Consider the following 50,195-nt stretch of genomic DNA (forward strand, 5'->3'; position numbering starts at 1 on the left):
GCTGGCCGTTGATGGTGACTTTGTCCGAGCCTTCGGCCATGAACTGCGGCGGCATCGGTGGGTGCTTGGTGCAGATCACCAGGTCTTCCGGTCGGGTCTCTGTGCCGGGGGCGGGTGTGGCGACGGTGGGGCGCCACATCTGCGAGAAGAAGTTGCCGGCCATGTCCAGGTAGCTGGGCTCGGCTTCTTCTTCCGGCTCGGACATGTCCAATTCGGTGCCGGCCGGCGCGACCTGGGAAACAACCGCCCCGGCGGCGCGGGCCGAGGGGATGTTGTTGGTAAAGGTGTCCTTGGAGCCGGTGAGGATGTTGGCCTGCACCGTGGGCGGGAAGAGCGCGTTGCCAATGCCTTCGCAGATATTGCTCAGGCCTTCGTCGGCCCCGGTCTTGCTCATGGCAAGGCCCACGACCGCGCCCACCACCGCGCCGAGCAGGAAGCAACCCAAGCCACCCGTGGCGACGGTGATGCCGGTGGCGGCCACCACGGCAGCGGTCGCCAGGGCGGTGATGGCGATGTTCGCCGCCACTTCCAGTACGCCGCCGAGAATGTCGGCCATCATCGAGGTGTGGTTCAGTGCATCGCCCAGGCGAGCGGCCCAGAGCGCGTCAGACATGCCGGGGGCTCATCGTTGCGCGCTGAAGTGTTTCGATGTCCATTGCGCCTATCTCCTTGGCGGTAATTGATGGTCCGTCGCGACGTTATATTAGCTTGACCATGGATTGAGCAAGGCCACGCCGCTGCTTTGGAAATCAGTCACATTGCGGGTGACCACGGTCAGGCCATGGACCAGTGCGGTGGCGGCAATCAGTGCATCGCATTCATTGCTGCGATCCGGTACGTGCAGGCGAGCGCAGCGCAGCGCCACGGCGCGGTCGACCGACAGGATTCTTCCGGCGAATGCGGGCATGACGTGGTTATCCAGCCATGCGCGCAGGTGGCTGCCTTGCCCCGGGTCTTCGCGTTCGAAGCGCAACACGCCGGTTTCCAATTCCAATACGGTAATCGCCGAGACGTAAAGGCTGGGGGCGGGCACGCTACGCGCCCAGGCCTGTACGTTTTTATCGGCATGAGGCTTGCGCAGTTCCGAGATGACGCTGGTGTCGAGCAGGTACATCAGGACAGGTCCACCGGTCGAGGAGAGATGACGGCACGTTCGGTATCGAAATCAATATCTGGCGTGTCGGGCATGACCAGCAACTCGACAATGCTGGTGCCGATGCCGGTCAGTTTCTGGTACTCCTCAATGCTTAGCAGCACATGGGCCGGCTTGCCACGGTCGGTGATGATGACCGGCCCCTGGCGGGTGGCTTTTTTGGCACCACTTGTGTCGTGGTTGAATTCGCGGCTGGAAACAGTGGTGATGGACATGGCGGCGTCCTCAATAGAACTGAATGTAGGCACGTTACTACCGCTGCTGATTGTGGGCAAGATAGAACAATTTCGTCCTAACGCACCGGCAAACAAAAGGCCCCGTCAACGTTGGTTGACGGGGCCTTTGGTACATCAGGCGTGGGCTTTACTGGGCGTCAGCCGCAGGAGCCTTTTCACCGTGAGACAAGCTGTAGACGTAGGCGGCAAGCAGGTGGACCTTGTCGTTACCCTGCAGATCGGCCTGGGCAGGCATCTGGCCCTGGCGACCGTAACGGATGGTCTGCTGCAACTGAGCGAAACTCGAACCGTAGATGAAACCTGCCGGGTGGGTCAGGTCAGGTGCGCCCATCGCAGGCGTGCCCTTGCCGGCTGGGCCGTGGCAGGCCACGCAGTTGGCTGCGAACAGCTTCTGGCCGTTGGCCGGATCGGCCTTGGCGCCTTCCGGCAGTTTACGGCCGTGCAGACTGGTCACCACGTAGGCAGAGACGTCGGCAACACCTTGCTCGCCAACCACGGCAGCCCAGCCCGGCATCACCGCATGACGACCGCCCATGATGGTGGTCTTGATGGTTTCCGGCTCACCACCCCAGCGCCAGTCGGCGTCGGTCAGGTTCGGGAAGCCATAGGCACCCTTGGCGTCGGAACCGTGGCAGACCGAGCAGTTGGAGGCGAACAGGCGGCCACCCATCTTCAGGGCTTGCGGGTCCTTGGCGACTTCTTCAATCGGCATGGAAGCGAACTTGGCGAAGATCGGGCCGAACTTGGCGTCCGAACGAGCCATTTCCTTTTCCCACTCGTGAACGCCGGTCCAGCCGGTCTGGCCGTTGGCGAAAGGGGTCTGCTTTTCGGTGTCCAGGTAGTTATACCCTGGCAGCAGGCCTTTCCAGTTGCCCAGGCCCGGGTAGAGCACCAGATAACCCAAGGCGAAGATAATGGTGCCCACGAACAACATGAACCACCATTTAGGCAGTGGGTTGTCGTACTCTTCGATGCCATCGAACGAGTGACCAACAGTCTCGTCCGTTTGTTCGGCGCGCTGGCCCTTACGGGTCGACAGCAGCAGCCAGGTCAGGGCGAAGATCGTACCCAGACTGAGGACTGTGACGTACAGACTCCAGAACGTAGTCATTCTTTGTTACTCCTAGAAGCTTGCTCGACGTGCTTGATGGCTTCGGGATCATCCGCGAACGGCAGCAAGGTCGCGTCGTCAAACTCCGACTTGCGCTTGGGGCTGAACACCCACAACGCCAGACCGATAAAGGCCACCATCACGACGACGGTGCCCAGGCCACGAATCATCCCGATATCCATCTAAATCACCGTTTGCTTTTGATGATGGTGCCCAGGCCTTGCAGATAGGCCACCAGCGCGTCCATTTCAGTCTTGCCCTTCACGGCATCCTTGGCACCGGCGATGTCTTCATCGGTGTAAGGCACGCCCAGGGTCCGCAAGACTTCCATTTTCTTGGCGGTGTCTTTGCCGTCGAGCTTGTTTTCTACGAGGAACGGGTAAGCCGGCATTTTCGATTCAGGCACTACGTTGCGCGGGTTGTACAGGTGCGCACGCTGCCAATCGTCGGAGTAGCGGCCGCCAACACGGGCCAGGTCCGGGCCGGTACGCTTGGAACCCCACAGGAATGGGTGGTCCCAGACGCTTTCACCGGCGACCGAGTAGTGGCCGTAGCGTTCGGTTTCGGCGCGAAACGGACGGATCATCTGCGAGTGGCAGCCGACACAGCCGTTGGCGATGTAGACGTCGCGACCTTCCAGTTCAAGAGCGGTGCGCGGCTTCATGCCTTCGACCGGCTTGTTGGTCACGTCCTGGAAAAACAGCGGAACGATCTGGGTCAGGCCGCCGATGCTGACGGCGATGACCATGAAGAAGGCCAGCAGGCCGATATTCTTCTCTACTGTTTCGTGCTTCATCAGTGAGCTCCAACTACGGCGATCTTGGCGGCGGCTTCAGCTTCGGCCGGGTCAGAGGCACGAACGGTGCGATACACGTTGTAGGCCATGAACAGCATGCCGCTGGCGAAGAACGCGCCGCCCAGGGCACGGACGATGAAACCGGGGTGGCTGGCTTGCAGTGCTTCGACGAACGAGTAGGTCAGGGTGCCGTCGTCGTTGATTGCACGCCACATCAGGCCCTGGGTGATGCCGTTGACCCACATCGAGGCGATGTAGAGCACGGTGCCAATGGTGGCGAGCCAGAAGTGAGTGTTGATCAGGCCGGTGCTGTGCATCTGCGCACGACCGAACAGTTTAGGGATCATGTGGTAGATCGCGCCGATGGAAATCATCGCAACCCAGCCCAACGCACCAGCGTGTACGTGGCCGATGGTCCAGTCGGTGTAGTGGCTCAGGGAGTTGACGGTCTTGATGGCCATCATCGGGCCTTCGAAGGTCGACATGCCGTAGAACGCCAGGGAAACCACCAGGAACCGCAGGATCGGGTCGGTGCGCAGCTTATGCCAGGCGCCCGAGAGGGTCATCATGCCGTTGATCATGCCGCCCCAGCTCGGAGCCAGCAGGATGATCGACATCGCCATGCCCAGGGACTGTGCCCAGTCCGGCAGCGCGGTGTAGTGCAGGTGGTGCGGGCCGGCCCAGATGTACAGGGTGATCAGCGCCCAGAAGTGGACGATGGACAGGCGATAGGAATAGATCGGACGCTCGGCCTGTTTTGGCACGAAGTAATACATCATCCCCAGGAAGCCGGTGGTCAGGAAGAAGCCCACGGCGTTGTGGCCGTACCACCACTGGATCATCGCGTCGGTGGCGCCCGAGTAGGCCGAGTAAGACTTGAAGAAGCTGACCGGCAGGGACGCGTGGTTGACGATGTGCAGCATGGCGGTCACGACGATGAAGGCACCGTAGAACCAGTTACCGACATAGATGTGCTTGGTCTTGCGCTTGACGATAGTGCCGAAGAACACCAGACCGTAGGTCACCCAGACGATGGCCAGCAGAATAGCCAGGGGCCATTCCAGCTCTGCGTATTCCTTGGTGGTGGTGAAACCCATCGGCAAGGTCACGATCGCACCGACGATCACCGCTTGCCAACCCCAGAAGGTGAAGGCGGCGAGGCTGTCGGAAATCAGTCGCGTTTGGCAGGTTCGCTGCACGACGTAATAGGAAGTGGCAAACAACGCACAACCACCGAAGGCGAAGATCACCAGGTTGGTGTGCAGCGGGCGCAGGCGTCCAAACGTCGTCCATGGCAGATCGAAGTTCAACTCCGGCCAGACCAGTTGCGAGGCGATGAATACACCGAGCCCCATGCCAAGGATCCCCCAGACCACCGTCATGATGGCGAACTGGCGGACTACCTTATAGTTATAAGCAGTCGGACTGATTGCTGTGCTCATTCTAAGGTTCCACGGTTTGGGTGTTTTATTAGGATAAAAATCGGTCGCAAGTATGGAGAAAGCGGGGGGTCATTGCAACGCGCCATGACCTGGGTCAATGCTTTCCAAAGCAGATTCTGCGGCCTTTCCATGCGTGACGTAGGGACAAAATCGGGCCCCGGCAAATTGTCGCGGCGAAGGAAAGAGGCGAGGGGGTCGGGTCGGTTGTAACGGGGTGTGTTCCAACACGGCGTTCGGGTCATGGGAGGCCCTGGGCGCAATAGCCGGTATCTACCGGCCTTTGCGGCCTTTTTATCGAACGGTTTGTGGGACACATCGGCTCGGATCGACCTGAAACCGGCAATCGCCAGTGCATGCTCGGGCAAGCTTAGACCCGATTGCAGGTAACCGAAAGGCGCGAAGAGAAGGGGTGCGACAATGAGTCGCGCAGGGGCACGGAACCGCCGCATCCAGATGGATGCGGCTGTTCGTGTGGTCAGGATTTATTCGCTTTTGCGTTCAGCTTGCAGGCGCTCGGTGCCCGCCGCGTGGGACAGGCTGTAGACGTAAGCCGCAAGCAGTTGCACCTTGTCATTGCCGAGCAGCTCATTCTGCGCCGGCATATGGCCCTGGCGGCCATGACGGATGGTCTGTTGCAGTTGCGCCAGGCTGGTGCCGTAGATGAAGCCTGCCGGCAAGGTCAGGTCTGGCGCGCCCATGGCTTCGGTGCCTTTACCGTTGGCACCGTGGCAGGCGACGCAGGTGGTGTTGAACGCCTGCTGGCCTGCTTGCAGGTCGGCGCCGCTGTCTGCCGGCAGCGGCAGGCCCGCCAGATCATGGCGCACATACGCGGCCACGTTCTTGACGCCGGCTTCGCCCAGCACTTCTCCCCAGGCCGGCATCGCGGCCATGCGACCGCCCATGATGGTGGCCTTGATGGTTTCGGCACTGCCGCCCCAGCGCCAGTGGCTGTCGGCCAGGTTCGGGAAGCCGAAGGCACCCTTGGCGTCCGAGCCGTGGCAGACCGAGCAGTTGGAGGCGAACAAGCGGCCACCCATCTTCAATGCCTGCGGGTCCTTGGCAACTTCTTCCACCGGCATGGCGGCGAACTTGGCGAAGATCGGCCCGAATTTGGCGTCGGCCCTGGCCATTTCCTTTTCCCATTCATGGGCGCCGGTCCAGCCATTTTCGTAGCCGGGCAAGATGCCTTTCCAGTTGCCCAGGCCCGGGTAGAGCACCAGGTAGCCGACGGAAAACACCAGGGTGCCGGCGAACAACAGGAACCACCACTGCGGCAACGGGTTGTCGTACTCCTCGATGCCGTCGAAGCTGTGGCCCATGGTCTGGTCGACGCTGCCCTTGGTCTCGCCCTTGCGGGTGCCGATCAGCAGCCAGGTCAGACCGATCAGGCTGCCGATGGTCAGTACGCTGATCCACGTACTCCAGAAGGTGGTCATGGCCGGGTGCTCCTTGTTGCGGGGTCTTGGGGGTTGGCGATGTCGGCGGGCGGCTCGTCGGCGAACGGCAGCAGGCGTGCTTCGGCAAATTCCGGGCTGCGCTTGCTGCTGAACACCCACAGGGTCAGGCCGATGAAGGCCACGAACACCACGACCGTGCCCAGGCCGCGGATCATTCCAGTGCTCATTTCAAGGAACATAGGCTCACCTCTTGCTCTTGATGGCAGTGCCGAGCACTTGCAGGTAGGCCACCAGGGCGTCCATTTCGGTCTTGCCGTTGAGGGAGGCCACGCTGGCGCTGATGTCGTCATCGGTGTACGGCACACCCAGGGTGCGCATGGTGCGCAGCTTGGTTTCGGTGTGGCTGCTGTCAACCGCCTGAGTTACCAGCCATGGATAGGCCGGCATCTTCGACTCGGGCACCACGTTGCGCGGGTTGTACAGGTGGGCGCGATGCCAGTCATCGGAGTAGCGCGCGCCGACCCGGGCCAGGTCCGGCCCGGTGCGCTTGGAGCCCCACAGGAACGGGTGGTCCCAAACGCTTTCACCGGCGACCGAGTAGTGGCCGTAGCGCTCGGTCTCGGCGCGGAACGGACGGATCATCTGCGAATGGCAGCCGACGCAGCCTTCGCGGATATAGATGTCACGGCCTTCCAGTTGCAGCGCGGTGTAGGGCTTCATGCCGTCCACCGGTTTGTTGGTCACGTCCTGGAAGAACAGCGGCACGATCTGGGTCAGGCCGCCAATACTCACGGCCAGGACCATCAGCAGCATCAGCAGGCCGACGTTTTTTTCGATTGTTTCGTGTTTCATGGCGGACTCCTCAAGCCATCTGCGCGGCAGCGGCGGCTTCGTCAGGCTGGTAGGCCCGCACGGTGCGCCAGGTGTTGTAGGCCATCAGCAACATGCCGAAGAGGAAGATTGCCCCGCCCGCCAACCGCACGACGAAGCCGGGGTGGCTGGCCACCAGGGTTTCGACGAAGGAGTAGGTCAAGGTGCCGTCCTCGTTCACCGCACGCCACATCAGGCCCTGGGCGATGCCGTTGACCCACATGGAGGCGATGTACAGCACGGTGCCGATGGTCGCGAGCCAGAAGTGCGCGTTGATCAGGCCGATGCTGTGCATTTGGGGGCGGCCGAAGACTTTCGGGATCATGTGATACAGCGCGCCGATGGAAATCATCGCCACCCAGCCCAAGGCGCCGGCGTGAACGTGGCCGATGGTCCAGTCGGTGTAGTGGGAGAGGGCGTTGACGGTCTTGATGGCCATCATCGGGCCTTCGAAGGTCGACATGCCGTAGAACGCCAGGGATACCACCAGGAACCGCAGGATCGGGTCGCTGCGCAATTTATGCCAGGCACCCGAGAGGGTCATCATGCCGTTGATCATGCCGCCCCAGCTCGGCGCCAGCAGGATCAGCGACATCACCATGCCCAGCGACTGCGCCCAGTCCGGCAGCGCGGTGTAGTGCAGGTGGTGCGGGCCGGCCCAGATGTACAGGGTGATCAGCGCCCAGAAGTGCACGATGGACAAGCGATAGGAATACACCGGACGCTCGGCCTGCTTGGGCACGAAGTAATACATCATCCCCAGGAAGCCTGCGGTGAGGAAGAAGCCCACGGCGTTGTGGCCGTACCACCATTGCACCATCGCATCGGTGGCCCCGGCATACACCGAGTAGGATTTGGTGAAGCTCACCGGCAGTTCCAGGTTGTTGACGATGTGCAGGATCGCCACGGTCAGGATGAACCCGCCGAAGAACCAGTTACCGACATAGATGTGTTTGGTGTTGCGCTTGGCCACGGTGCCGAAGAACACGATGGCGTAGGCGACCCAGACGATGGTGATCAGAATGTCGATCGGCCATTCCAGTTCGGCGTATTCCTTGGAGCTGGTGTAGCCCAGCGGCAGGCTGATGGCCGCCAGTAGAATCACCAACTGCCAGCCCCAGAAGCAGAACGCGGCCAGTTTCGGGGCGAACAATTGAGTCTGGCAGGTGCGTTGCACCGAATAGAACGAACTGGCGAACAGGGCGCAGCCGCCGAAGGCGAAGATCACCGCGTTGGTATGCAACGGGCGCAGGCGGCCGAAGCTGGTCCACGGCAAATCGAAGTTGAGCTGTGGCCAGACCAATTGGGCCGCGAGAAAAACCCCGAGCCCCATGCCGACGATGCCCCACACCACCGTCATAATGGCGAATTGGCGGACCACCTTGTAGTTGTAGGCGGTACTGATAGATGTGTTCATGGTTCCCCATCCACGGTTCAGCCGAAGTGAGCGCCTGCGCAAGGCAGTGCGGCGTTCTTCGCCTGGAGTTATAGGCAGACTAAAAGCGAGGCAAGCATGGACAAACAGCACAAGGCCAGTATTGATAGAGATCAATGGGCGCGATGTGTGGCCGAACACGGCTGGCTATGGACAGCGGCGCAAACGGGTGTCAGCGCCGAGCCACCGACCCTGATCCTCGCCCATGGCGCCGGAGCGCCGATGGACAGCGGGTTCATGAACGAAATGGCCGCGCGCCTTGCCGGGCATGGCATCAACGTGTTGCGCTTCGAGTTTCCCTACATGGCTCAACGACGCCTGGACGGCGGTAAACGTCCGCCGAACCCGACTCCCAGGTTGCTGGAGTGCTGGCGCGAGGTGTACGCCACGGTGCGGCCTTATGTCGCTGGGCGGCTGGCCATTGGCGGCAAGTCCATGGGCGGGCGCATGGCGAGCCTGCTGGCCGATGAGCTGGAAGCTGATGCCCTGGTGTGCCTGGGGTATCCCTTCTACGCGGTGGGCAAACCGCAGAAGCCGCGGGTCGAGCACTTGGCAGAATTGAAGACCCCGACCCTGATCGTCCAGGGCGAGCGTGATGCGTTGGGTAACCGCGAGGCAGTGCAGGGTTACGTGCTGTCACCGAGTATCGAGGTGATGTGGCTGGAGGCGGGGGATCATGATCTGAAACCGCTCAAGGCCTCGGGGTTTAGCCATGAGCAGCATTTGGAGGCGGCGGCGGGCAGGGTGGCGGCGTTTCTTCTTCTGGATTGATTGCGCCTGTCCTGGCCTCTTCGCGAGCAAGCCCGCTCCCACAGGGGGATTGCAGTTGTTCATGCGAACGCATTTCAAAAAGGTGGGAGCGGGCTTGCTCGCGAAGACGGTTCATAACGCGACACCACTTTTGAATTGGCAATAAAAAAACCGGGGAGTATCACCTCCCCGGTTTTTTATTGAACAGGCCTCTGTCAGCGGTTAAACCGCTCCACCAACGAATACTGCGTATTGGCCGTACGGGTCAGTTCTTCGCTGAGCAGCGCCGAGCTGTGGGCCTGGCCCGAGGTCTGGTCGGCCAGTTCCGAGATGTTGCTGATGTTGCGGCTGATCTCCTCGGCCACCGCGCTTTGTTCCTCGGTAGCGGCAGCGATCTGCGTGGTCATGTCGGTGATGTTGGCCACCGCCTCACTGATGCCCACCAGCGCCGCGTCCGCTTCCATGACCCGCGCCACGCCTTCTTCGGCCTGGCGGTGGCCGGCATCCATGGTCTGCACGGCATTGGTGGCAGTTTGCTGGAGTTTGGCGATCAGGGCGTGGATCTGCCCGGTGGACTCACTGGTACGTTGCGCCAGTTGGCGCACTTCGTCCGCCACCACGGCAAAGCCGCGACCCATTTCCCCGGCACGTGCCGCTTCGATGGCGGCGTTGAGGGCCAGCAGGTTGGTCTGGTCGGCAATGCCTTTGATCACGTCCACCACGCCACCGATCTCGTCGCTGTCCTTGGCCAGCTGGGTCACGGTCTGCCCGGTCTCGCCCACCACCACCGACAAACGCTCGATGGCTTCACGGGTTTCCCCGGCGATGTCGCGTCCACGACTGGTCAGGCGATTGGCTTCCTGGGTGGCGTCGGCGGTGCGTTGCACGTGGCTGGCGACTTCCTGGGTCGTCGCGGCCATCTCGTTGACGGCGGTGGCCACCTGTTCGGTCTCCACTCGCTGGCGTTCCAGCCCACTGGAGCTGTTATGGGCCAGCGAGTTCGACTGCCGCGCCTGCTCGTTGAGGTGTTCGGCAGTGTCCTGCAATCGGGTCAGGCAGGTTTTCAGGCGAGCTTCCTGGCTGAGGATCGACATCTCCAGGCGCGCCTGGACGCCACGGCTGTCGGTGTACATCCGGGCGATCAACGGGTCGGAGGTGGTTTGCTCGGCCAGGCGCAGCAGGCGCTTGATCCCGCGCTGCTGCCATTGCAAGCCCATCAGGCCCAGCGGCACCGAGAGTGCGGCAGCCAGGGCAAAGCCCCAGGAGGAATTGAGAAACGCACCAACGACGAAGCTCAACTGGCTGACCAGGATAAACGGCAGCCAGTCCTGCAGGATCGGTAACCATTTGTCGCTGGGCGGGATCGCCGGCTTACCCTGGTTGATACGTTGATAGAGCGCTTCGGCCCGAGTGATCTGCTCGGCACTGGGCTTGACCCGCACCGACTCGTAGCCGATCACCTGGTTGCCTTCGAACACGGGAGTGACGTAGGCGTTGACCCAGTAGTGGTCGCCGCTCTTGCAGCGATTCTTGACGATGCCCATCCATGGCAAGCCTTGTTTCAGCGTGTCCCACATATGGGCGAACACGGCCGACGGCACATCCGGATGGCGTACCAGGTTGTGGGGCGCGCGGATCAGTTCCTCTTTGGAAAACCCGCTGATTTCAACGAATGCGTCGTTGCAATAGGTGATTACACCTTTGGCATCGGTGGTGGAAATCAGTCGTTGTTGGGCCGGGAAGGTCCTTTCGCGTTGTGTGACGGGCTGGTTGTTACGCATGGTGTGTGTAGATCCGCAAGGCTTTGAAAGGTTGTCGGCGCCGTCAGGTTTTTATTGAAGTTATTTTTCCGGTCGGTATCACGCCAGCATCGGGTAGGTAAATAGGGCGAAATGAAGCAGATTGAGGCCAAAGTGGGCGGCAATCGCCGCCCCCAGCCCACCAAAGCGATAAGCCAGGCCGTAACCGACCCCCGCCATGCCCGACAGCAGCACCCATTGCCATCCCGCCCCGGCATGCACCAGGCCGAACAGCAGCGAGGCCAGGAGCAGCGCCAAGTTGTCGCCATAGCTCAGATGCTTGAAGCGCCGGCTCAGGCCTCCCTGAATGTAGCCACGAAACAGCGCTTCCTCCACCAGCGTCACCAATAAAAGATTATTGAGTACCCATATCCAGGCCGGCTCCGGCCACTTCGGTGCCCAATGGATCATTCCCAGCAGCATCGCCCCGCCCAGCGCCAGCACGGCGCTGAGGGTCAGGCCCAGGGCCGTGGCCTGTACCGACAGGCGAAGCGTGCGCCTGCCGACGATCCAGGGACACGCCAGCAGTAACCAGAAGCCGATCAGCGGCTTGTCCTGATTCAGGTACATGGCAAATGGCACTGCATCATCGGTGAAGCGTTGCGGCGGGATCGCCCGACCGTTGAAGAAGCCAGGCATCCAGTGCAAGGCCAGCGCCAGGGCCATCACCACAAACAGACCATGGCCGAGAAACTGGCCAACCGGCGTCTGCTGCTGGCGCACCGCATATCCGGCGAACAGCAACAACGCGACCGAAATCGCAGCAGTCCAGGCCAGTTGGCCGAAGGCCAGGGCGAGGGCATAGCCGATGGAAAGAAAGGCCAGGTATGGCCAGGGCAGGGCAGGCATAGCACATCCTTGGAGATTGGAAGCGGTTGAGCTGGCAAGACGGGCGGGATTATAGGCAGACCTATAGAAAAACACCGCCCATAAAAGGCGGTGTTTTTTGTAAGACGCTTCCTTTTTTCCTGCGGTCAACTGCTGCGGGGCATCGTACCGGGCCCCTCAGCCTGGAAATATCCCACTTCATTAAAGGGGGTGATCTGACACAACACTTCAACTCGTTCCGGGCTACCTTCTTCGGTGGCGCGATATTTAATGCATTTTTAGATGCTGTTCAGCGGTTGTGTGAATTTGGACAAGACGTAACAGTGGGTTGTTTGTGGTGTGGTTTTTATATAGGTTTGGAAGGTTAAAAAATACAAGGCAGTAGCGGTTTTTTAATGTTCCTGATGAGGGTCGATATTTTTTACTTAAATGGGGTTTAGGTATGTCGGATGTAGGTGAAGGATTTGTCCCGGATCAGCCCTGTCATATGGGCGGAGGTCGGGAGGCTATTGAAGCGCACCTGAAGGATCATGAGACGGTCGAAAAGGGGGAGTGTCTGAGAAAGGTTGGTTCTAAGGTGTTCTTTGGTCAGAAAACAAATGATGTGGTTGTAATCGATAAGGATGGGCGGTTTGTGACCGGATGGCGTCTCGATCCCGATACCCCCTAGCTCAAGGGTTATATTAATAGTGGGGTGCTACCATGAGTTTTGAATTGATTACTTTTGCGAAGCGGTTTGTCGGGGGAAAGGTTTCTGCTGAAGTTTTCGCCGATGCTTATATGGCGAATTGGAAGGCGGAGCGGGACCAGTACAAGCTTAAGGATGATCCGGATGATGTTTCGGAATGCGCTTCCAGTATTTTTATACTGGCTGATTGTTATAATCCCGGTTCTGATCGGGATGCGGCTGAGTTAGATGCGATTGGTTTGAAGAAGGAGGTTGGAACTCTCCTGAGGAAATTTGATTTGGGTTGAGTGTTTTAGTCGATAAGTCAAAGATATGGGGTGGTACGGGGCGGTGAGTAATGAGTATGAGATTGATTGAGCTGGCGAAACAGTTGGTGTCTTCAGAAATTACGGCTGCTTATTATGAGCTCGAATATTTGGCTATTTGGCGGGAGGAAGGTAAGGCCGGTCTTTTGGCTCAAGACCCAAAGACGTTGGGGGAGTGTGCATCGACGTTATTTATATTGGCTGACTGTTACAATCCTGACCCGGATCGGCATGATTCTGAACTCGATGAAGAAGGGTTGAAGCAAGAGGTGGAGGCAACGTTGAGGAAGTTTGATTTCCTTTAAAATCTCGTAGAATTGACAGCAGCTACCTTCTAAAAGGAGGCTGCTGTCAAAACTGCCCATCTATCATCGCGCTACATTCGTCGAATCTACGCTGTAATCAACTGACGCAACACATAGTGCAAGATCCCCCCAGCCTTGAAGTACTCCACCTCATTAAGGGTATCGATCCGGCACAACACCTCGATTCGCTCCTGTCGGCCGTCTTCGCGGGTGATGACCAGCGGCAGGTTCATGCGGGGCGTCAGTTCGACGTCGCTCAGGCCCAGGATGTCCAGGGTTTCCTTGCCGGTGAGGTTCAAACTCTTGCGATTCTGATCGAGCTTGAACTGCAACGGCAGCACGCCCATGCCCACCAGGTTGGAGCGATGGATGCGCTCGAAGCTCTCGGCGATCACCGCCTTGACCCCCAACAGGTTGGTGCCCTTGGCTGCCCAGTCCCGGCTCGAACCGGTGCCGTATTCCTGCCCGGCGATCACGACCAGGGGCGTGCCGCTGGCCTGATACGACATGGCGGCGTCGTAGATCGGCATTTTCTCGCCACTGGGGATGTAGATCGTATTGCCGCCTTCTTCGCCGCCGAGCATTTCGTTGCGGATGCGGATATTGGCGAAGGTGCCGCGCATCATGACCTGATGGTTACCGCGCCTTGAACCGTAGGAGTTGAAGTCCCGGGGCTCTACGCCCTGTTCGCGCAGATAGCGGCCGGCCGGGCTGTCGGTCTTGATGTTGCCGGCCGGGGAGATGTGGTCGGTGGTCACCGAGTCGCCGAGCAAAGCCAGGATTTTTGCACCTTCGACATTTTTGATGACCGGTGGCGGCCCACTGATGTTCTCGAAGAACGGCGGGTGCTGGATATAGGTCGAGTCCGATTGCCAGACGTAAGTCGCCGCTTGCGGCACCTCGATAGCCTGCCATTGCTCATCACCGGCAAACACGGCGGCGTATTCCTTGTGGAACATGCTCGTGTTCACCTGGGCCACCGCGTTGGCGACTTCCTGGCTGCTGGGCCAGATGTCACGCAGGTACACCGGGTTGCCGTCGCGGTCGTTGCCCAGCGGTTCACTGCTGATGTCGATGCGCACCGTGCCGGCCAGGGCATAGGCAACCACCAGGGGCGGTGACGCCAGCCAGTTGGTTTTGACCAACGGGTGCACGCGGCCTTCGAAGTTACGATTACCCGACAGCACCGAGGCTACCGTCAGGTCGGCGCTCTGGATGGCTTTTTCGATCGGCTCGGGCAACGGCCCCGAGTTGCCGATGCAGGTCGTGCAACCGTAACCCACCAGATCGAAACCCAGTTTGTCCAGGTACTCGGTCAGCCCGGCGGCCTTGTAGTAATCGGTGACCACCTTGGAACCCGGCGCCAGGGAACTCTTGACCCACGGCTTACGGGTCAGGCCTTTCTCCACGGCTTTTTTCGCCAGCAGCCCGGCGGCCATCATCACGCTGGGGTTGGAGGTGTTGGTGCAGGAGGTAATGGCTGCAATCACCACCGCGCCGTTTTTCAGGCGATGGGTCTGGCCCTCGAATTCGTACTCGCTTTCCCCCACCTGATCGGCGTTGCCTACCGCGACCCCACCACCACCTTCGCTTTCCAGGCGGCCTTCTTCTTTGCTGGTGGGTTTGACGTTAAGGCCCAGGAAGTCGCTGAAAGCCTGGCCGACATTCGGCAGCGAGACCCGGTCTTGAGGACGCTTTGGCCCGGCGAGACTGGCCTCGACGCTACCCATGTCCAGTTCCAGTGTGTCGGTGAATACCGGTTCCTGGCCGGGCAGCCGCCACAGGCCCTGGGCCTTGCAATAGGCTTCCACCAGCTTTACGGTTTCGGCCGGACGTCCGGACAGGCGCAAGTAGTCCAGGGTCACGTCGTCCACCGGGAAGAAGCCGCAGGTGGCGCCGTATTCCGGGGCCATGTTGGCGATGGTGGCGCGGTCGGCCAACGGCAGGTCGGCAAGGCCGTCGCCATAGAACTCGACGAATTTTCCCACCACACCTTTCTTGCGCAGCATCTGCGTGACCGTCAGCACCAGATCGGTGGCGGTGATGCCTTCGCGCAGCTTGCCGATGAGCTTGAAGCCAATGACTTCTGGAATCAGCATCGACACCGGCTGGCCGAGCATGGCCGCTTCGGCCTCGATCCCACCGACGCCCCAGCCCAGTACACCGAGGCCATTGATCATGGTGGTGTGGGAGTCGGTGCCCACCAAGGTGTCCGGGAACGCGTAGGTCCGTCCGTCTTCCTCTTTTGTCCACACGGTGCGGCCCAGGTATTCGAGATTGACCTGGTGGCAGATGCCGGTGCCTGGCGGCACCACGCTGAAGTTGTCGAAGGCGCTCTGGCCCCAGCGCAGGAAGGCATAACGCTCCCCGTTGCGCTGCATTTCGATATCGACGTTCTGTTCGAACGCCTGGCTGCTGGCGAAATTGTCCACCATCACCGAATGGTCGATCACCAGGTCCACGGGTGAGAGCGGGTTGATCCGCTGCGGATCGCCACCGGCTTTTTCCATGGCGGCGCGCATGGCGGCCAGATCGACCACGGCCGGGACGCCAGTGAAGTCTTGCATCAGGACTCGGGCAGGACGGTATTGAATTTCCCGGTCGGAACGACGCTCCTTCAGCCAGCCGGCCAGGGCCTTGAGATCGGTGCCGGTGACCGTTTTTTCATCTTCCCAGCGCAGCAGGTTCTCCAGCAGCACCTTGAGGGACATGGGCAACCGGTCCAGGTCTCCCAGGCTTCGGGCGGCGTCCGGCAGGCTGAAATAGTGGTAAATCCTGGCGTCGACTTGCAGCGTTTTAAGGGTTTTCAGGCTATCGAGGGACGGCATTGAAATGACTCCTTTGAGTCCGCACGGCTACGGACTGACGGGACGGACAGAGCCTTTAACCTAGCCCTGTTTTGAACGTATGACTAATCACTGGACTCTACGAGCAGGTTTGGGGTTCCGAACTCCGCTATCATGCGCCGGTTTTCGTGACAGGCTTTGCTACGGAGTTTCAATGAACACGCTTTTCATGCACTGCCGACCAGGTTTCGAAGGCGAGGTCTGTTCCGAGATCGCCGAACACGCCGCACGGCTGAACGTGGCCGGCTACGCCAAGGCCAAGCCGGCCAGCGCCTGCGCCGAATTTGTCTGCACCGAAGACGACGGCGCCGAGCGACTGATGCGCGGCCAGCGTTTCGCCGAGCTGATTTTTCCGCGTCAGTGGGCGCGCGGCACCTTCATCGATCTGCCGGAAACCGACCGCATCAGTGTCATCCTGGCCCACATGGTCGATTTCCCGACCTGCGGCAGCCTGTGGCTGGAGGTGGTGGACACCAATGACGGTAAAGAACTGTCGAACTTCTGCAAAAAATTCGAAGGGCCGCTGCGCAAGGCGCTGACCGGCGCCGGCAAACTGGTGGATGACCCGCACAAGCCGCGCCTGCTGTTGACCTTCAAGAGCGGTCGCGAAGTGTTCCTGGGCCTGGCGCAGCCCGATAATTCGGCCATGTGGCCGATGGGCATTCCACGCCTGAAATTTCCTCGCGAGGCACCGAGCCGGTCCACCCTCAAGCTGGAAGAGGCCTGGCACCACTTTATTCCTCGGGATCAGTGGGACGAGCGCCTGCACAGCGACATGACCGGTGTGGACCTCGGCGCCGCGCCGGGCGGCTGGACCTGGCAACTGGTCAACCGCGGCATGCTGGTGACGGCCATCGACAACGGGCCGATGGCCGAAAGCCTGATGGACACCGGTCTTGTACAGCACCTGATGGCGGACGGCTTTACCTTCAAACCCAAGCAGCCGGTGGACTGGATGGTCTGTGACATCGTCGAGAAGCCGGCGCGTAATGCGGCGATGCTGGAAGAGTGGATCGGCGAAGGGCACTGCCGCGAGGCGGTGGTCAACCTCAAGCTGCCGATGAAGCAGCGTTACGCCGAAGTGAAACGCCTGCTCGAACGTATCGCCGACGGCTTCAAGGCCCGGGGTATCAAGGTCGAGATCGGCTGCAAGCAGCTATACCATGACCGTGAGGAAGTGACGTGTCATCTGCGGCGACTGGACACCAAAAAGCCCAAGTCCCGCTAGCGATCAAAAGGTCATGAAAGTTATCTGTGGGAGCGGGCTTGCTCGCGAAAGCGATGTGTCAGTCAGCACTTGAATAGCAGACAGATCGCCTTCGCGAGCAAGCTCGCTCCCACAGGTAAAGTGCCAGGCCAGGGGTGACCGCGCACCGACATTGCGCGACAATACCCGCCAGTTTCAGGAGTAGAACATGAGTGAAATAAACGATACGCCGGTCGACGGCACGCTGGATGCCACGGGCCTCAATTGCCCGGAGCCGGTGATGATGCTGCACCAGCATATCCGCGACCTGGCCCCCGGCGGATTGCTGAAGGTGATCGCCACCGACCCTTCGACCCGCCGTGACATCCCCAAGTTTTGCGTGTTTCTCGATCACGAACTGGTGGCCCAGCATGAGGAGGCTGGCACGTACCTCTACTGGATCCGCAAGAAGCTCGCTTAGCCCGCCGAACGACTGATGCGGATCTGCTTGCGTGCGCTGCGGGCCAGGCGAATCGACAGCATCAGCGCCGCGCAGCTCAAACCCACGATCAGGCCCTGCCACAAGCCACTCGGGCCGCTGGCCGCGCCGAGCCAGTCGGTCAGGCCCAGGATGTAACCCACGGGCAGGCCAATGCCCCAGTAGGCGAACAGCGTCAGGATCATCGTCACCCGAGTGTCCTGGTAGCCGCGCAATGCGCCTGCCGCTGTGACCTGAATCGCATCGGAAAACTGAAACAGCGCGGCATAGACGATCAGCATCGACGCCACTTCGATCACCACCGGGTCGCCGGTATAGATCGCCGCGATGGGCCCGCGCAGCCAGAACATCAGGCTCGCCGACAGGCAGGCATACGCCAGCGCCGTACCCATGCCGACGCCGGCGGCGAAGCGCGCTTCGCGAGGCTGGCGCCGGCCCAGGGCCTGGCCGACCCGCACTGTCACGGCCATGCCCAACGAATAGGGAATCATGAACACCAGGGAGCTGAAGTTCAGGGCAATCTGGTGCCCGGCCACCACGGTGGCGCCGAGGCTGCCGATCAGCAGAGCAATCACCGCAAAAATGCTCGATTCGGCAAACACCGCGATGCCAATTGGCAGGCCGATGCCCAGCAGGCGCTTGATGACGGTCCATTGTGGCCAGTCGAAGCGGTTGAATAGCCGGCTCGACTGGTAGGCCGGCGCCCAGCGCGCCCAACCGGCCATGCCCAGGGCCATGAACCACATCACCAGGGCCGTGGCCCAGCCGCAACCGACGCCGCCCATGGCGGGCAGGCCCAGATGCCCGTAAATGAAGATGTAATTGAGCGGAATGTTCAACGCCAGCCCGCACAAACCCAGCACCATCGCCGGACGTGTCCGGCCCAGGCCGTCGCTGAAGCAGCGAAGCACGTGATACAGGGCCACCGCCGGCAGGCCGGTGGCGATGCCTTGCAGGTACTCCATGCAAGGTCCGATCAGTTCGGGGTCCACGTTCATGATGTGCAGGATCGGTTCGGCGCCGAGCAGCGCCAGCGTCGCAATCAATCCCACCACCAGCGCCAGCCACAACGCCTGGCGCACCAGCGGACCAATTTCGTCGAACGTGCCGGCGCCGAAGCGCTGGGCGACTTTCGGCGTGGTGGCCAACAGTGTGCCGGTCATCAACAGGAACACCGGCACCCAGATCGAATTGCCCAGGGCCACCGCCGCCAGGTCCCGTGGCCCGACCCGCCCGGCCATCACCGCGTCGACAAAGCCCATGGCAGTGGTCGCCAACTGCGCCACCATGATCGGCAATGCCAGGGCCAGCAGCGTCTTGAGCTCCAGGCGAACCCGGGCCGGGCGGGAGAGGGGGGTGGTGTAGTCGATCACAGGATTCACAGGCCAAACGTCCGAAAAAAGAGAAGCGCGAGGCGGCGCATTCTACGCCTTGACACAGTGGTCAGGAAAAAACCTGTGTTGTGGATTTGTAATCGTTCGCTCAGCCATGCGAATGCTGTTGTGGCGAGGGAGCTTGCTCCCGCTCGGCTGTACTGTAGGAGCCGCCGAAGGCTGCGATCTTTTGATTTTTCACTTGAGATTTAAGTGTAAGAAAAAGATCGCAGCCTTCGGCAGCTCCTACAGGTCCAGCGGGAGCAAGCTCCCTCGCCACAACATCATTCGCTTCGGGTAATGCACAGGCCTAACGGAACGCCTACACTGCCCGTCCCGCCAAAGGAGCTCTGCCATGCTGATCGTCGCCGACGAAAATATTCCCCTGCTCGATGCGTTTTTCCAAGGTTTCGGTGAAATCCGCCGGGTCCCGGGGCGGGGCATCGACCGGGGGATGGTCGAGCAGGCCGATGTGTTGCTGGTGCGCTCCGTCACTCAGGTCAATCGCGCGCTGCTGGATGGCAGCAAGGTACGTTTCGTCGGCACCTGCACCATCGGCACCGATCACCTGGATCTGGATTATTTCACCGAGGCCGGTATTCGCTGGGCCAGCGCTCCGGGCTGTAACGCCCGTGGCGTGGTGGACTACGTGCTGGGCAGTCTGATGACCCTGGCTGAAATCGAAGGCGCGAACCTCAAGCAGCGTACCTTTGGTGTGGTCGGTGCCGGGCAGGTGGGCGGACGGTTGATCGAGGTGCTCAAGGGCCTGGGTTGGACGGTGAAAGTCTGCGACCCACCCCGTCAGGCTGCCGAAGGCGGCGATTATGTGAGTCTGGAGCAGATCATCGAGCAGTGTGATGTGATCAGCCTGCACACACCGTTGACTCGCGACGGCGCGCAACCGACCTGGCACCTGTTCGATGAGCAGCGCCTGCGTCGGCTCCAGCCCGGTACCTGGCTGATCAATGCGGCCCGTGGACCGGTGATCGACAACACAGCGCTGCGCGAGGTGTTGCTGGAGCGCGAAGACCTGCAAGCGGTGCTGGATGTCTGGGAGCATGAGCCGACTGTCGATGCGGATCTGGCCGACTTGTGTGTGATCGCCACCCCGCACATTGCCGGCTACAGCCTCGATGGTCGCCAGCGTGGTACGGCGCAGATCTACGAATCCTTGTGCGCATTCCTCGAGCAACCGGTTGCGGTCCGGTTGAGCGATCTGCTGCCCCGACCATGGCTGGCCGGCATCACACTGGACGCTGAGACGGATCCTGCCTGGGCACTGGCGATGCTGTGCCGTGGCGTGTACGACCCACGCCGCGACGATGCGGATTTTCGTCGCAGTCTGGTGGGAACCGTCAGCGAACAACGCAGCGCTTTCGATGCCCTGCGCAAGCATTATCCGCCGCGTCGGGAGATCGACAGTTTGAATGTTCGCCTCGAGGGGCAGTCGCCGGCGTTGCAACAGATCGTGAGCGCTCTGGGCGCCACCACCCTTTAATCGGGATCGCTCTTGTGGCGAGCAGAGCTTGCTCCCGCTCGGTTGCGCTGTGTAGGAGCTGTCGAGCGAAGCGAGGCTGCGATCTTCCCAAAGCAGTTGAGTATCAAGCGAAAGATCAAAAGATCGCAGCCTTCGGCAGCTCCTACACAGCGCAGTCCAGCGGGAGCAAGAGCCAACCCTCAAGAGTCCGCAGAGGCTGCGGGCATAAAAAACCCGACATTAAGGTCGGGTTCAATGAAGACGGGCTGTATCACTTTTGTTCGGCAGGTTTGACCAGTCGTTTTTCCAGCTCGCTGCAGGCTTTCTGGATCATGTCTTCAGTGATCGGTACTTCGCGTCCATCTTCATCGATGATCGAACAGCCCAGAGACTGGTCCGGTTGCGTGCGGATCACTTGAATCTTGTCGTCGCTGCTGTGTTGCAAGGACATGGCCTGTCTCCTCATCAGGTTGTGTGCCTATTTTAGTGTCGCCAGGTGACCGAGCCATGACACTCCTTGTAGGTTCAAGGCGACAGCTCCACTCAATCAGAAACACAGACGCGTTTCCAGCCAGACTTTAGACCGATAACATCTAGCCTCTAGTCGTTACGGTCATATTTAACCTGACTCATTCTGATTCAACCAAGTTCCGCTGCGCCTCGGTGCCGTCGGACGGTCCATTTCCTGCTGCATTATCGGGTGCTTTCTGATGCTCTCTTCCCAACAACGCCGTGCCATACGCCTGGCCAGTGGCTTCATTGCGCCCTATCGCAAGCAGGTGGCGGGCGCCTTGCTGGCGCTTATCGTCACCGCTGGTATCACCTTGTCCATGGGACAGGGCATCCGGTTGCTGGTGGACCAGGGTTTCATGACGCGCTCCCCGCACCTGCTCAATCAGTCCATTGGCCTGTTCATGGTGCTTGTGGTGGGATTGGCGATCGGCACTTTTTCCCGTTTCTACCTGGTGTCCTGGATTGGCGAGCGAGTGGTGGCCGATATCCGCCGGCAGGTCTTCAACCATCTGGTGTATTTGCACCCGGGCTTTTACGAGAACAACCGCAGCTCGGAAATCCAGTCGCGTCTGACCGCCGATACGACCTTATTGCAGTCAGTGATCGGCTCGTCGTTGTCGCTATTTTTGCGCAACGCCTTGATGGTGGTCGGCGGCATTGTGTTGTTGTTCATCACCAACCCCAAACTCACCAGTATCGTGGTGATTGCCCTGCCGTTGGTCTTGGCGCCGATCCTGATATTCGGGCGGCGAGTGCGCAGCCTGTCGCGCCAGAGTCAGGACCGCATTGCCGATGTCGGCAGCTACGTCTCCGAGACGCTCGGCCAGATCAAAACCGTGCAGGCCTACAACCATCAGGTCCAGGATGAGCGGCGCTTTGCGGTGACCGTGGAGCAGGCCTTCGACACCGCCCGCAAGCGCATCGCCCAGCGGGCCTGGCTGATCACACTGGTGATCGTGCTGGTGCTGGGGGCGGTGGGGGTGATGCTCTGGGTCGGGGGCATGGACGTCATCGCCGGGCGGATTTCCGGTGGTGAGCTGGCGGCGTTTGTGTTCTACAGCCTGATCGTCGGCAGCGCCTTCGGCACCCTGAGCGAAGTCATCGGAGAGTTGCAACGGGCGGCCGGCGCGGCTGAGCGCATCGCCGAATTGCTACGCTCGGAAAATATCATCCAGCCGCCGGTTTCTGGCCTGATGACCTTGCCTGAACGGGTACGGGGTGATTTGCGTCTCGAAGGCGTGCGCTTCTCTTACCCGTCCCGGCCGGACAGCTATGCGGTCGACGGCCTGGACCTGAGCGTTCAGGCTGGCGAGACCCTGGCCCTGGTCGGGCCGTCCGGTGCCGGAAAATCCACGGTGTATGACCTGCTGCTGCGTTTCTACGACCCGGCGCAAGGGCAGATCCTCATTGACGATGTACCGCTGACCCAACTTGATCCGCTGGACCTGCGTCGTCATTTCGCCCTGGTTTCGCAGAACCCGGCCCTGTTTTTCGGCACGGTTGAAGAGAATATCCGCTACGGCAACCCCGAGGCGACGGCCGAGCAGGTGCGCGAAGCCGCGCAGATCGCCCACGCCCACGATTTCATCGAAAAAATGCCGGAGGGTTACCAGACCCACCTGGGTGACGGCGGTCTGGGGTTGTCCGGCGGTCAACGCCAGCGCCTGGCCATCGCCCGAGCGCTGCTGGTGGACGCGCCGATCCTGCTCTTGGACGAAGCCACCAGTGCCCTCGACGCGCAAAGCGAACACTTGATCCAGCAAGCGCTGCCCAGCCTGATGAAAAATCGCACCACCCTGGTCATCGCCCACCGCCTGGCCACAGTGAAAAATGCCGACCGGATCGCAGTGATGGACCAGGGCAAGGTGGTTGCCGTGGGCACCCATCAGGAACTGGTCGCCAGCAATGCCCTGTATGCAAGGCTGGCGGCGTTGCAGTTCAATCAGCAAGGCGAGCCTGCTCAATGAATGCGATCGTTTGGCTGAGGCGACACCTTTTGTGGAGTTCATGCTGCAAGCACTGTGTGTGGCCCTCGGGGAAGCCATTCGTAACGAACCACTGACCGACCCAGTAACCGACCCAGTAACCGACCAAGTAGCACGGCTGCTTCTGGCGTTGCGTGGCGGCGCTTCACTTAAGATCAGTGAGTTGATGGGGCAGTTGGGACTGGCACACAAGGCCACTTTCAGGGGGAACTATCTCAAGCCGGCATTAGCCGCCGGCTTGGTCGAAATGACTGACCCCGAATCCCCCAACAGCCCAGCACAGCGGTATCGCCTTACTCAGTCGGGTAAGCGGGCTTGCGTGCAGGTTGGTTGAATTCTGCCCGCACATAAGCACTGTGGGAGCGGGCTTGCTCGCGAAAGCGGTGTGTCAGCCGGCGATGATGCTGACTGATCCACTGCTTTCGCGAGCAAGCCCGCTCCCACAAGTCCCCGCAACCAACCAAAAAAATGCCCGCATCTTTCGATACGGGCATTTTTTGCTGTTCAGGAACAGCTTGCCGCTTGAGGCTTAACGCCTGTCGCTAACGCCTACTGATCATCAAAATACCGCTCATGCCAGTCCACCAGCGGTTGCGGCGAGTTGAGTTTCTGGCCGTAGATCACCGAGTACGACAACACGTTCTGCACGTATTGCCGGGTTTCGTCGAAGGGGATGCTTTCCACCCAGACATCGAAGCTCAGGTGGTCGGCACCGCGCAGCCACTGACGCACCCGACCGGGGCCGGCGTTGTAGGCGGCGGAGGCCAGGACGCGGTTGCCGTTGAACTGGCTGTGAACCTGACTCAGGTACGCCGCGCCCAGCTGGATGTTTTTGTCCGGGTTCAGCACTTGCTTGGGCGAGGCCAGCGGGATGTTGAACTTGCGCGCGGTTTCCTTGGCGGTGGCCGGCATCAACTGCATCAGGCCGCTGGCGCCGACACCGGAGCGCGCATCTTCCATGAAGGCACTTTCCTGTCGAGTGATGGCGAACACCCAGCTTGAATGCAGGCCGCGCACCTTGGCTTCACGCACCAGGGTGTCGCGGTAGGCCATTGGGAAGCGAATATCCAGGTCGTCCCAATACTTGGCCTGGCTGATGGTGCGGATCGCCGGGAAGTACCATTTCAGGTCGTAGGCCAGTTTCGCCTGGGCGACCATTTCGTCCCGGTTGAAGTGGCGAGTGACGTGATACCACTCGCGACGACCGTCGACGATCTGACCCCGGGCATGAAACTCCAGGGCGCGACGAATACCCGGCGTGTTGCGCACTTTGTTGATCAGCGCCTGGCTCATCACCAGCGGCTTGTTGTTAAGCGAGTAGGGCGATTGGGAGCGGTCGGCGGCCAGGAAACCATAGAAGTCCCGCTCACGGGCCAGATGCTTGTAAAGCGTCAGTGCCTCGGGATTTTTTGGCTGCGCCAGTTCCAGGCTACGGGCCTGCCAGTAACGCCAGCGACTGGTGCTGGCCAGCGTCTCGGGCAGGCGACGGGTCAACTCATAGGCGTCGTCCCAGCGGGCCAGGCGCAACAGCAGGCGCAAGCGCCATTCCGAGACGGTATCGTCGCGCAGTTCCGGGTCATATTTTGTCATCACACCCAGGGCGCGGCTGTCGAAGCGTTTGGCCAGGGTCAGACCTATTTCCCGGGCGATGGCTACTTTTTCGTTCTTGGAAAAGTGCATGGAGCTGGCGTAGCCGTCCAGCAGCGCCATGGCTTTCTCTGGATCCTGGCGAGCAAGGCGCCGCAAGCCGAGGCTGACGATATCGGCCATCGGCTCATCGGCCGGGCTGAAGCGCGATGGTTGATTGAGCAGTTCCGGTTTTTGCGCCACGTCCAGCAGCAGTTGGCCGCGAGGGGCAAGGGTAGTCAGGCCGCTGATCAGGCTTTTGGCCAGTGGATAATTGCGGGCCTGGGCGGCCAGTTTGGCGCGCTCCCAGCGCTTCTGCTCAGTCAGCTGACCCTGGGTCGCCCACAGGCCGAACAGCGCATCGCACGCGGCCGGTTGGGATTTGCCGGTGAGCCAAAGCTTTTCGGTGTTGGCGTAACCTTCGGCCTTGAGACCATGACTGAGCTGATATTGGGCGTTGAGACAGTCCAGTTCGGTGAAGTTGAGCTTGGAGTCGTAGTACTTGACGAAGGTCGCCCAATCGCCACGGTCGGCCAGCCAGCGCAACCAGCGCAATTTCATCCAGTTGGCCTGGGGCAGGTCGCCATGCTCGGCGAGAAATTTCTCGATTTCGGCATTGCTGGCGCTCTTGAGGCGAGCGGTCAGTTCGTCGTAGGCCAGGTAGGGTTCCAGCGGGTAATCACGCAGGGCCTGGCTGTAGCGAAAATAGGGGCCGGAATCACCTTTGGCCAAGGCGCGCTTGGCTTCATCGTAATACTGACGCTGGGTGGAAATATCCACCGCCTCGGCGGTTTGAACGGCAGTGGCACATACAAACAAGCAAGATAAAACACTGAAAAGGCGACTGCGCATGATACGTCCGGGCAGAAAAAACATGACAAGCCCAAGGTTTGACCCAGGGTAACTGTCTGTAGCTTAGCCTTTTGCCAGCAATGGGCGAAAGCTTTGCGGGGGCATCCGCACAAGTTCGCAACATTTGTTATGCAGAGTGCTTCAGTGGCGAAATTGGCGGACTTCTGGGGCCTCATCTCAGGTAGAATGCGCGCCCGGTTTTTGGAGAAGCTCATGACCCTGCTCAAATTCAGCGATGTGTCCCTTGCTTTCGGCGCTATGCCGTTGTTGGACAAGGTGTCCTGGCAGATCGCCCGTGGTGAGCGGGTGTGCATCATCGGCCGCAACGGCACTGGCAAGTCCAGCATGATGAAGCTGGTCAAGGGCGATCAGAAGCCCGATGACGGCTCGGTCTGGCGCGCACCAGGCCTGAAAATCGGCGAATTGCCCCAGGAACTGCCGGTGGCCGACGAGCGGACGGTGTTCGACGTGGTCGCCGAGGGTCTGGACGGTGTCGGCGCGTTGCTGGCCGAGTATCACCACCTGAGCCAGAACATCGTCACCGACGCTGATCTGGACAAGTTGATGCATGTGCAGCACGACCTCGAGGCCCGCGATGGCTGGCGCCTGCAGCAGTTGGTGGACAGCACCCTGAGCCGTCTGCAACTGCCGGCCGACAAGACCCTGGCCGAGTTGTCCGGTGGCTGGCGTCGCCGGGTGTTGTTGGCCCAGGCCCTGGTGTCCGAGCCGGACCTGCTGCTGCTCGACGAACCCACCAACCACCTGGACATTGGCGCCATCGCCTGGCTTGAAGAGGCCCTGAAGGATTTCCAGGGCGCGGTGCTGTTTATCACGCACGACCGTTCTTTCCTGCAAAACCTGGCGACCCGTATCCTCGAACTGGATCGCGGCGGCCTGATCGACTGGAACGGCGACTACGCCAGCTTCCTGGTGCACAAGGAAGCGGCGCTGGCGGCGGAAGAAACCGCGAACGCGCTGTTCGACAAGAAGCTGGCCCAGGAAGAAGTCTGGATTCGCCAGGGTATCAAGGCCCGTCGCACCCGCAACGAAGGCCGCGTACGGGCGCTCAAGGCACTGCGCATGGAACGCAGTGAGCGTCGCGAACGCACCGGCAAGGCCAATATTCAGCTGGATACCGCCGACAAGTCCGGCAAGCAGGTGATGGTGCTTGAGAACGTGAGTTTTGCGCACCCTGGCGGCCCGTTCCTGATCAAGGACTTTTCCATGGTGCTGCAGCGTGGTGACCGCATTGGCCTGCTGGGCGCCAACGGCACCGGCAAGACCACCTTGCTCAAGCTGATGCTCGGCGGCCTCGTACCGACCAATGGCAAGGTGGAGGAGGGCACGAAGATCGACGTCGCCTACTTCGACCAGTTGCGCCATCAGTTGGACCTTGAAAAAACCGTCATCGACAACGTTGCCGAAGGCCGCGATTTCATCGACATCGATGGCCAGAGCCGCCATGTGTTGAGCTATCTGGGCGACTTCCTGTTCAGCCCCCAGCGTGCCCGTACCCCGGTCAAGGCGCTGTCCGGCGGTGAGCGTGCCCGTCTGCTGCTGGCCAAACTGTTCAGCAAACCGGCGAACCTGCTGGTGCTCGACGAACCGACCAACGACCTGGACGTGGAAACCCTCGAGTTGCTGGAAGAGGTGCTGCTGACCTTCAACGGCACTGTGCTGATGGTCAGCCACGACCGGGCATTCCTCGACAACGTGGTTACCAGCACCCTGGTGTTCGAAGGCGAAGGCCTGGTGCGTGAATACGTCGGTGGTTATCAGGACTGGCTGCGCCAGGGCGGTTCGCCACGTCTGTTGGGCGTGACGGAGAGCAAGTCCGGCAAGGCCGACTTGAATTCGGCGGTGGTCAAGGCCGAGCCTGCTCCGGTGGCTGCCACAGCGGCCCCGGCCCCGACGAAAAAGAAGCTCAGCTACAAGTTGCAGCGTGAGCTGGAAGCATTGCCGGGTGATATCGACGCGAAGGAACAGCAGATCGCAGCGGTGCAAGCTGAAATGGCCGAGGCCGGCTTCTATCAGCGACCTGCCGCCGAAACCGCCAAGGTGATCGCGCATCTGGAGCAGTTGCAGGCCGAGCTGGACGCATTGGTCGAACGCTGGGCTGAACTGGATGCTTGATCCACTGTTGTAAAGAATCCCGGTGCTCAACCTTGAGCGCCGGGATTTCTATTTGAAATACAATCCCTTGTGGGAGCGGGCTTGCTCGCGAAAGCGGTGTTTCAGTCAGCTTCGATATTGGCTGTCACGACGCTTTCGCGAGCAAGCCCGCTCCCACAAAGGTTAAGTGCGCTTGACCAGATGCACCGCCAGCACGTCGCAAGGCGCGCCATGCAGCACATCGTTGGCGGTCGAGCCCAACAGCAGTGCCAGGCCATGACGACCATGGCTGCCCACGACGATCAGGTCGCAACCCTGTTCCTTGGCCAGGTGATGGATCTCCTGGCGCGGCTGGCCGTAGGTCAGGTGGCTGTATTCCTTTTTCAGGGCTGGGTATTTCACGATCAGCCGGTCAAGGCGTTCCTTGGCTTGATCGAATTGTTGTTGTTGCAACTGGGAAAGGTCCATCGGCACATCACCACCGAAGGCCATGGCCATGGGTTCGACGATGTGAACCAGCGACAGTTTGGTGTCTCGACCTTCGCAAAGGGCCAGAGCACGCTTGACGACGGGATCACATTCTTCAGTGAGGTCGACGGCGACCAGGACGTGTGCGTAGTACATGGAAGGTACTCCAGAGAATTGCGATACGGTAAGTATGGCTGGTTTCAAGCGCATTGACGGCGACGTGGGTCAATCGTCAAAGGGCTCATCAGAATTCGGGGAGTACGAATATGACGGTCTGGATAGTGCTGTCAATCCTGTTGGTGGTATTAAGCCCCCTGGCATGGTTGCGCCCGTCCCGTGTTCAGAACGGTCGCATGGCGTTGCGCATGGAGGCGCGGCGCCTTGGCCTGGCCATGCAACTGGCGCGTCAGGAGTGGCCTCACTGGCTCGGGCAACAGGCGCCAAACCCCTGCGCTCAGTACCATCGGCCCCGACGGGGCAAGCAGCCGGCTATCTGGACCTACTGGCAAACCGCGCCGGGCGTATGGGTCAATCAGTGGCGCGAAGTCTGCCAGGATGAGTCGTTGCTCAATCATTTCGAAAAATTGCCAGCCAACGTCTACAAAATTGAAGCCGACGGGCAAATGATCGCCTTGTATTGGGGCGAGAAGGGTGAGGCGAGTGTTTTGCAGGAGATTTCCTCGGTGCTGAAGGCGCTGGCCTGAATCTCCTGGCCTGCATCCTCCGTAGGAGCTGTCGAGCGAAGCGAGGCTGCGATCTGTCCGCACTCGATTGAGTCTTAAGTGAAAATTAAAGATCGTCCGAACGCAGCCCGAGCCTTCGGCAGCTCCTAATGGCATAAAAAAGCCCGACAGTCTCATCGGGCGGGTTGGCCAGGCAGGCCGGTAATCGAAGTTGTTTGCGGGGCGTTCGTTCGAAACGTCCTTCTCCAAAGATTTAAAAGCGTTCCCGCCAGCTTAGCCGGTTGAGTCCGACGTGCATGGAATTAGGGCGACTTTTCTAAATATTGATTCTATGAATGGCCCTGTATGCAGCGCCGTGTTGCGGATCCGTGCGGTACGCAAATGACCGGGAAGTCGCGTTCAAGCCCCTGTTTAGGGCGATTGACAATTGTCGGAAATTCCGTGAAGGTGGCGTACCCAAATCAAACGGGCGTATGAATTGAGCGTTTGTATTTTCCGAACGTTCCTACAGAACCCCGACTATCGCGTTGACGGGTGTGCCTGGCGGATTGGCGTAGCATCGGCGGTAACGTCAATGCCGAACCAGCAGTCAGCGTTCAACGTGTACTGTTCAGCTTCCATATCGTGGAGATCAGTTGATGATTTACGAAGGTAAAGCCATCACGGTTAAGGCTCTTGAAAGTGGCATCGTCGAACTGAAGTTCGATCTCAAGGGTGAGTCCGTCAACAAGTTCAACCGTCTAACCCTGAATGAACTGCGTCAGGCCGTGGACACTATCAAGGCAGATGCTTCGATCAAGGGTGTGATCGTCAGCAGCGGCAAGGACGTCTTCATCGTCGGCGCCGACATCACCGAATTCGTCGATAACTTCAAGCTGCCCGATGCCGAACTGATCGCTGGCAACCTCGAAGCGAACCGTATTTTCAGCGACTTCGAAGACCTCAACGTACCGACCGTCGCGGCCATCAACGGCATCGCCCTGGGTGGCGGCCTCGAGATGTGCCTGGCAGCGGATTATCGCGTCATGTCCAGCACGGCCAAGATCGGCCTGCCGGAAGTCAAGCTGGGCATCTACCCGGGCTTTGGCGGTACCGTGCGTCTGCCACGCCTCATCGGTGCCGACAACGCCATCGAGTGGATTGCCGCCGGCAAGGAAAATCGTGCTGAAGACGCGCTGAAAGTCGGCGCCGTGGATGCCGTGGTCGAGCCTGGCAAACTCCAGGAAGCGGCCCTTGAAACGATCAAGCGCGCCATCAGTGGCGAGTTCGACTACAAGGCCAAGCGCCAGCCGAAGCTGGAAAAGCTCAAGCTCAACGCCATCGAACAAATGATGGCTTTCGAAACCGCCAAGGGTTTCGTCGCCGGTCAAGCTGGCCCGAACTACCCGGCGCCGGTTGAAGCGATCAAGACCATCCAGAAAGCCGCGAACTTCGGTCGCGACAAGGCCCTGGAAGTCGAAGCCGCCGGCTTCGTCAAACTGGCCAAGACCTCGGCTGCACAAAGCCTGATAGGTCTGTTCCTCAATGACCAGGAACTGAAGAAAAAGGCCAAGGCCTACGACGAAATTGCCCGTGACGTGAAGCAGGCCGCCGTACTCGGTGCCGGTATCATGGGTGGCGGTATCGCCTACCAGTCGGCGTCCAAAGGCACGCCGATCCTGATGAAAGACATCAACGAACACGGTATCGAGCAAGGCCTGGCCGAGGCGGCCAAGCTGCTGGTTGGTCGCGTCGATAAAGGTCGCATGACCGCGGCGAAGATGGCCGAAGTGCTCAACGGCATTCGTCCAACCCTGTCCTACGGCGATTTCGGCCATGTCGACCTGGTGGTCGAAGCCGTTGTCGAGAACCCGAAGGTCAAGCAGGCGGTACTGGCTGAAGTCGAAGACAAGGTCAAAGAGGACACCATCCTCGCTTCGAACACCTCGACCATCTCCATCTCGCTGCTGGCCAAGGCCCTCAAGCGTCCGGAAAACTTCGTCGGCATGCACTTCTTCAACCCGGTGCACATGATGCCGCTGGTGGAAGTGATCCGAGGCGAGAAGTCCAGCGAACAAGCGATCGCCACCACTGTCGCCTACGCCAAGAAAATGGGCAAGAACCCGATCGTCGTCAATGACTGCCCAGGCTTTTTGGTCAACCGCGTACTGTTCCCGTACTTCGGCGGTTTCGCCAAGCTGGTCAGCGCCGGCGTGGACTTTGTGCGCATCGACAAGATCATGGAAAAATTCGGCTGGCCAATGGGCCCGGCGTACCTGATGGACGTGGTCGGCATCGACACCGGCCACCATGGTCGTGACGTCATGGCTGAAGGCTTCCCGGACCGCATGAAAGACGACCGCCGGTCGGCCGTCGACGTGCTCTACGAAGCCAAGCGCCTGGGCCAGAAGAACGGCAAGGGTTTCTACGCCTACGAGACCGACAAGCGCGGCAAGCAGAAGAAAGTCGCCGATTCGTCGGTGCTGGAAGTGCTCAAGCCGATTGTCTACGAGCAGCGCGAAGTCACCGACGAAGACATCATCAACTGGATGATGATCCCGCTGTGCCTCGAAACCGTGCGTTGCCTGGAAGACGGCATTGTTGAAACCGCCGCCGAAGCTGACATGGGTCTGGTCTACGGTATCGGTTTCCCTCCATTCCGTGGCGGCGCGCTGCGCTACATCGATTCGATCGGTGTAGCCGAGTTCGTTGCCCTGGCAGACCAGTACGCTGATTTGGGCGCGCTGTACCACCCGACCGCGAAGCTGCGTGAAATGGCCAAGAATGGCCAGAGCTTCTTCGGTTAAGCGCCCAACGACTAGAGCGAGAGAACATTTATGAGCTTGAATCCTAGAGACGTCGTGATTGTCGACTTCGGTCGTACGCCGATGGGCCGCTCCAAGGGCGGCATGCACCGCAACACCCGCGCCGAAGACATGTCGGCGCACCTGATCAGCAAGCTGCTGGAACGTAACGTCAAGGTCGACCCCAACGAAGTCGAAGACGTGATCTGGGGCTGTGTGAACCAGACCCTGGAGCAGGGCTGGAACATTGCCCGCATGGCTTCGCTGATGACCCAGATCCCTCACACCGCGGCCGGCCAGACCGTCAGTCGTCTGTGCGGTTCGTCCATGAGCGCGCTGCATACCGCTGCTCAGGCAATCATGACCGGCAACGGTGATGTGTTCGTCGTCGGCGGTGTCGAGCACATGGGCCACGTAAGCATGATGCACGGCGTCGATCCGAACCCGCACATGTCGCTGTACGCGGCAAAAGCCTCGGGCATGATGGGCCTGACCGCGGAAATGCTCGGCAAAATGCACGGCATCACCCGCGAACAGCAGGACGCCTTTGGCGTGCGCTCCCACCAACTCGCCCACAAGGCGACCGTGGAAGGCAAGTTCAAGGACGAAATCATCCCGATGCAGGGCTACGACGAGAACGGTTTCCTGAAACTGTTCGACTACGACGAAACCATTCGTCCGGAAACCACCCTGGAAAGCCTGGCGGCCCTCAAGCCGGCCTTCAATCCAAAGGGCGGCACCGTGACTGCCGGTACTTCTTCGCAGATCACCGACGGTGCTTCGTGCATGATCGTGATGTCGGCCCAGCGTGCCCAGGACCTGGGCATCCAGCCGATGGCGGTGATTCGTTCGATGGCCGTGGCCGGTGTTGACCCGGCAATCATGGGCTATGGTCCAGTACCGGCGACGCAGAAAGCCTTGAAGCGTGCAGGTCTGAGCATTTCCGATATCGACTTCTTCGAGCTCAACGAAGCTTTCGCCGCACAGGCCCTGCCAGTGCTGAAAGATCTGAAAGTGCTCGACAAGATGAACGAGAAGGTTAACCTGCACGGCGGCGCGATCGCCCTGGGTCACCCGTTCGGTTGCTCCGGTGCGCGTATCTCCGGCACGCTGCTCAACGTCATGAAGCAGAACGGCGGCACCTTTGGGGTGTCCACTATGTGCATTGGTCTCGGCCAGGGCATCGCCACTGTCTTCGAACGCATCTAAGCGTTACGTCGATGGAAGCCGGGGCCAAGTGCCCCGGTTTTTGTTTTTTCCGGGTTTAGTAAAAAAATTTTGTTTTTATTTTGAAAAGATTTGAGAGAGGGCCAAGACATGCCGATACAACCTGGGCTCTACCAACATTACAAAGGTCCGCAGTACCGCGTATTCAGCATCGCGCGGCATTCCGAGACCGAGGAAGAAGTGGTCTTCTATCAAGCCCTGTATGGCGATTACGGCTTTTGGGTGCGGCCGTTGAGCATGTTCCAGGAGTCTGTCGAAGTTGACGGCGAGCAGGTGCCACGCTTTGCTTTGGTGCAGGCCGAAGAGAGCCTTTTTTCCAAGCCTTGAGGCCGATACCGGGGCAACCCTGCGCTTGACCTCACCTTGCAGCCACTATATATAGCGGTGCCGCGTCAGGCGCCAACCGCCTTTCACTTTTTAGAATTCAGGAATTTTCTGATCCATGGGCAAATCGCTGGTCATTGTGGAATCCCCGGCTAAGGCCAAGACCATCAACAAGTATCTGGGCAACCAATACGTGGTGAAGTCGAGTATCGGCCATATCCGAGACCTGCCCACCAGCGGTTCGGCTAGCGCCAGCAAGGAGCCAGCCGCCAAACGCGGCAAGGCTGCTGCCGGTGAAGCGCCGGCGCTGTCGCCCAAAGACAAGGCGCGCAAGCAGCTGGTCTCTCGCATGGGGGTTGATCCGGAACACGGCTGGAAAGCCAAGTACGAGATCCTCCCGGGCAAGGAAAAGGTCATCGAAGAACTGCGTCGGCTCGCCAAGGATGCCGACACCATCTATCTGGCGACGGACTTGGACCGCGAAGGGGAAGCCATTGCCTGGCACCTGCGCGAAGCCATCGGTGGGGATGACAGCCGCTACAAGCGCGTGGTGTTCAACGAAATCACCAAGAAGGCCATCCAGGAGGCCTTCTCCCAGCCGGGCGAGCTGGACATCGATCGGGTCAACGCCCAACAGGCGCGGCGCTTCCTTGACCGCGTGGTGGGCTACATGGTCTCGCCGCTGCTATGGGCCAAGATCGCCCGTGGCCTGTCGGCCGGTCGCGTGCAGTCGGTCGCCGTGAAGCTGGTGGTTGAGCGCGAGCGGGAAATCCGTGCGTTCATCCCTGAAGAGTACTGGGAAGTTCACGCCGACCTCGGCACCGCCAAGGGCGCCACCGTGCGCTTCGATGTGGCTCGCGAGAAGGGCGAAGCCTTCAAGCCGCTCAACGAAGCCCAAGCCATGGCTGCGCTGCAGAAGCTCAAGGCTTCCAGCTACAGCATCGTCAAGCGTGAAGACAAGCCGACCAGCAGCAAGCCGTCGGCACCGTTCATCACCTCCACGTTGCAACAGGCCGCGAGCAACCGCCTGGGCTTCGGTGTGAAGAAAACCATGATGATGGCCCAGCGTTTGTACGAGGCGGGCTACATCACGTATATGCGTACCGACTCGACCAACCTCTCGGCCGATGCCGTGACAATGGCGCGCACTTATATAGAAAGCGAGTTCGGCAAGAAATACCTGCCGGAGACGCCGAACGTCTACAGCAGCAAGGAGGGCGCACAAGAGGCTCACGAAGCGATTCGTCCCTCCGATGCCAACACCGAGCCAAGCAAACTGTCGGGAATGGAGCGCGATGCCGAGCGCCTCTACGAGCTGATCTGGCGCCAGTTCCTGGCCTGCCAGATGCTGCCGGCGCAATACCTGTCGACCACGGTCACCGTCGGTGCCGGCGACTTCGAGCTGCGCGCCAAGGGCCGCATTCTGAAGTTTGACGGCTACACCCGCGTCATGCCGCAAATCACCAAGCCGGGTGACGACGACGTCCTGCCAGACATGGCCCAGGGCGATGTGATGAAGCTGATCAAGCTCGATCCGACCCAGCACTTCACCAAGCCGCCGGCCCGTTATTCGGAAGCCAGTCTGGTCAAGGAAATGGAAAAGCGTGGCATCGGTCGTCCTTCTACCTACGCGGCGATCATTTCCACCATCCAGGACCGCGGTTACGTGGCGCTGCACAACCGTCGGTTCTATTCGGAAAAGATGGGAGACATCGTCACCGAACGTTTGTCCGAGAGCTTCTCCAACCTGATGGACTACGGCTTCACCGCCGGCATGGAAGAGAACCTCGACGATGTGGCCCAGGGTGAGCGGGACTGGAAAAACGTTCTCGACGAGTTTTATGGCGATTTCAAGAAAAAACTCGAAGTAGCCGAAAGTGTCGAGAACGGCATGCGGGCCAACCAGCCTGTGATGACCGACATCCCATGCCTGACGTGTGGTCGTCCGATGCAGATCCGTACCGCCTCGACAGGCGTGTTCCTGGGATGCTCGGGCTACAGTCTGCCTCCCAAGGAGCGCTGCAAGGCGACCGTCAACCTGGTGCCGGGTGACGAAATCGCCGCGGACGACGAGGGTGAATCGGAATCCCTGGTGCTGCGCGGCAAGCACCGCTGCCCGATCTGCAGCACGGCGATGGATGCCTACCTGTTGGATGAGAAGCGCAAGCTGCACATCTGCGGTAACAATCCCGATTGCGCCGGTTATGAGATCGAAGAGGGCACCTATCGCATCAAGGGCTATGAAGGCCCGAGCCTTGAATGCGACAAGTGTGGCAGTGAGATGCAGCTCAAGACCGGCCGTTTCGGCAAGTTCTTCGGCTGCACCAATCCAACCTGCAAGAACACCCGCAAACTGCTCAAGAGCGGTGATGCGGCGCCGCCGAAGATGGACCCGGTGAAGATGCCTGAACTCAAGTGCGAGAAGGTCAACGACACCTACATCCTGCGCGACGGCGCGTCTGGCCTGTTCCTGGCGGCCAGCCAGTTCCCGAAAAACCGCGAGACCCGTGCGCCGCTGGTGCTGGAGATCGTGCCGCATAAGGACGAAATCGATCCGAAGTACCATTTCCTCTGCGAAGCTCCGCAGAAGGATCCTGAGGGTCGGCCGGCGGTTATTCGTTACAGCCGCAAGACCAAGGAGCAGTACGTACAGACCGAGGTCGACGGCAAGCCAACCGGCTGGAAGGCGTACTACGACGGCGGCAAATGGACCGTCGAGGACAAGCGCTGAATAGCCTCAAGTAAACAAAAGGCCGCATGACAACCCATAGGTTTTCATGCGGCCTTTTTGTTTTTGCCTTGCAGTGGCCTCGGTTGTTCCATGACACTGTCGCTCTTGCGTGAAGCTTTTATTTCGTTGGGGAGAATGCCGCCATGGCCCACGAACTCTACACCCGCACCAATCAGAAAATTTATTTCGCCGGCCTGTCGCTCGAAGCGCTCGCCAGGGCAGAGGATGGGCGTGCGATGAATTCCCCCGCGCTGACCCAAGCCGGGCGCGAATCAGCGCTGTTTCATCTGTACGGCGCGTTGTTGGGGCTTTGCCACGAAATTGCCGGTTTCTACCGTCTGCCGCAGGCAAATGCGCCCCGGGCCGAACTGTTGTTGACACCGGATGTGTTGGAAACCATCGCCATTCCGGAACTGGCCGAAATGGTCGAGCTGGCGCACAACCCGCAAACCTGGCTGGCTCAACTGTTGGCGGCACACGCGGCACTGTTTGAGCCGCCCCGGGCTCCTCGCAAGCCTAAGGGTGACGTGACTCAGCCTTTGATCATGGCGGTCAATCTGGACGAAGAAGAGCCCGAGCAGGCGTTGAGCCGGGAGGAGTTGGAAAGCTGGCGTCAGAACCTCAAGAACCTGGCCATCCGCTTTCGTGAAGGGCTGAACGAGTGCTGAGTTTTCCCCCGATCCGTAATATTCGCCCATAACGCTTGGTCAAGATCCCGAGCGAAGCCTGGCCGATGACTATATAATCCTCGCCTTTCGTGGAGAACAGACTTTTATGCCAACGTCCTTTCTAGAAATTGTCGAACTTCCTGATGGCCGCATCGAGCTGCGCAGGGCCGAGGACGAGGGTTCTCTGGTTACCTTGAACTTCTCCGAAGACGCCAAGGCCTTCCTGCAAGGCCAGCACGTCGAAGTCGCCAAGGCGATGTTGAGTGTGGGCGTGCAGATGGCAGGTCGTCTGGTTGAAGGCGAATTCAACAAGGAAGAGGGGCCGCGGGTTCTTCATTGATCCCGCCTGTCGGCTTTTGGACGATACTGTTCCTGGCCGGCTTCTCTGTCCTGGAGAAGCCCTGTGTTTTTTAGCCCAATCGAATATTCAGGCTTTGTGCGTCCCCGGTGCGTGCGGCGCTGATCAACTGTTGCCGTGCGGTCGTGGTCAACGGATTGAGCCAGCTGACCACTGTATGGCTGCGGCCCAGGCGCAACGCTTCGCAGGTCAGTTGCTGGGCGCTTTGAGTGCCCCGCGGCTGTAGCAATAGGATGCGTTCACGGTTCAGGCCCGCATCTCGCAGCCAGGCCTGGGTGACACTGGCCGGCGGTGCGATCAGCGTCAGCCAGCGAGCGTCCTGGTCCTGGCTCAGCTCGCGCAGGATCGGCGCCAGCAGGTTCAGGCAGTTCCCGGCGGCACCACGTAACGACAGTTCGCTGAAGGCCTCGGGCTCGGCGCCCCAAGGTGACTCGATCACCTCTTTGAGGGCGGGAACCAGCGGTTGGGCCATGAACGCCTCGAACAGCGGAAGTTGAGTGTGTTGTGGTGTGTGTGGGAACTGCATAAAGCCTCCTTTAGCGGCGGATAACGCCGACACTCAAGCCTTCGATGACCAGATCCTGATCTTTAAGATCGACTTCGATGGGGGCGAACTCGGGATTCTCGGCAATCAGCCAGACCTTGCTACCGTCGCGCTTGAAGCGCTTGACGGTCACTTCATCACCGATTCGCGCCACCACGATCTGGCCGTTGCGGGCTTCGCGAGTGGTGTGGACCGCAAGAAGGTCTCCGTCGAAAATGCCGATGTCCTTCATGCTCATGCCGTGCACGCGAAGAAGGTAGTCCGCCCGTGGATGGAAGAACGATGGGTTGATGTTGCAGGACTCTTCGACATGCTGCTCGGCGAGGATCGGAGCGCCTGCTGCTACCCGGCCGATGATCGGCAGGGTGGTTTCGTCGGCCTTGGCTTCAAAGCCAGGGATACGAATGCCGCGGGATGCGCCCGGGGTCATTTCGATAGCGCCCTTGCGAGCCAGCGCCTTGAGGTGCTCTTCAGCCGCGTTAGGCGACTTGAAGCCCAGTTCCTGGGCGATTTCCGCGCGGGTCGGCGGGTAGCCGTTGTCTTCGAGGCAGCGTTTGATGAAGGCCAGAATCTCTGCTTGGCGTGGCGTCAGCTTTAGCATATTGATCGCTCTGTCTTTTTATACAGTGACTGGGATTATATACAGTGGGCGCGGCTTGGCAATCCTCCTTTTCTCGCAGGCCGCTGGACGGTCGGTCGGGCCGCAAAAACGTCATGGGCTACAGCGGGCCGTAGGTGTGGTTAAATATCTGACCGAGCGTTCGCAAAACGTCCCGGCAGGCTTGACAACCCCAAGGCTGAAACGTATGTTTCAAACAAGTGTTTGTCAGGCGGAGTAGCCATGGCCCAGTCGGAAACCGTAGAACGCATTCTCGATGCTGCCGAGCAATTGTTCGCGGAAAAAGGTTTCGCTGAAACCTCATTGCGTCTGATCACCAGCAAGGCCGGGGTGAACCTGGCGGCGGTGAATTATCACTTCGGTTCGAAGAAAGCGCTGATCCAGGCAGTGTTCTCGCGTTTCCTCGGGCCTTTCTGTGTCAGCCTGGATCGTGAGCTGGAGCGGCGTCAGGCCAAGCCTGACGTCAAGCCAACCCTGGAAGAGCTGCTGGAGATCCTGGTCGAGCAAGCCCTTGTCGTGCAGCCACGCAGCGGTAACGACCTTTCCATTTTCATGCGCTTGCTGGGCCTGGCATTCAGCCAGAGCCAAGGCCACCTGCGGCGTTATCTGGAAGACATGTACGGCAAGGTTTTCCGCCGCTATATGCTTCTGGTCAATGAGGCCGCGCCGCGCATTCCGCCGATCGAGTTGTTCTGGCGCGTGCATTTCATGCTCGGCGCTGCTGCCTTCAGCATGTCCGGCATCAAGGCGCTGCGGGCCATCGCTGAAACCGATTTCGGTGTGAATACTTCCATTGAGCAAGTGATGCGTCTGATGGTGCCATTCCTGGCTGCAGGCATGCGCGCCGAAAGCGGCGTCACCGATGAGGCCATGGCTGCCGCGCAGTTGCGCCCGCGCAGCAAATCAGCCCCGGCGCTCGCCAAGGCCTGAGTGCACGGGTGGGCGCGGCTGCCTACATCCGCTAAGCTAGCGGCCCATGCCGACTCTCGTTTCGAACCCGCTTTATATTTCATTGCATAACCGTGATCTGCCGGGCCTGGAGCCCGGCGGCGCGGTTGTGCGTGCGTCGCTGTGCGGGTTCATTGTTATCAAGGAAATATTATGACTGCTGGCCTGCAAGGCTCGTTGATGGTGGACGTCGCCGGTACCTGGTTGACGGCCGAAGATCGCCACCTGTTGCGCCAGCCCGAAGTGGGTGGCCTGATCATTTTTGCTCGCAATATCGAGCATCCACGTCAGGTGCGCGAGCTGAGCGCCTCGATTCGCGCCATCCGTCCCGACCTGTTGCTGGCGGTCGATCAGGAAGGCGGGCGTGTGCAGCGCCTGCGCCAGGGGTTTGTGCGGTTGCCGGCCATGCGGGCGATTGCCGACAACCCGAATGCCGAATACCTGGCCGAGCAGTGCGGCTGGATCATGGCCACTGAAGTGCTGGCGGTCGGCCTCGATTTGAGTTTTGCCCCGGTGCTGGACCTCGATTATCAACGTAGCGCGGTGGTCGGCAGTCGTGCCTTCGAAGGCGACCCCGAGCGTGCAGCGCTGCTGGCAGGTGCCTTCATTCGGGGCATGAACGCCGCCGGTATGGCCGCCACCGGCAAGCATTTCCCCGGCCACGGCTGGGCCGAAGCCGATTCCCATGTGGCCATTCCCAACGATGAGCGCAGCCTTGAACAGATTCGCGCCCACGATCTGGTTCCGTTCGCCAAACTGAGCAAGCAACTGGCGGCAGTCATGCCGGCCCATGTCATTTATCCGCAGGTCGATGCCAATCCAGCCGGTTTTTCCCGGCGCTGGCTGCAGGACATTCTGCGTGGCGAATTGCAGTTCGATGGCGTGATCTTCAGCGATGATCTGTCGATGGCGGGTGCTCATGTGGTGGGTGATGCCGCCAGTCGTATCGAGGCGGCGTTGTCGGCCGGTTGCGACATGGGGCTGGTGTGCAACGATCGCGCCGCCGCCGAACTGGCCTTGAGCGCCGCCCAGCGGTTGAAGGTCAAACCATCGGCGCGCATCGCACGCATGCACGGGCAGGCCTTCGCCTCCACCGAGTACCGCCAGGACCCACGCTGGCTGACGGCAATCAGCGCGCTGAAAGCCGCCCAACTGATCGATTAAGGACATTTGTCATGACCGTTTACGCAATTATCGGCGGCACTGGCCTGACCCAGCTCGAAGGTCTGACCATTCGCCAGTCCTTGGCAGTAGAAACGCCCTATGGTGCGCCATCGGCAGAGGTGCAGATCGGTGACTACGCCGGGCGCGAAGTGCTGTTTCTGGCCCGTCACGGCCATCCTCATCGCTTTCCACCTCATCAGGTGAACTATCGCGCCAACCTCTGGGCCCTGAAGCAGGCCGGCGCCGAGGCGATCCTGGCGGTCAACGCCGTGGGCGGAATTCACGCCGCGATGGGGACCGGGCATTTCTGCGTGCCTCACCAATTGATCGATTACACCAGCGGCCGTCAGCACACCTATTTTGCCGATGACCTGGAGGCGGTTACCCACATTGATTTCAGCTACCCCTACAGCGAGGCGCTGCGCCAGCAACTGATCGCCGCCCTGGCCGCCGAGGGCTGTGGCTACAGCAGCCATGGCGTCTACGCCTGCACCCAGGGCCCGCGCCTGGAAACCGTGGCCGAAATCGCTCGCCTGGAACGCGACGGTTGCGACATCGTTGGCATGACCGGCATGCCGGAAGCGGCGCTGGCGCGTGAACTGGAGCTCGACTACGCCTGCCTGGCGCTGGTGGTGAATCCGGCAGCGGGCAAGTCCACGGCCGTGATCACCATGGCGGAAATCGAGCAGGCGCTGCATGACGGGATGGGGAAGGTGAAGTCGACGTTGGCGCGGGTATTGAAGGCTGGCTAGCGGAACAGGCAGTGAAAACGGGCGCAAGGTTTCCTGCTGTCGGTAAGGGCTATTCGTACAAAGCTCTCGGAAAGCTCCGATTTTCGGTTTCGTCATCCATCAGATGGGGCCTGGAGCTCTTCAAGGGACGTCAGAAGGGGTGCATCGGGGCGACTTGTTGCGCTTGAACGCTTTCGATGCGGCCAGGCTTACCGCGCTGAAAGGTGTTCCGCTGGTGTGGCAAGGTGGCGAGCGGTGGGGCGCTTTCGTGACGGGCAGCGGGATGTCTATGAAACCGTGCGCGTCGCCATGGGCAAGAAGGTGCGCGACGAAATTGGGGCTCAATCTGACGGCTGCCGACACGGTGATTCACTTCGAACCGTGGTGGAACCTGTTTGCGCCGTTGCCCAAGGCCTGATAATCCGTCATCGCGAGTACGCTTACTCCGTAGGAGCTGGCGAAGCCTGCGATCTTTTGATCTTTTTGCGTTGGATTTTATGGGCAGGGGAAAGATCGCAGCCTCGTTGCACTCGACAGCTCCTACGGGCTCCTGCGGGCGCCTATAAGTTCGCTCAGCGTTTTTCCAGCTTGTCCGGCAATGGCGCGAACAGCGCCTCGATATCGTCGCTTTGCAGTTTCCAGTCTCCGGCCACGCGCCCGTCCAATACGCCGGCTGCGAGGTCGGATTTTTCCTTCTGCAGCAGCTGAATCTTCTCTTCAACCGTGCCTCGGGCAATCAGTTTGTAGACGAACACCGGTTTTTCCTGGCCGATGCGATAGGCGCGGTCGGTCGCCTGGTTTTCGGTGGCGGGGTTCCACCATGGGTCGTAGTGAATCACTGTGTCGGCCTCGGTGAGGTTCAGGCCCACGCCGCCGGCCTTCAGGCTGATCAGAAAGATCTGCCGCTTGCCGCTCTGGAATTCCTTGACCGGCGTGCGTCGGTCCCGGGTCTGGCCGGTCAGGATGGCGTAGTCGACGCCGCGTTTCTTCAGTTCGTCTTCGATCAGCGACAGCATCGAGGTGAACTGAGAAAACAGCAGCACCCGACGACCTTCTTCAAACAGCTCTTCGAGCATCTCCATCAGGCTGTCGAGCTTGCCTGAAGTGCTGCCTCGGGCGGGCAGGGCGGCATCGTTGAGCAGGCGCAGGTCACAACAGACCTGACGAAGCTTGAGCAGTGCCTCGAGAATGATGATCTGGCTGCGAGCCACGCCTTTGCGGGTGATCTCGTCGCGTACCTTCTTGTCCATGGCCAGGCGCATGGTTTCGTAGACGTCCCGCTGGGCATCGCTGAGCTCGACCCAATGGATGATCTCGGTCTTGGGCGGCAGTTCTGTCGCCACTTGCTCCTTGGTCCGGCGCAGCAGAAAAGGTTTTATCCGACCGTTGAGGTGCTGAAGGCGCACATCGCTGCCGCGCTTTTCAATCGGCACGCGGTAGTCGCGGTTGAAGCTCTTGACGTCCCCGAGCCAGCCCGGGAGCAGGAAGTGGAACAGCGACCACAATTCGCCCAGGTGGTTTTCCAGCGGCGTACCGGACAGACACAGCCGCTGCCTCGCGTTGAGTTCGCGGGCGGCCTGGGCGGCTTTGCTGTTCGGGTTCTTGATGTACTGGGCTTCATCGAGGATCAGCACATGCAACGGCTGCGCCGCCAGGCGCTCGACATCCTTGGGCAGCAGCGCATAAGTGGTGAGGACCAGGTCGTAATCGGCCAGCCGGTCAAAATGCTTCTTGCGCCCGGCACCGTATAAGGCCAACACCTTGAGTTGCGGGGTGAAGTGGGCGGCCTCGTCGAGCCAGTTGGGGATCAGGCTGGTGGGCATGACCACCATGCAGGGGCGGTCGAGGCGCCCGGCGTTTTTTTCACTGAGGATGTGCGCCAGGGTTTGCAGGGTTTTGCCCAGGCCCATATCGTCCGCGAGGATGCCGCCGACTTCCAGCTGCCTGAGCGATTGCATCCAGCTCAACCCTTCGAGCTGATAAGGCCGCAGTGTGGCGTTCAGGCCTTCTGGCGCCGTGCTGGTGTAGTCCTTGATGTCCCGCAGGCGCTGGGCCAGGCCACGGATGTGCTCGCCGCCTTCCCAGCGCAGGGGCATGTCTTGCAGCGGGTTCAGGCGCAGGGCATCTGCGCTGTTCAAGCGCAGTTTGGTGGTGCCTGGTTCTTGCAGGTAAAACTCGCCCAGGGTGGCCAGCACCGGTTTCAGCCGGCCATAGGGCAGGGCCACTTGCTGCGGGCCGAACTCGGAGTTCGGGCGGTTAGGCAAGTTGACCAGGATGAGTTCGTCATCGCGGCGCCTGGCCAGGCGTTCCGGGTTGAACAGCTCGATGTGCGAACGCATCAGGTTCAGCAGAATCGGCAGCAGGCTCAATCGCTCACCGTTGACGATGATCCCCAGTTCCAGATCGAACCAGTCCCGTTCCGGCGTTTCTTCGACCGTGGCGTACCATTCGTCCACCGCCGTCAGGTCGAAACCGAAATCCTCGTCGATCTGCAACTCCCAGCCCTGGCTACGCAGTTTCGGCAGATCGTTGAGGGTGAACGTCAGCCAGGCACTGTCGTTGACCATCTCGTACAGCTCACCGGCGCTTTCGGGCAGGGCCTTGCTTTGGCGGGTTGCGATTTTGAAGCCGAGGATGCGTAGCTGTTCGCGGTAGGACTGCTCGACTTCCGTCTGGCGTTTAATCCGCAGCGTCTGTGTGTCCTGGCGAATCAGTACGTCAGTGTTGCGCTGGCCGCTGACGTATTCGTCCAGGTAGCTGAAAGATAGGGCGGCGCGGTGCTGGATATAGCGCTGCATCTTGCCGTTGCGCGGCTCGAAAGCGCTGAACTCGATGCTTGCCAGCCACAGCCGCGGCACTGGCTGAACATTGTCCACCAGCACTTGCGGCGGGGCCTTGGGGCTGCGGTTTTCCAGCACGGCCTGGAGCTTCTCCAGCAACTGCGCGTCTTTCTCGGCGGCCGGGTAGGCCAGGGTTTCCTGGACTTGCAGCAGCACCGCCGCGCAGTGTTTGCAGTTGATGCGCACCGGGCAGGTACAGGCGGCTTCGAGCAGAATCAATGTGCCTTTGGCTGACTCTTTCAGGCGAATCGTCTGGCGGTAAACGTTGCCCCCAGAGCCTTCACAACTGGCGGTGATGGTGCTGTCGCCGGCCTCGACGATCCTGACGCGGTTTTCCAGCGCGTAACGACGCCCACGCTCCAGGCTCTGTTCCTTGAATCGATTGACCCAGGAGGGTGCCAGGGGTTTGCTCAGGGGCGAGGGCATAGGCGCGCCGATCAGTCCGGAATGACGTCAGGCGCCTGCCGTGGCGCAGGCGCAGTCAGCGAGGTGATTTTGATCAGCAGGCCGAGGTGGCCGTTGTCGAGGAAATTCAACTGACCATTTTTGGTATGGCTCTGCTGTTTGAGGCGTTCGCTGGAAGTGACCAGCCCATTGGTGTCGATCTGGTTGATCCAGAAGTCGGCATCCACATCGGTAAACCGCCCCAGTTTCAGTTCCAGGGTCCCTTCGATGGGGAACTGGCCGAACTGTTCTGCGCCATCACTGACGGCGATTCGGCTGCCCTGTTCGCCCAGGTTCTGCTGCCAGGCTTTGTGCATCAGCACTGTGTACTGGCCGCTGGCGTTGAGTTTTTCCACGATGTGACCCAATGCAGGCGTGCGTTGGCTGTTCGCGTCCAGGCGTTGCGCACCCGCGTCCCAGTTCTCCGGCGCGGCGCGGCTGACAATCGCCGGTTCGGCGTTCTGGCGCATCAGGATCATTTCAACCTGATACAGGTCGTCGGCAAACGCCAGGGGAGCGACCAGGGTCATCAACAAGGTCAGTGAGCGAAACAGGCGCATGGGGCGTCCTTCAAGCAGGGGTCGGAGTGAGGCGCTCGAACAGCGCTTCTACGGTATTGAAACGCTCTTCCGGGCGTTCCATGGGCACCATGAATTTGAACATCGTGGCACCTTCGAACTTGTAGCGTTTGGGCTGGCCCTGGATCAGCTTGATCAGTACCAGCGGATCGACCGGCGTCTGGGCTTCGAATTCGATACGACCGCCATTGGGGCCGCCATCGACTTTCTTGATGCCCAGTTGTTCGGCCTTGAGCTTGAGCCAGGTGGTACGCACCAGGTTCTTGGTGGGCTCGGGCAGCAGGCCGAAGCGGTCGATCATCTCCACTTGCAGGTCCTTGAGGCCTTCTTCATCGGTGGCCGAGGCGATGCGTTTGTAGAGAATCAGCCGTGCGTGGACATCCGGCAGATAGTCCTCCGGGATCAGCGCCGGCACCCGCAGATTGATTTCCGGCCCGCCACCCAACGGTTGGTCGAGGTTCGGTTGCTCACCCTTGCGGATCGACTTGACCGCCCGCTCGAGCATTTCCATGTACAGGGTGAAACCCACGGCCTGGATCTGGCCGCTCTGGCCGTCGCCCAGCAACTCGCCTGCACCCCGGATTTCCAGGTCGTTGGTGGCCAGCACGAAACCGGCGCCCAGGTCCTGGGTGTTGGCGATGGCCTCCAGGCGCTTTTCCGCGTCCGGGGTGATCTGCTGGCGCGGCGGCGTCAGCAGGTAAGCGTAGGCCTGGTGGTGGCTACGACCGACCCGACCGCGCAACTGGTGCAACTGGGCCAGGCCGAATTTGTCGGCGCGCTCGATGATGATGGTGTTGGCGCTCGGCACGTCGATGCCGGTCTCGATGATGGTCGAGGCGATCAGCACGTTGAAGCGCTTGTGGTAGAAATCGCTCATCACCTGTTCGAGTTCACGTTCGCGCATCTGCCCGTGGCCGATACCGATGCGGGCTTCCGGCACCAGTTCGGCCAGGTCGGCGGCGCATTTCTCGATGGTCTTGACGTCGTTGTGCAGGTAATAGACCTGGCCGCCACGCAGCAGCTCGCGCAGCAGGGCTTCCTTGATCGTGCTTTTGTTCTGCTCCATGACGAAGGTGCGCACCGACAGGCGCCGGGCCGGCGGCGTGGCGATGATCGACAGGTCACGCATGCCCGACACCGCCATGTTCAGCGTGCGCGGGATCGGTGTGGCCGTCAGGGTCAGGATGTCGACCTCGCTGCGCAGGGCCTTGAGCTGTTCTTTCTGGCGCACGCCAAAGCGGTGCTCTTCGTCGATGATCACCAGCCCCAGGTTTTTGATCTTCACATCGTCCTGTAGCAGTTTGTGCGTACCGATGACGATGTCGATCTTGCCCTCGGCCAGGTCGGCCACCGCAGCGTTCACTTCCTTGGTGGATTTGAAGCGGCTCATCACCTCCACGGTGACCGGCCAGTCGGCGAAGCGGTCGCGGAAACTGTTGTAGTGCTGCTGGGCGAGCAGGGTGGTGGGCACCAGGATTGCCACCTGTTTACCGCCGTGCACGGCAATGAACGCGGCGCGCATCGCCACTTCGGTCTTGCCAAAACCGACATCGCCGCACACCAGCCGGTCCATCGGCTTGGGCGCGAGCATGTCGGCGCGCACGGCTTCGATGGTGGTCTGCTGGTCGACGGTTTCCTCGAAGGGGAACCCGGCGCTGAAGGTTTCGTAGTCGGCTTTCGGGTCGGCGAAGGCATACCCCTCGCGGGCGGCGCGACGGGCATAGATGTCCAGCAACTCGGCGGCGACATCGCGCACCTGTTCGGCGGCCTTGCGCTTGGCTTTCTGCCAGGTTTCCGAACCCAGGCGATGCAGCGGCGCCAGGGCGTCGTCGCTACCGGTGTAGCGGGCGATCAGGTGCAGGTTAGCCACCGGCACATAAAGCTTGGCGCCCTCGGCGTATTCCAGGGTGAGGAATTCGGCGGCCTGGTTGTCGATCTCCAGGGTCGCCAGGCCCAGGTAGCGGCCCACGCCGTGATCGATGTGCACCACTGGCGCGCCTTCGCGCAGCTCGGTGAGGTTCTTGATGACGGCGTCGTTGGCGGCGTCGGCGCGTTTCTCGCGACGACGACGCTGCATGACGCGTTGGCCGAACAATGGGCTTTCGGCCACCAGCGCCAGGGCCGGGTCTTCCAGGACAAGGCCATCATTCAGCGGCGCGATGGTAATCGCCAGGCGATCTTTGCCGGCGACGAAGTCTGGCCAGCTATCGACGGTCTTCGGTCTCAGCTTCAGGCGTTCAAGCAGCTCCAGCAGCACTTCACGACGACCGGCGGATTCGGCGGTGAACAGCACGCGGCCAGGGAAACCCTCGAGAAAACCGGCCAGGGCTGCCAGTGGCTGCGTGGCCTTGGCTTCGATCGCCAGGTCCGGCAAGGCCTTGGCCGGGAAGCGTTCGCGGCCGACGCCGGTTTCCACGTCCTGCTGGCTTGCCACCACGCGTGGCCAGCTCTTGAGTCGGGCAAAACAGTCTTCCACCGGCAGGAACAGCTCGGCCGGGGGCAATAACGGGCGGGAAGGATCGACGCGGCGCTCTTCGTAGCGATTGCGCACATCGTTCCAGAAGTTCTCCGCCGCCTGCTCGATGCCGGGCAGGGAAAACACCTGGGTGTCCTGGGGCAGGTAATCGAACAGGGTGGAGGTTTCTTCGAAAAACAGCGGCAGGTAGTACTCGATACCGGCGGGAGTGATCCCGCTGCTCAGGTCCTGGAAGATCGGGCAGCGACGGAAATCCACATCGAAGCGTTCGCGAAAGCGCGCCTTGAAGCGGGTCACGGCGTCTTTTTGCAGCGGGAATTCCTTGGCCGGCAGCAGGCGCACCGACTGTACTTTGTCGATGGAGCGTTGGTTTTCCGGGTCGAAGGTGCGCAGGGTTTCGATTTCGTCATCGAACAGGTCGATGCGGTAAGGCAACTTGCTGCCCATTGGGAACAGATCGATCAGCGCGCCGCGCACCGCGAACTCGCCGTGCTCATACACCGTATCGACGCAACGATAGCCACTGGCTTCAAGACGGCTGCGCATTTGCTCGACGTCGAGCTTCTGGCCGATGTCCAGCACCAGGCTGCTGCCCAGCAAAAACTGGGTCGGTGCCAGGCGATGTAGGGCCGTGGTGATCGGCACTACCAAAACGCCATGACTGAGCTCCGGCAACCGATAAAGGCTGGCGATTCGCTGGGAAACGATGTCCTGGTGGGGCGAAAACAGATCGTAGGGCAGGGTTTCCCAGTCCGGGAAATGCAGCACGGGCAAATCCGGGGCGAAGAAACTCAGTTCCTGTTCGAGCCGCTCGGCGCTTTGGCTGTCGGCGGTCAGCAGCAGGGTAAAGCGCTTTGCAGCGCTGGCAGCCTCGGCGATGGCCAGGCTCAGGGCGGCACCGGGCAGGTTGCCCCAGTGCTGTTTACCTGCCGCGGCAGGGAGAAGCGGGAGACGCAGAACGGGCACGGAAGGTTGAGCTCCAGCGTTGCGACAAAGTCGGCAATTGTAGCGGGGGAAGGGGGCGGCTGTCAGTCGCAGACTACCCTGGCGAACAGGAAAACCACGGTGCGACAGGCGCGCATTGCTCCGCCGAAGACTCGGCGGCATAATGTAGCCCCTTTTTTCAGCCCCTACATGTGGAAGGTTCCCGTGACTCAGAAGCCCGACCAGTGTCTTGGTGAATGGATCGATCGTGAAGCACTCGCAGAAGCGATGATCCCTCTCATCGGTCAGCTCTACCGCAATAACAACGTGGTGAGCTCGATCTATGGCCGCAGCCTGATCAACCAGTCTGTCATCGCGATTCTCAAGGCTCATCGCTTTGCTCGCCACCGTTCTTCCGACGACAGCGAACTCTCCGTCCACGAAACATTCCCGCTGCTCAAGGCCATGAGCGAGCTCAAGCTCGGCGCGGCTTCGGTGGACCTGGGCAAGTTGGCGTTCAAATTCCGTAACGAAGGCAATGGCCGTAGCGCCGAGCAGTTCGTTCGTGAAGAGATGGCTGATGTGGTTGGCCAGCAGAACGCTTCGCCTCGCAAGGGCACTGACGTGGTCCTGTACGGCTTCGGTCGTATCGGCCGTCTGCTGGCGCGCATCCTGATCGAAAAAACCGGTGGCGGCGACGGCCTGCGCCTGCGGGCCATCGTGGTGCGCAAAGGCGCCGAGAACGACCTGACCAAGCGCGCCAGCCTGTTGCGTCGTGATTCGGTCCATGGTTCGTTCAACGGCACCATCATCATCGATGAAGAAAACAACACCATTCTCGCCAACGGCAACCTGATCCAGGTGATCTACGCGAAGAGCCCGACCGAGGTGGACTACACCCAGTACGGCATCAAGGACGCACTGCTGGTGGACAACACCGGTGTCTGGCGTGACGCCGACGGTCTGGGCCAGCACCTGGCCTGCCCGGGTATCGACCGCGTCGTTCTGACCGCACCTGGCAAGGGCAAGCTCAAGAACATCGTTCACGGCATCAACCACGGCGAAATCACCGCTGACGACAAGATCGTCTCCGCCGCTTCCTGCACCACCAACGCCATCGTGCCGGTGCTCAAGGCGGTGAACGACAAGTTCGGCATCATCAACGGTCACGTCGAAACCGTTCACTCGTACACCAACGACCAGAACCTGATCGACAACTTCCACAAGGGCGATCGTCGTGGCCGTAGCGCCGCGCTGAACATGGTGATCACCGAGACCGGTGCCGCCACCGCCGCAGCCAAGGCTTTGCCTGAGCTGGCCGGCAAGCTGACCGGCAACGCGATCCGTGTACCGACGCCGAACGTGTCGATGGCCATCCTCAACCTGAACCTTGAGAAGGCTGCCACCCGTGAAGAAATGAACGAGTACCTGCGCTACATGGCGCTGCACTCCGACCTGCACAAGCAGATCGATTTCGTCAATTCCCAGGAAGTGGTGTCCACCGACTTCGTTGGCTCGCGCCATGCCGGTGTGGTCGACGCTGAAGCGACCATCGTTCAGGACAACCGCGTTGTGCTGTACGTTTGGTACGACAACGAGTTCGGTTACAGCTGCCAGGTGGTTCGCGTGATGGAAGACATGGCCGGTGTAAACCCGCCAGCATTTCCGCGCTAAGCCTTAGCCGCAGATGAAAACGCCCCGACTTGTCGGGGCGTTTTTTTGTCTGGGGTTTTGTGTTGTGGGGACTGGCCCCATCGCGAGCAGGCTCGCTTGTATGGTAGGACTTGAAGGGAGGAGGAGGGACAAGGCTCGATTCTGACTGTTAGGCGCAGTACAGACCGTGGGAGATTTCGCCCCTCCTCCTTTCACCCAAGCGCCGATAAAGAATGCATCTGGCCTAAACCGACGATAGGAACAAGCCTGCGCCTCTGGGTGAACCCTTCAAGTGTTCAAACCTTAGCCCGGAGAATTTTCAATGGCAATGCCGGTTTCTGTCACAAAGCCGATTGTGGGCGTGGATGTCGCCAAGAACGAGTTGGTGATCTATCACGCCGAACTTGATGTACTGGAGGCGATTCCCAACAACAAAGCGGCCATCAAA

General features: G+C 60.4%; 42 protein-coding genes and 2 pseudogenes. 21 read left to right on the top strand and 23 right to left on the bottom strand.

Annotated elements, in window-relative coordinates; translation table 11 throughout:
- From BMY45_RS25835 to ccoN (BMY45_RS25885), 11 genes and pseudogenes are all read right to left on the bottom strand, one after another.
- Positions 1-613 (bottom strand): annotated as a pseudogene (locus BMY45_RS25835) (type IV secretion protein Rhs); the annotation flags it as partial.
- 90 nt (positions 614-703) lie between these two features.
- Positions 704-1,114, bottom strand: coding sequence for a type II toxin-antitoxin system VapC family toxin (locus BMY45_RS25840; protein ID WP_092403061.1), 411 nt, complete (start codon positions 1,112-1,114; stop codon positions 704-706).
- Positions 1,114-1,368 carry a type II toxin-antitoxin system Phd/YefM family antitoxin gene (locus tag BMY45_RS25845; RefSeq protein WP_092403063.1) on the bottom strand — a complete coding sequence of 85 codons (255 nt, stop codon included), beginning with the start codon at positions 1,366-1,368 and terminating at the stop codon, positions 1,114-1,116. Before BMY45_RS25845 ends, BMY45_RS25840 begins: the two co-directional genes overlap by 1 nt.
- A gap of 148 nt (positions 1,369-1,516) precedes the next feature.
- Positions 1,517-2,500 carry a cytochrome-c oxidase, cbb3-type subunit III gene (gene ccoP, locus BMY45_RS25850; protein ID WP_092403065.1) on the bottom strand — a complete coding sequence of 328 codons (984 nt, stop codon included), beginning with the start codon at positions 2,498-2,500 and terminating at the stop codon, positions 1,517-1,519.
- A complete protein-coding gene (locus BMY45_RS25855) occupies positions 2,497-2,682 on the bottom strand; it encodes a CcoQ/FixQ family Cbb3-type cytochrome c oxidase assembly chaperone (protein WP_003183474.1) in 186 nt (61 codons plus the stop codon). The genes ccoP (BMY45_RS25850) and BMY45_RS25855 overlap by 4 nt, the downstream gene beginning before the upstream one ends.
- Before the next feature lie 5 nt (positions 2,683-2,687).
- Positions 2,688-3,296, bottom strand: a complete 609-nt coding sequence (gene ccoO / locus BMY45_RS25860) for a cytochrome-c oxidase, cbb3-type subunit II (protein WP_014339380.1) — start codon at positions 3,294-3,296, stop codon at positions 2,688-2,690.
- A complete protein-coding gene (gene ccoN, locus BMY45_RS25865) occupies positions 3,296-4,738 on the bottom strand; it encodes a cytochrome-c oxidase, cbb3-type subunit I (RefSeq protein WP_047227187.1) in 1,443 nt (480 codons plus the stop codon). Before ccoN (BMY45_RS25865) ends, ccoO (BMY45_RS25860) begins: the two co-directional genes overlap by 1 nt.
- A 482-nt stretch (positions 4,739-5,220) precedes the next feature.
- Positions 5,221-6,174 (bottom strand): cytochrome-c oxidase, cbb3-type subunit III, encoded by a 954-nt coding sequence (ccoP, locus tag BMY45_RS25870; RefSeq protein WP_092403067.1) that lies wholly within the window; start codon positions 6,172-6,174, stop codon positions 5,221-5,223.
- Positions 6,171-6,374: a cbb3-type cytochrome oxidase subunit 3 gene (locus BMY45_RS25875; RefSeq protein WP_092403069.1), complete on the bottom strand. Its 204-nt coding sequence runs from the start codon at positions 6,372-6,374 to the stop codon at positions 6,171-6,173. The genes ccoP (BMY45_RS25870) and BMY45_RS25875 overlap by 4 nt, the downstream gene beginning before the upstream one ends.
- 4 nt (positions 6,375-6,378) lie before the next feature.
- Entirely contained in the window at positions 6,379-6,987 is a 609-nt protein-coding gene (gene ccoO / locus BMY45_RS25880) for a cytochrome-c oxidase, cbb3-type subunit II (RefSeq protein WP_092403071.1), read from the bottom strand.
- 10 nt (positions 6,988-6,997) lie between these two features.
- Positions 6,998-8,422 (bottom strand): cytochrome-c oxidase, cbb3-type subunit I, encoded by a 1,425-nt coding sequence (gene ccoN, locus BMY45_RS25885; RefSeq protein WP_092403073.1) that lies wholly within the window; start codon positions 8,420-8,422, stop codon positions 6,998-7,000.
- Between the two features lie 96 nt (positions 8,423-8,518).
- Between ccoN (BMY45_RS25885) and BMY45_RS25890 the strand changes: the two genes are divergently transcribed.
- Positions 8,519-9,211, top strand: a complete 693-nt coding sequence (locus tag BMY45_RS25890; protein WP_092403075.1) for an alpha/beta family hydrolase — start codon at positions 8,519-8,521, stop codon at positions 9,209-9,211.
- A gap of 194 nt (positions 9,212-9,405) precedes the next feature.
- Here BMY45_RS25890 and BMY45_RS25895 read toward each other — a convergent pair whose 3' ends face one another.
- Together BMY45_RS25895 and BMY45_RS25900 are read right to left on the bottom strand one after the other, a co-directional pair.
- Positions 9,406-10,971, bottom strand: a complete 1,566-nt coding sequence (locus tag BMY45_RS25895; RefSeq protein WP_092403077.1) for a methyl-accepting chemotaxis protein — start codon at positions 10,969-10,971, stop codon at positions 9,406-9,408.
- Positions 10,972-11,049: 78 nt separating this feature from the next.
- Positions 11,050-11,838, bottom strand: coding sequence for a CPBP family intramembrane glutamic endopeptidase (locus BMY45_RS25900; RefSeq protein WP_092403079.1), 789 nt, complete (start codon positions 11,836-11,838; stop codon positions 11,050-11,052).
- A 681-nt stretch (positions 11,839-12,519) separates the two neighbouring features.
- Here BMY45_RS25900 and BMY45_RS25910 point away from each other — a divergent pair.
- Together BMY45_RS25910 and BMY45_RS25915 are read left to right on the top strand one after the other, a co-directional pair.
- Positions 12,520-12,792, top strand: coding sequence for a colicin immunity domain-containing protein (locus BMY45_RS25910; protein ID WP_092403083.1), 273 nt, complete (start codon positions 12,520-12,522; stop codon positions 12,790-12,792).
- 50 nt (positions 12,793-12,842) lie between these two features.
- Complete coding sequence (locus BMY45_RS25915; protein WP_092403085.1) at positions 12,843-13,115, top strand: colicin immunity domain-containing protein; 273 nt, start codon at positions 12,843-12,845, stop codon at positions 13,113-13,115.
- Positions 13,116-13,201: 86 nt separating this feature from the next.
- On the opposite strand, the gene acnA is transcribed toward BMY45_RS25915, so the two are convergent.
- A complete protein-coding gene (gene acnA, locus BMY45_RS25920) occupies positions 13,202-15,943 on the bottom strand; it encodes an aconitate hydratase AcnA (RefSeq protein ID WP_092403087.1) in 2,742 nt (913 codons plus the stop codon).
- Between the two features lie 172 nt (positions 15,944-16,115).
- Between acnA and rlmM the strand changes: the two genes are divergently transcribed.
- The gene (gene rlmM / locus BMY45_RS25925) at positions 16,116-17,189 is read left to right on the top strand and encodes a 23S rRNA (cytidine(2498)-2'-O)-methyltransferase RlmM (protein WP_092403089.1); all 1,074 of its coding nucleotides are present in this window, start codon (positions 16,116-16,118) and stop codon (positions 17,187-17,189) included.
- A gap of 187 nt (positions 17,190-17,376) precedes the next feature.
- Entirely contained in the window at positions 17,377-17,628 is a 252-nt protein-coding gene (tusA, locus tag BMY45_RS25930; protein WP_092403091.1) for a sulfurtransferase TusA, read from the top strand.
- On the opposite strand, the gene BMY45_RS25935 is transcribed toward tusA, so the two are convergent.
- Positions 17,625-19,028 carry an MATE family efflux transporter gene (locus BMY45_RS25935; protein ID WP_092403093.1) on the bottom strand — a complete coding sequence of 468 codons (1,404 nt, stop codon included), beginning with the start codon at positions 19,026-19,028 and terminating at the stop codon, positions 17,625-17,627. The two genes, tusA and BMY45_RS25935, sit on opposite strands and share 4 nt — an antisense overlap.
- 346 nt (positions 19,029-19,374) lie before the next feature.
- Between BMY45_RS25935 and pdxB the strand changes: the two genes are divergently transcribed.
- The gene (pdxB, locus tag BMY45_RS25940; protein WP_092403095.1) at positions 19,375-20,517 is read left to right on the top strand and encodes a 4-phosphoerythronate dehydrogenase PdxB; all 1,143 of its coding nucleotides are present in this window, start codon (positions 19,375-19,377) and stop codon (positions 20,515-20,517) included.
- Positions 20,518-20,767: 250 nt separating this feature from the next.
- On the opposite strand, the gene BMY45_RS25945 is transcribed toward pdxB, so the two are convergent.
- Positions 20,768-20,947: a PA1571 family protein gene (locus BMY45_RS25945; RefSeq protein ID WP_092403097.1), complete on the bottom strand. Its 180-nt coding sequence runs from the start codon at positions 20,945-20,947 to the stop codon at positions 20,768-20,770.
- Between the two features lie 259 nt (positions 20,948-21,206).
- On the opposite strand from BMY45_RS25945, the gene BMY45_RS25950 reads away from it, so the two are divergent.
- Positions 21,207-22,976, top strand: a complete 1,770-nt coding sequence (locus BMY45_RS25950; RefSeq protein WP_092403099.1) for an ABC transporter transmembrane domain-containing protein — start codon at positions 21,207-21,209, stop codon at positions 22,974-22,976.
- 40 nt (positions 22,977-23,016) lie between these two features.
- On the top strand, positions 23,017-23,328 hold the full coding sequence (locus BMY45_RS25955; protein ID WP_177193396.1) for a Fic family protein: 312 nt from the start codon (positions 23,017-23,019) through the stop codon (positions 23,326-23,328).
- A gap of 215 nt (positions 23,329-23,543) precedes the next feature.
- On the opposite strand, the gene BMY45_RS25965 is transcribed toward BMY45_RS25955, so the two are convergent.
- Positions 23,544-25,472 (bottom strand): transglycosylase SLT domain-containing protein, encoded by a 1,929-nt coding sequence (locus BMY45_RS25965; RefSeq protein WP_092403103.1) that lies wholly within the window; start codon positions 25,470-25,472, stop codon positions 23,544-23,546.
- A gap of 213 nt (positions 25,473-25,685) precedes the next feature.
- Between BMY45_RS25965 and BMY45_RS25970 the strand changes: the two genes are divergently transcribed.
- Complete coding sequence (locus tag BMY45_RS25970) at positions 25,686-27,605, top strand: ATP-binding cassette domain-containing protein (RefSeq protein WP_092403105.1); 1,920 nt, start codon at positions 25,686-25,688, stop codon at positions 27,603-27,605.
- Between the two features lie 162 nt (positions 27,606-27,767).
- On the opposite strand, the gene BMY45_RS25975 is transcribed toward BMY45_RS25970, so the two are convergent.
- The gene (locus tag BMY45_RS25975) at positions 27,768-28,208 is read right to left on the bottom strand and encodes a universal stress protein (RefSeq protein ID WP_092403107.1); all 441 of its coding nucleotides are present in this window, start codon (positions 28,206-28,208) and stop codon (positions 27,768-27,770) included.
- Between the two features lie 110 nt (positions 28,209-28,318).
- On the opposite strand from BMY45_RS25975, the gene BMY45_RS25980 reads away from it, so the two are divergent.
- The 7 genes from BMY45_RS25980 to BMY45_RS26010 all read left to right on the top strand — a co-directional run bounded on the left by BMY45_RS25980 (position 28,319) and on the right by BMY45_RS26010 (position 36,808).
- On the top strand, positions 28,319-28,756 hold the full coding sequence (locus tag BMY45_RS25980; protein WP_092403109.1) for a hypothetical protein: 438 nt from the start codon (positions 28,319-28,321) through the stop codon (positions 28,754-28,756).
- Positions 28,757-29,373: 617 nt separating this feature from the next.
- Positions 29,374-31,521 (top strand): fatty acid oxidation complex subunit alpha FadB, encoded by a 2,148-nt coding sequence (fadB, locus tag BMY45_RS25985; protein ID WP_092403111.1) that lies wholly within the window; start codon positions 29,374-29,376, stop codon positions 31,519-31,521.
- A gap of 30 nt (positions 31,522-31,551) precedes the next feature.
- A complete protein-coding gene (gene fadA / locus BMY45_RS25990; RefSeq protein ID WP_092403114.1) occupies positions 31,552-32,727 on the top strand; it encodes an acetyl-CoA C-acyltransferase FadA in 1,176 nt (391 codons plus the stop codon).
- Positions 32,728-32,835: 108 nt separating this feature from the next.
- Positions 32,836-33,072, top strand: coding sequence for a DUF1653 domain-containing protein (locus BMY45_RS25995; RefSeq protein ID WP_047227205.1), 237 nt, complete (start codon positions 32,836-32,838; stop codon positions 33,070-33,072).
- Between the two features lie 115 nt (positions 33,073-33,187).
- Positions 33,188-35,800: a type I DNA topoisomerase gene (gene topA, locus BMY45_RS26000; RefSeq protein WP_092403116.1), complete on the top strand. Its 2,613-nt coding sequence runs from the start codon at positions 33,188-33,190 to the stop codon at positions 35,798-35,800.
- A 143-nt stretch (positions 35,801-35,943) separates the two neighbouring features.
- Positions 35,944-36,468: a DUF6586 family protein gene (locus BMY45_RS26005; protein ID WP_092403118.1), complete on the top strand. Its 525-nt coding sequence runs from the start codon at positions 35,944-35,946 to the stop codon at positions 36,466-36,468.
- A gap of 106 nt (positions 36,469-36,574) precedes the next feature.
- A complete protein-coding gene (locus tag BMY45_RS26010) occupies positions 36,575-36,808 on the top strand; it encodes a hypothetical protein (RefSeq protein WP_047227208.1) in 234 nt (77 codons plus the stop codon).
- 70 nt (positions 36,809-36,878) lie between these two features.
- Here the strand turns inward: BMY45_RS26010 and sulA are convergent, their stop codons facing one another.
- Together sulA and lexA are read right to left on the bottom strand one after the other, a co-directional pair.
- On the bottom strand, positions 36,879-37,352 hold the full coding sequence (gene sulA, locus BMY45_RS26015; protein ID WP_047227209.1) for an SOS-induced cell division inhibitor SulA: 474 nt from the start codon (positions 37,350-37,352) through the stop codon (positions 36,879-36,881).
- 10 nt (positions 37,353-37,362) lie between these two features.
- Positions 37,363-37,971 carry a transcriptional repressor LexA gene (gene lexA, locus BMY45_RS26020; RefSeq protein WP_092403120.1) on the bottom strand — a complete coding sequence of 203 codons (609 nt, stop codon included), beginning with the start codon at positions 37,969-37,971 and terminating at the stop codon, positions 37,363-37,365.
- A gap of 240 nt (positions 37,972-38,211) precedes the next feature.
- Here lexA and BMY45_RS26025 point away from each other — a divergent pair, with 240 nt between their 5' ends.
- The 3 genes from BMY45_RS26025 (at position 38,212) to BMY45_RS26035 (ending at position 40,853) form a co-directional block, all read left to right on the top strand.
- Positions 38,212-38,919 (top strand): TetR/AcrR family transcriptional regulator, encoded by a 708-nt coding sequence (locus BMY45_RS26025; RefSeq protein ID WP_092403122.1) that lies wholly within the window; start codon positions 38,212-38,214, stop codon positions 38,917-38,919.
- Positions 38,920-39,102: 183 nt separating this feature from the next.
- Positions 39,103-40,101: a beta-N-acetylhexosaminidase gene (gene nagZ / locus BMY45_RS26030; protein ID WP_177193397.1), complete on the top strand. Its 999-nt coding sequence runs from the start codon at positions 39,103-39,105 to the stop codon at positions 40,099-40,101.
- 11 nt (positions 40,102-40,112) lie between these two features.
- Entirely contained in the window at positions 40,113-40,853 is a 741-nt protein-coding gene (locus BMY45_RS26035) for an S-methyl-5'-thioinosine phosphorylase (RefSeq protein WP_092403126.1), read from the top strand.
- 551 nt (positions 40,854-41,404) lie between these two features.
- Here the strand turns inward: BMY45_RS26035 and BMY45_RS26045 are convergent.
- From BMY45_RS26045 to mfd, 3 genes are read right to left on the bottom strand one after another with little or no spacing between them, the layout of a single operon-like run.
- Positions 41,405-44,098: a DEAD/DEAH box helicase gene (locus BMY45_RS26045; protein WP_092403130.1), complete on the bottom strand. Its 2,694-nt coding sequence runs from the start codon at positions 44,096-44,098 to the stop codon at positions 41,405-41,407.
- A gap of 11 nt (positions 44,099-44,109) precedes the next feature.
- The gene (locus tag BMY45_RS26050) at positions 44,110-44,676 is read right to left on the bottom strand and encodes a CsiV family protein (RefSeq protein WP_092403132.1); all 567 of its coding nucleotides are present in this window, start codon (positions 44,674-44,676) and stop codon (positions 44,110-44,112) included.
- A 10-nt stretch (positions 44,677-44,686) separates the two neighbouring features.
- Positions 44,687-48,136 carry a transcription-repair coupling factor gene (gene mfd, locus BMY45_RS26055; RefSeq protein WP_092403134.1) on the bottom strand — a complete coding sequence of 1,150 codons (3,450 nt, stop codon included), beginning with the start codon at positions 48,134-48,136 and terminating at the stop codon, positions 44,687-44,689.
- A gap of 168 nt (positions 48,137-48,304) precedes the next feature.
- On the opposite strand from mfd, the gene BMY45_RS26060 reads away from it, so the two are divergent.
- Both BMY45_RS26060 and BMY45_RS28500 read left to right on the top strand, forming a co-directional pair.
- Positions 48,305-49,768, top strand: a complete 1,464-nt coding sequence (locus BMY45_RS26060) for a glyceraldehyde-3-phosphate dehydrogenase (RefSeq protein ID WP_092403136.1) — start codon at positions 48,305-48,307, stop codon at positions 49,766-49,768.
- A 301-nt stretch (positions 49,769-50,069) separates the two neighbouring features.
- A pseudogene (locus tag BMY45_RS28500) lies at positions 50,070-50,195 on the top strand (IS110 family transposase); the annotation flags it as partial.

Source organism: Pseudomonas sp. NFACC39-1 (genome assembly GCF_900110355.1).
Taxonomy (GTDB): Bacteria; Pseudomonadota; Gammaproteobacteria; order Pseudomonadales; family Pseudomonadaceae; genus Aquipseudomonas; species Aquipseudomonas tehranensis.

Excerpts from the sequence above, each read along its gene's own strand:
- topA (WP_092403116.1), top strand. The coding sequence starts at position 33,188 with ATGGGCAAATCGCTGGTCATTGTGGAATCCCCGGCTAAGGCCAAGACC.
- BMY45_RS25950 (WP_092403099.1), top strand. The coding sequence starts at position 21,207 with ATGCTCTCTTCCCAACAACGCCGTGCCATACGCCTGGCCAGTGGCTTC.
- BMY45_RS25915 (WP_092403085.1), top strand. The coding sequence starts at position 12,843 with ATGAGTATGAGATTGATTGAGCTGGCGAAACAGTTGGTGTCTTCAGAA.
- BMY45_RS26045 (WP_092403130.1), bottom strand. The coding sequence starts at position 44,098 with ATGCCCTCGCCCCTGAGCAAACCCCTGGCACCCTCCTGGGTCAATCGA.
- ccoN (WP_047227187.1), bottom strand. The coding sequence starts at position 4,738 with ATGAGCACAGCAATCAGTCCGACTGCTTATAACTATAAGGTAGTCCGC.
- BMY45_RS25895 (WP_092403077.1), bottom strand. The coding sequence starts at position 10,971 with ATGCGTAACAACCAGCCCGTCACACAACGCGAAAGGACCTTCCCGGCC.
- BMY45_RS26025 (WP_092403122.1), top strand. The coding sequence starts at position 38,212 with ATGGCCCAGTCGGAAACCGTAGAACGCATTCTCGATGCTGCCGAGCAA.
- lexA (WP_092403120.1), bottom strand. The coding sequence starts at position 37,971 with ATGCTAAAGCTGACGCCACGCCAAGCAGAGATTCTGGCCTTCATCAAA.
- BMY45_RS25840 (WP_092403061.1), bottom strand. The coding sequence starts at position 1,114 with ATGTACCTGCTCGACACCAGCGTCATCTCGGAACTGCGCAAGCCTCAT.
- ccoN (WP_092403073.1), bottom strand. The coding sequence starts at position 8,422 with ATGAACACATCTATCAGTACCGCCTACAACTACAAGGTGGTCCGCCAA.
- BMY45_RS26060 (WP_092403136.1), top strand. The coding sequence starts at position 48,305 with ATGTGGAAGGTTCCCGTGACTCAGAAGCCCGACCAGTGTCTTGGTGAA.
- BMY45_RS25845 (WP_092403063.1), bottom strand. The coding sequence starts at position 1,368 with ATGTCCATCACCACTGTTTCCAGCCGCGAATTCAACCACGACACAAGT.
- fadA (WP_092403114.1), top strand. The coding sequence starts at position 31,552 with ATGAGCTTGAATCCTAGAGACGTCGTGATTGTCGACTTCGGTCGTACG.
- rlmM (WP_092403089.1), top strand. The coding sequence starts at position 16,116 with ATGAACACGCTTTTCATGCACTGCCGACCAGGTTTCGAAGGCGAGGTC.
- BMY45_RS25965 (WP_092403103.1), bottom strand. The coding sequence starts at position 25,472 with ATGCGCAGTCGCCTTTTCAGTGTTTTATCTTGCTTGTTTGTATGTGCC.
- fadB (WP_092403111.1), top strand. The coding sequence starts at position 29,374 with ATGATTTACGAAGGTAAAGCCATCACGGTTAAGGCTCTTGAAAGTGGC.
- sulA (WP_047227209.1), bottom strand. The coding sequence starts at position 37,352 with ATGCAGTTCCCACACACACCACAACACACTCAACTTCCGCTGTTCGAG.
- BMY45_RS25970 (WP_092403105.1), top strand. The coding sequence starts at position 25,686 with ATGACCCTGCTCAAATTCAGCGATGTGTCCCTTGCTTTCGGCGCTATG.
- BMY45_RS25875 (WP_092403069.1), bottom strand. The coding sequence starts at position 6,374 with ATGTTCCTTGAAATGAGCACTGGAATGATCCGCGGCCTGGGCACGGTC.
- tusA (WP_092403091.1), top strand. The coding sequence starts at position 17,377 with ATGAGTGAAATAAACGATACGCCGGTCGACGGCACGCTGGATGCCACG.
- acnA (WP_092403087.1), bottom strand. The coding sequence starts at position 15,943 with ATGCCGTCCCTCGATAGCCTGAAAACCCTTAAAACGCTGCAAGTCGAC.
- BMY45_RS25890 (WP_092403075.1), top strand. The coding sequence starts at position 8,519 with ATGGACAAACAGCACAAGGCCAGTATTGATAGAGATCAATGGGCGCGA.
- BMY45_RS25995 (WP_047227205.1), top strand. The coding sequence starts at position 32,836 with ATGCCGATACAACCTGGGCTCTACCAACATTACAAAGGTCCGCAGTAC.
- BMY45_RS26050 (WP_092403132.1), bottom strand. The coding sequence starts at position 44,676 with ATGCGCCTGTTTCGCTCACTGACCTTGTTGATGACCCTGGTCGCTCCC.
- BMY45_RS25945 (WP_092403097.1), bottom strand. The coding sequence starts at position 20,947 with ATGTCCTTGCAACACAGCAGCGACGACAAGATTCAAGTGATCCGCACG.
- ccoP (WP_092403067.1), bottom strand. The coding sequence starts at position 6,174 with ATGACCACCTTCTGGAGTACGTGGATCAGCGTACTGACCATCGGCAGC.
- BMY45_RS25955 (WP_177193396.1), top strand. The coding sequence starts at position 23,017 with ATGCTGCAAGCACTGTGTGTGGCCCTCGGGGAAGCCATTCGTAACGAA.
- BMY45_RS25855 (WP_003183474.1), bottom strand. The coding sequence starts at position 2,682 with ATGGATATCGGGATGATTCGTGGCCTGGGCACCGTCGTCGTGATGGTG.
- BMY45_RS25900 (WP_092403079.1), bottom strand. The coding sequence starts at position 11,838 with ATGCCTGCCCTGCCCTGGCCATACCTGGCCTTTCTTTCCATCGGCTAT.
- BMY45_RS25980 (WP_092403109.1), top strand. The coding sequence starts at position 28,319 with ATGACGGTCTGGATAGTGCTGTCAATCCTGTTGGTGGTATTAAGCCCC.
- ccoO (WP_092403071.1), bottom strand. The coding sequence starts at position 6,987 with ATGAAACACGAAACAATCGAAAAAAACGTCGGCCTGCTGATGCTGCTG.
- BMY45_RS26005 (WP_092403118.1), top strand. The coding sequence starts at position 35,944 with ATGGCCCACGAACTCTACACCCGCACCAATCAGAAAATTTATTTCGCC.
- ccoO (WP_014339380.1), bottom strand. The coding sequence starts at position 3,296 with ATGAAGCACGAAACAGTAGAGAAGAATATCGGCCTGCTGGCCTTCTTC.
- pdxB (WP_092403095.1), top strand. The coding sequence starts at position 19,375 with ATGCTGATCGTCGCCGACGAAAATATTCCCCTGCTCGATGCGTTTTTC.
- BMY45_RS25910 (WP_092403083.1), top strand. The coding sequence starts at position 12,520 with ATGAGTTTTGAATTGATTACTTTTGCGAAGCGGTTTGTCGGGGGAAAG.
- ccoP (WP_092403065.1), bottom strand. The coding sequence starts at position 2,500 with ATGACTACGTTCTGGAGTCTGTACGTCACAGTCCTCAGTCTGGGTACG.
- BMY45_RS26010 (WP_047227208.1), top strand. The coding sequence starts at position 36,575 with ATGCCAACGTCCTTTCTAGAAATTGTCGAACTTCCTGATGGCCGCATC.
- BMY45_RS25975 (WP_092403107.1), bottom strand. The coding sequence starts at position 28,208 with ATGTACTACGCACACGTCCTGGTCGCCGTCGACCTCACTGAAGAATGT.
- BMY45_RS26035 (WP_092403126.1), top strand. The coding sequence starts at position 40,113 with ATGACCGTTTACGCAATTATCGGCGGCACTGGCCTGACCCAGCTCGAA.